The organism is Natronomonas aquatica (genome assembly GCF_024449025.1).
GTDB classification, from domain to species: Archaea; Halobacteriota; Halobacteria; order Halobacteriales; family Haloarculaceae; genus Natronomonas; species Natronomonas aquatica.
This window is the reverse complement of the sequence record NZ_JAHLKM010000007.1, coordinates 12,970-66,908: the sequence shown is the minus strand read 5'-3', so window position 1 is coordinate 66,908 and position 53,939 is coordinate 12,970. Positions and strand designations below refer to the sequence as shown.

Annotated in this window: 61 protein-coding genes and 1 tRNA gene (1 of these 62 running past the window's edge); 21 read left to right on the top strand and 41 right to left on the bottom strand. The window is 63.0% G+C overall.

Going from position 1 to position 53,939, the window contains the following annotated elements:
* Nucleotides 1-1,675, bottom strand: partial view of an AAA family ATPase gene (locus tag KM295_RS07740; RefSeq protein WP_256029375.1) — the 5' portion only. 692 nt of this gene lie to the left of the window's left edge; 1,675 of the gene's 2,367 nt are visible here — the first part of the coding sequence; it begins with the start codon at nt 1,673-1,675; its stop codon lies beyond the left edge, outside the window.
* Nucleotides 1,676-3,344: 1,669 nt separating this feature from the next.
* On the opposite strand from KM295_RS07740, the gene KM295_RS07735 reads away from it, so the two are divergent.
* Together KM295_RS07735 and KM295_RS07730 are read left to right on the top strand one after the other, a co-directional pair.
* Nucleotides 3,345-3,761 (top strand): DUF5805 domain-containing protein, encoded by a 417-nt coding sequence (locus tag KM295_RS07735; protein WP_256029374.1) that lies wholly within the window; start codon nt 3,345-3,347, stop codon nt 3,759-3,761.
* The gene (locus tag KM295_RS07730; protein WP_256029373.1) at nt 3,751-4,785 is read left to right on the top strand and encodes a tyrosine-type recombinase/integrase; all 1,035 of its coding nucleotides are present in this window, start codon (nt 3,751-3,753) and stop codon (nt 4,783-4,785) included. Before KM295_RS07735 ends, KM295_RS07730 begins: the two co-directional genes overlap by 11 nt.
* 172 nt (nt 4,786-4,957) lie before the next feature.
* Here KM295_RS07730 and KM295_RS07725 read toward each other — a convergent pair whose 3' ends face one another.
* From KM295_RS07725 to KM295_RS07710, 4 genes are all read right to left on the bottom strand, one after another.
* Entirely contained in the window at nt 4,958-5,830 is an 873-nt protein-coding gene (locus tag KM295_RS07725) for a phosphoribosyltransferase HisG-related protein (protein ID WP_256029372.1), read from the bottom strand.
* A gap of 48 nt (nt 5,831-5,878) precedes the next feature.
* Nucleotides 5,879-7,279, bottom strand: coding sequence for a coiled-coil domain-containing protein (locus KM295_RS07720; RefSeq protein ID WP_256029371.1), 1,401 nt, complete (start codon nt 7,277-7,279; stop codon nt 5,879-5,881).
* Nucleotides 7,280-7,432: 153 nt separating this feature from the next.
* Nucleotides 7,433-8,260: an MBL fold metallo-hydrolase gene (locus KM295_RS07715; protein WP_256029436.1), complete on the bottom strand. Its 828-nt coding sequence runs from the start codon at nt 8,258-8,260 to the stop codon at nt 7,433-7,435.
* Nucleotides 8,261-8,326: 66 nt separating this feature from the next.
* Complete coding sequence (locus KM295_RS07710) at nt 8,327-8,656, bottom strand: PAS domain-containing protein (RefSeq protein ID WP_256029370.1); 330 nt, start codon at nt 8,654-8,656, stop codon at nt 8,327-8,329.
* 115 nt (nt 8,657-8,771) lie between these two features.
* On the opposite strand from KM295_RS07710, the gene dph2 reads away from it, so the two are divergent.
* Complete coding sequence (dph2, locus tag KM295_RS07705; protein WP_256029369.1) at nt 8,772-9,827, top strand: diphthamide biosynthesis enzyme Dph2; 1,056 nt, start codon at nt 8,772-8,774, stop codon at nt 9,825-9,827.
* Nucleotides 9,828-9,948: 121 nt separating this feature from the next.
* Here dph2 and KM295_RS07700 read toward each other — a convergent pair whose 3' ends face one another.
* The 3 genes from KM295_RS07700 to KM295_RS07690 all read right to left on the bottom strand — a co-directional run bounded on the left by KM295_RS07700 (nt 9,949) and on the right by KM295_RS07690 (nt 12,689).
* Nucleotides 9,949-10,923 carry an NAD(P)-dependent oxidoreductase gene (locus KM295_RS07700; protein WP_256029368.1) on the bottom strand — a complete coding sequence of 325 codons (975 nt, stop codon included), beginning with the start codon at nt 10,921-10,923 and terminating at the stop codon, nt 9,949-9,951.
* Between the two features lie 111 nt (nt 10,924-11,034).
* Nucleotides 11,035-11,397 carry a DUF6908 domain-containing protein gene (locus tag KM295_RS07695; RefSeq protein ID WP_256029367.1) on the bottom strand — a complete coding sequence of 121 codons (363 nt, stop codon included), beginning with the start codon at nt 11,395-11,397 and terminating at the stop codon, nt 11,035-11,037.
* A gap of 68 nt (nt 11,398-11,465) precedes the next feature.
* On the bottom strand, nt 11,466-12,689 hold the full coding sequence (locus KM295_RS07690) for a hypothetical protein (RefSeq protein WP_256029366.1): 1,224 nt from the start codon (nt 12,687-12,689) through the stop codon (nt 11,466-11,468).
* A gap of 97 nt (nt 12,690-12,786) precedes the next feature.
* Between KM295_RS07690 and KM295_RS07685 the strand changes: the two genes are divergently transcribed.
* On the top strand, nt 12,787-12,990 hold the full coding sequence (locus tag KM295_RS07685; RefSeq protein WP_256029365.1) for a hypothetical protein: 204 nt from the start codon (nt 12,787-12,789) through the stop codon (nt 12,988-12,990).
* On the opposite strand, the gene KM295_RS07680 is transcribed toward KM295_RS07685, so the two are convergent.
* Nucleotides 12,987-13,217 (bottom strand): DUF7385 family protein, encoded by a 231-nt coding sequence (locus tag KM295_RS07680; RefSeq protein ID WP_256029364.1) that lies wholly within the window; start codon nt 13,215-13,217, stop codon nt 12,987-12,989. The genes KM295_RS07685 and KM295_RS07680 overlap by 4 nt on opposite strands.
* 121 nt (nt 13,218-13,338) lie before the next feature.
* Here KM295_RS07680 and KM295_RS07675 point away from each other — a divergent pair, with 121 nt between their 5' ends.
* Nucleotides 13,339-14,787 carry a DUF7289 family protein gene (locus tag KM295_RS07675; RefSeq protein WP_256029363.1) on the top strand — a complete coding sequence of 483 codons (1,449 nt, stop codon included), beginning with the start codon at nt 13,339-13,341 and terminating at the stop codon, nt 14,785-14,787.
* 6 nt (nt 14,788-14,793) lie between these two features.
* On the opposite strand, the gene KM295_RS07670 is transcribed toward KM295_RS07675, so the two are convergent.
* The 9 genes from KM295_RS07670 to KM295_RS07630 all read right to left on the bottom strand — a co-directional run bounded on the left by KM295_RS07670 (nt 14,794) and on the right by KM295_RS07630 (nt 24,345).
* Entirely contained in the window at nt 14,794-15,555 is a 762-nt protein-coding gene (locus tag KM295_RS07670) for a DUF7289 family protein (RefSeq protein ID WP_256029362.1), read from the bottom strand.
* A complete protein-coding gene (locus KM295_RS07665) occupies nt 15,552-16,001 on the bottom strand; it encodes a DUF7266 family protein (RefSeq protein WP_256029361.1) in 450 nt (149 codons plus the stop codon). The genes KM295_RS07670 and KM295_RS07665 overlap by 4 nt, the downstream gene beginning before the upstream one ends.
* On the bottom strand, nt 15,994-16,839 hold the full coding sequence (locus KM295_RS07660) for a DUF7261 family protein (RefSeq protein WP_256029360.1): 846 nt from the start codon (nt 16,837-16,839) through the stop codon (nt 15,994-15,996). The genes KM295_RS07665 and KM295_RS07660 overlap by 8 nt, the downstream gene beginning before the upstream one ends.
* Complete coding sequence (locus KM295_RS07655; RefSeq protein ID WP_256029359.1) at nt 16,827-17,402, bottom strand: DUF7288 family protein; 576 nt, start codon at nt 17,400-17,402, stop codon at nt 16,827-16,829. The genes KM295_RS07660 and KM295_RS07655 overlap by 13 nt, the downstream gene beginning before the upstream one ends.
* A 1-nt stretch (nt 17,403) precedes the next feature.
* Nucleotides 17,404-17,931 (bottom strand): DUF7287 family protein, encoded by a 528-nt coding sequence (locus KM295_RS07650; RefSeq protein WP_256029358.1) that lies wholly within the window; start codon nt 17,929-17,931, stop codon nt 17,404-17,406.
* A complete protein-coding gene (locus KM295_RS07645) occupies nt 17,928-19,937 on the bottom strand; it encodes a type II secretion system F family protein (RefSeq protein ID WP_256029357.1) in 2,010 nt (669 codons plus the stop codon). The genes KM295_RS07650 and KM295_RS07645 overlap by 4 nt, the downstream gene beginning before the upstream one ends.
* Entirely contained in the window at nt 19,934-22,609 is a 2,676-nt protein-coding gene (locus KM295_RS07640) for a type II/IV secretion system ATPase subunit (RefSeq protein ID WP_256029356.1), read from the bottom strand. Before KM295_RS07640 ends, KM295_RS07645 begins: the two co-directional genes overlap by 4 nt.
* A 108-nt stretch (nt 22,610-22,717) precedes the next feature.
* Nucleotides 22,718-23,860, bottom strand: a complete 1,143-nt coding sequence (locus KM295_RS07635; protein WP_256029355.1) for a pyridoxal phosphate-dependent aminotransferase — start codon at nt 23,858-23,860, stop codon at nt 22,718-22,720.
* Entirely contained in the window at nt 23,857-24,345 is a 489-nt protein-coding gene (locus KM295_RS07630) for an Lrp/AsnC family transcriptional regulator (protein ID WP_256029354.1), read from the bottom strand. The genes KM295_RS07635 and KM295_RS07630 overlap by 4 nt, the downstream gene beginning before the upstream one ends.
* Before the next feature lie 163 nt (nt 24,346-24,508).
* Between KM295_RS07630 and KM295_RS07625 the strand changes: the two genes are divergently transcribed.
* A complete protein-coding gene (locus KM295_RS07625) occupies nt 24,509-24,691 on the top strand; it encodes a DUF7317 family protein (RefSeq protein ID WP_256029353.1) in 183 nt (60 codons plus the stop codon).
* 187 nt (nt 24,692-24,878) lie between these two features.
* Complete coding sequence (locus KM295_RS07620) at nt 24,879-25,460, top strand: MBL fold metallo-hydrolase (RefSeq protein ID WP_256029352.1); 582 nt, start codon at nt 24,879-24,881, stop codon at nt 25,458-25,460.
* Nucleotides 25,461-25,467: 7 nt separating this feature from the next.
* Here the strand turns inward: KM295_RS07620 and KM295_RS07615 are convergent, their stop codons facing one another.
* From KM295_RS07615 to folP, 3 genes are all read right to left on the bottom strand, one after another.
* Nucleotides 25,468-26,028 carry a class I SAM-dependent methyltransferase gene (locus tag KM295_RS07615; protein WP_256029351.1) on the bottom strand — a complete coding sequence of 187 codons (561 nt, stop codon included), beginning with the start codon at nt 26,026-26,028 and terminating at the stop codon, nt 25,468-25,470.
* A gap of 48 nt (nt 26,029-26,076) precedes the next feature.
* The gene (locus KM295_RS07610) at nt 26,077-26,760 is read right to left on the bottom strand and encodes a 6-hydroxymethylpterin diphosphokinase MptE-like protein (RefSeq protein ID WP_256029350.1); all 684 of its coding nucleotides are present in this window, start codon (nt 26,758-26,760) and stop codon (nt 26,077-26,079) included.
* Between the two features lie 133 nt (nt 26,761-26,893).
* Entirely contained in the window at nt 26,894-28,018 is a 1,125-nt protein-coding gene (gene folP / locus KM295_RS07605) for a dihydropteroate synthase (protein WP_256029349.1), read from the bottom strand.
* A gap of 190 nt (nt 28,019-28,208) precedes the next feature.
* On the opposite strand from folP, the gene KM295_RS07600 reads away from it, so the two are divergent.
* Complete coding sequence (locus KM295_RS07600; RefSeq protein ID WP_256029348.1) at nt 28,209-28,457, top strand: hypothetical protein; 249 nt, start codon at nt 28,209-28,211, stop codon at nt 28,455-28,457.
* 132 nt (nt 28,458-28,589) lie between these two features.
* Entirely contained in the window at nt 28,590-29,351 is a 762-nt protein-coding gene (locus tag KM295_RS07595) for an RNA methyltransferase (RefSeq protein WP_256029347.1), read from the top strand.
* On the opposite strand, the gene gatE is transcribed toward KM295_RS07595, so the two are convergent.
* The 6 genes from gatE to KM295_RS07565 all read right to left on the bottom strand — a co-directional run bounded on the left by gatE (nt 29,352) and on the right by KM295_RS07565 (nt 35,427).
* Nucleotides 29,352-31,208, bottom strand: coding sequence for a Glu-tRNA(Gln) amidotransferase subunit GatE (gene gatE / locus KM295_RS07590; protein WP_256029346.1), 1,857 nt, complete (start codon nt 31,206-31,208; stop codon nt 29,352-29,354).
* 190 nt (nt 31,209-31,398) lie between these two features.
* Nucleotides 31,399-31,899, bottom strand: coding sequence for a helix-turn-helix transcriptional regulator (locus tag KM295_RS07585; RefSeq protein WP_256029345.1), 501 nt, complete (start codon nt 31,897-31,899; stop codon nt 31,399-31,401).
* A 109-nt stretch (nt 31,900-32,008) separates the two neighbouring features.
* On the bottom strand, nt 32,009-33,427 hold the full coding sequence (locus tag KM295_RS07580) for a class II fumarate hydratase (RefSeq protein WP_256029344.1): 1,419 nt from the start codon (nt 33,425-33,427) through the stop codon (nt 32,009-32,011).
* A gap of 68 nt (nt 33,428-33,495) precedes the next feature.
* Nucleotides 33,496-33,729 (bottom strand): BolA/IbaG family iron-sulfur metabolism protein, encoded by a 234-nt coding sequence (locus KM295_RS07575; protein WP_256029343.1) that lies wholly within the window; start codon nt 33,727-33,729, stop codon nt 33,496-33,498.
* Between the two features lie 90 nt (nt 33,730-33,819).
* Nucleotides 33,820-34,803 (bottom strand): flap endonuclease-1, encoded by a 984-nt coding sequence (gene fen / locus KM295_RS07570; protein WP_256029342.1) that lies wholly within the window; start codon nt 34,801-34,803, stop codon nt 33,820-33,822.
* A gap of 45 nt (nt 34,804-34,848) precedes the next feature.
* Complete coding sequence (locus tag KM295_RS07565; RefSeq protein ID WP_256029341.1) at nt 34,849-35,427, bottom strand: GNAT family N-acetyltransferase; 579 nt, start codon at nt 35,425-35,427, stop codon at nt 34,849-34,851.
* A gap of 50 nt (nt 35,428-35,477) precedes the next feature.
* Between KM295_RS07565 and KM295_RS07560 the strand changes: the two genes are divergently transcribed.
* Nucleotides 35,478-36,041: a class I SAM-dependent methyltransferase gene (locus KM295_RS07560; RefSeq protein ID WP_256029340.1), complete on the top strand. Its 564-nt coding sequence runs from the start codon at nt 35,478-35,480 to the stop codon at nt 36,039-36,041.
* Here the strand turns inward: KM295_RS07560 and KM295_RS07555 are convergent.
* The 3 genes from KM295_RS07555 to KM295_RS07545 all read right to left on the bottom strand — a co-directional run bounded on the left by KM295_RS07555 (nt 36,028) and on the right by KM295_RS07545 (nt 39,185).
* The gene (locus KM295_RS07555) at nt 36,028-36,441 is read right to left on the bottom strand and encodes a DUF3054 domain-containing protein (RefSeq protein ID WP_256029339.1); all 414 of its coding nucleotides are present in this window, start codon (nt 36,439-36,441) and stop codon (nt 36,028-36,030) included. The two genes, KM295_RS07560 and KM295_RS07555, sit on opposite strands and share 14 nt — an antisense overlap.
* A 78-nt stretch (nt 36,442-36,519) precedes the next feature.
* Nucleotides 36,520-37,719, bottom strand: coding sequence for an iron-containing alcohol dehydrogenase (locus tag KM295_RS07550; RefSeq protein WP_256029338.1), 1,200 nt, complete (start codon nt 37,717-37,719; stop codon nt 36,520-36,522).
* Nucleotides 37,720-37,901: 182 nt separating this feature from the next.
* On the bottom strand, nt 37,902-39,185 hold the full coding sequence (locus KM295_RS07545; RefSeq protein WP_256029337.1) for an MFS transporter: 1,284 nt from the start codon (nt 39,183-39,185) through the stop codon (nt 37,902-37,904).
* A gap of 110 nt (nt 39,186-39,295) precedes the next feature.
* Here KM295_RS07545 and KM295_RS07540 point away from each other — a divergent pair, with 110 nt between their 5' ends.
* Nucleotides 39,296-40,294 carry an ornithine cyclodeaminase family protein gene (locus KM295_RS07540; RefSeq protein WP_256029336.1) on the top strand — a complete coding sequence of 333 codons (999 nt, stop codon included), beginning with the start codon at nt 39,296-39,298 and terminating at the stop codon, nt 40,292-40,294.
* A gap of 27 nt (nt 40,295-40,321) precedes the next feature.
* On the opposite strand, the gene KM295_RS07535 is transcribed toward KM295_RS07540, so the two are convergent.
* The 3 genes from KM295_RS07535 to srp19 all read right to left on the bottom strand — a co-directional run bounded on the left by KM295_RS07535 (nt 40,322) and on the right by srp19 (nt 41,935).
* A complete protein-coding gene (locus tag KM295_RS07535; RefSeq protein ID WP_256029335.1) occupies nt 40,322-41,356 on the bottom strand; it encodes a presenilin family intramembrane aspartyl protease PSH in 1,035 nt (344 codons plus the stop codon).
* Nucleotides 41,357-41,432: 76 nt separating this feature from the next.
* On the bottom strand, nt 41,433-41,660 hold the full coding sequence (locus tag KM295_RS07530) for an H/ACA ribonucleoprotein complex subunit GAR1 (RefSeq protein WP_256029334.1): 228 nt from the start codon (nt 41,658-41,660) through the stop codon (nt 41,433-41,435).
* Nucleotides 41,657-41,935: a signal recognition particle subunit SRP19 gene (gene srp19 / locus KM295_RS07525; protein WP_256029333.1), complete on the bottom strand. Its 279-nt coding sequence runs from the start codon at nt 41,933-41,935 to the stop codon at nt 41,657-41,659. Before srp19 ends, KM295_RS07530 begins: the two co-directional genes overlap by 4 nt.
* Nucleotides 41,936-42,081: 146 nt before the next feature.
* Here srp19 and KM295_RS07520 point away from each other — a divergent pair, with 146 nt between their 5' ends.
* Nucleotides 42,082-42,297 (top strand): hypothetical protein, encoded by a 216-nt coding sequence (locus KM295_RS07520; RefSeq protein ID WP_256029332.1) that lies wholly within the window; start codon nt 42,082-42,084, stop codon nt 42,295-42,297.
* Nucleotides 42,298-42,406: 109 nt separating this feature from the next.
* Here KM295_RS07520 and KM295_RS07515 read toward each other — a convergent pair whose 3' ends face one another.
* A complete protein-coding gene (locus KM295_RS07515; protein WP_256029331.1) occupies nt 42,407-42,565 on the bottom strand; it encodes a DUF7563 family protein in 159 nt (52 codons plus the stop codon).
* A 193-nt stretch (nt 42,566-42,758) separates the two neighbouring features.
* On the opposite strand from KM295_RS07515, the gene KM295_RS07510 reads away from it, so the two are divergent.
* Nucleotides 42,759-42,947 (top strand): hypothetical protein, encoded by a 189-nt coding sequence (locus tag KM295_RS07510; RefSeq protein ID WP_256029330.1) that lies wholly within the window; start codon nt 42,759-42,761, stop codon nt 42,945-42,947.
* A gap of 10 nt (nt 42,948-42,957) precedes the next feature.
* Here KM295_RS07510 and KM295_RS07505 read toward each other — a convergent pair whose 3' ends face one another.
* Nucleotides 42,958-44,049 (bottom strand): DNA cytosine methyltransferase, encoded by a 1,092-nt coding sequence (locus tag KM295_RS07505; RefSeq protein WP_256029329.1) that lies wholly within the window; start codon nt 44,047-44,049, stop codon nt 42,958-42,960.
* Nucleotides 44,050-44,058: 9 nt separating this feature from the next.
* A complete protein-coding gene (locus KM295_RS07500) occupies nt 44,059-44,220 on the bottom strand; it encodes a hypothetical protein (RefSeq protein WP_256029328.1) in 162 nt (53 codons plus the stop codon).
* A gap of 121 nt (nt 44,221-44,341) precedes the next feature.
* On the opposite strand from KM295_RS07500, the gene KM295_RS17200 reads away from it, so the two are divergent.
* Genes KM295_RS17200 through KM295_RS07490 form a run of 3 tightly spaced genes read left to right on the top strand, consistent with a single transcriptional unit; the run spans nt 44,342 to nt 46,130 of the window.
* Nucleotides 44,342-44,635, top strand: coding sequence for a hypothetical protein (locus tag KM295_RS17200; protein WP_472924545.1), 294 nt, complete (start codon nt 44,342-44,344; stop codon nt 44,633-44,635).
* A gap of 2 nt (nt 44,636-44,637) precedes the next feature.
* Entirely contained in the window at nt 44,638-45,615 is a 978-nt protein-coding gene (locus tag KM295_RS07495) for a hypothetical protein (protein ID WP_256029327.1), read from the top strand.
* A gap of 11 nt (nt 45,616-45,626) precedes the next feature.
* A complete protein-coding gene (locus KM295_RS07490) occupies nt 45,627-46,130 on the top strand; it encodes a hypothetical protein (RefSeq protein ID WP_256029326.1) in 504 nt (167 codons plus the stop codon).
* A 316-nt stretch (nt 46,131-46,446) separates the two neighbouring features.
* On the opposite strand, the gene KM295_RS07485 is transcribed toward KM295_RS07490, so the two are convergent.
* Nucleotides 46,447-46,519 (bottom strand) — tRNA-Thr (locus KM295_RS07485).
* Nucleotides 46,520-46,601: 82 nt separating this feature from the next.
* Nucleotides 46,602-47,588, bottom strand: a complete 987-nt coding sequence (locus tag KM295_RS07480; RefSeq protein ID WP_256029325.1) for a class I SAM-dependent methyltransferase — start codon at nt 47,586-47,588, stop codon at nt 46,602-46,604.
* A gap of 138 nt (nt 47,589-47,726) precedes the next feature.
* Here KM295_RS07480 and dph5 point away from each other — a divergent pair, with 138 nt between their 5' ends.
* Nucleotides 47,727-48,527 carry a diphthine synthase gene (gene dph5 / locus KM295_RS07475; protein ID WP_256029324.1) on the top strand — a complete coding sequence of 267 codons (801 nt, stop codon included), beginning with the start codon at nt 47,727-47,729 and terminating at the stop codon, nt 48,525-48,527.
* Between the two features lie 5 nt (nt 48,528-48,532).
* Here dph5 and KM295_RS07470 read toward each other — a convergent pair whose 3' ends face one another.
* The 3 genes from KM295_RS07470 to KM295_RS07460 form a co-directional block, all read right to left on the bottom strand.
* On the bottom strand, nt 48,533-49,564 hold the full coding sequence (locus tag KM295_RS07470; protein ID WP_256029323.1) for a hypothetical protein: 1,032 nt from the start codon (nt 49,562-49,564) through the stop codon (nt 48,533-48,535).
* A complete protein-coding gene (artA, locus tag KM295_RS07465; protein WP_256029322.1) occupies nt 49,561-50,508 on the bottom strand; it encodes an archaeosortase A in 948 nt (315 codons plus the stop codon). The genes KM295_RS07470 and artA overlap by 4 nt, the downstream gene beginning before the upstream one ends.
* 96 nt (nt 50,509-50,604) lie before the next feature.
* Nucleotides 50,605-51,720, bottom strand: a complete 1,116-nt coding sequence (locus tag KM295_RS07460; RefSeq protein WP_256029321.1) for an OBG GTPase family GTP-binding protein — start codon at nt 51,718-51,720, stop codon at nt 50,605-50,607.
* Nucleotides 51,721-51,886: 166 nt separating this feature from the next.
* On the opposite strand from KM295_RS07460, the gene KM295_RS07455 reads away from it, so the two are divergent.
* From KM295_RS07455 to KM295_RS07440, 4 genes are all read left to right on the top strand, one after another.
* Nucleotides 51,887-52,087: a VNG_1110C family protein gene (locus tag KM295_RS07455; RefSeq protein ID WP_256029320.1), complete on the top strand. Its 201-nt coding sequence runs from the start codon at nt 51,887-51,889 to the stop codon at nt 52,085-52,087.
* 89 nt (nt 52,088-52,176) lie between these two features.
* A complete protein-coding gene (locus KM295_RS07450) occupies nt 52,177-52,668 on the top strand; it encodes a 50S ribosomal protein L11 (RefSeq protein ID WP_256029319.1) in 492 nt (163 codons plus the stop codon).
* A gap of 123 nt (nt 52,669-52,791) precedes the next feature.
* Nucleotides 52,792-53,205 carry a thiol-disulfide oxidoreductase DCC family protein gene (locus KM295_RS07445; protein WP_256029318.1) on the top strand — a complete coding sequence of 138 codons (414 nt, stop codon included), beginning with the start codon at nt 52,792-52,794 and terminating at the stop codon, nt 53,203-53,205.
* Nucleotides 53,206-53,406: 201 nt separating this feature from the next.
* Nucleotides 53,407-53,939 (top strand): 50S ribosomal protein L1 (locus KM295_RS07440; RefSeq protein ID WP_256029317.1); only part of this gene is annotated, 533 nt, incomplete at its 3' end.

Below are 53,939 nucleotides of genomic sequence, written 5' to 3'. Positions count from 1 at the left end.
CCTGTTTACGCTCGTTCGAACCCGAACCCACACCGGCGTCTCCCTCCAGTGCGATCTCGTTCAGTCTCGTTTCGATCCCCTCTAGCTCCTCCCGTTTCTCGTCGATGCGTTCGCGATACGTTTCCAGTTTTTCTCTTTCGTCCTCGATCTTCCCGTCCAATCCCGCCAGTTCGCCCCGGACGCTATCTAACCCTTCCTTCAGATCTCGTATTCTGTCTATTCGTCTCTCCTCGGTCGTGATGTCGTCCTCGAGGGAGTCGATCCTGTCGTCAAGCCGATGTATTTCGTCAGTCAACTCCGTGCGTATCGACTGGTACTGACGCGTTACGTCGTTAATCATTCCCTCCTCGGTCGGCTGCCCACACACGGGACACTGTCCGGAACCGCCGCCTGAATATCCGTCCGGCTCCGTTAGTTCGTCAGTGGGGTGAGTGTTCGAATTCCCTCGATCGTTCTCCGGTTCTGAGGTGCCGCCCGTGATCGTGATCGGCCCGTCGAGAACATCGTCAGAGAGCGTCTCTTCGGCAAAGGTTTGTAGCTTGATCTCCTCGTCGGCGGCTTGTTCCGCCACATCGATCAGATCGTCGACGTTCGCCCGAAACTGTTGTATCTGGCGCTTCTCACGCCCCACCTCGCGTTGTTTTTGTTTTCTCGTCTCGACCTCGCCTCGTAGCGATGTGACCAGAGTATCGAGATGACTGTGGTATTTTCCGGCACGGCTGTCCGGGTCGTTCGAACCGCTCGGCGCCTCTTCTAACTCGGTGGAGTCCTCTCGACCGTCACGGAGGACCTCCTCGGCGTCATCAAGCAGCGACTGTAATTCTTCTAGCTGACGCTTACGTGCTTGCTCAAACCGATTCAGGCGGGAAGTCTGTCTCGCTTTGTCGTCCTCCAAATCGGCGATCGACGCCTTGATCTTTCGTCTGCTCTCTTCGAGGTCTTCTAGTTGCTCGCTGGTTTCCGATCGTTCCTGTTTGCGCACCGAACTGAGATCGTCTTCCAGTGACTGGATCCGATCCTGGATCTCGTCGCGTTCTTTACACAGCGTCTCACGTTGCTCCTGTTTCCGTTCGATCTTCCGCTCGACCCCGAGGATCTCGTCTTCGGCCTCTTCGATTTCGGCTAATTGCTGTTCGAGGTCCTCTCTACGCTTCTTTCTATTGCTTTTTTCCCGTTCGATTTTATCAGTATCTACGGGCCGCATCAGAACGTCGTAAAGCTCTCCGCTCGATTCGACCGTCTCCCGAACCTCGTTCTCGCCGTGTAGAAACGCATAGAGATCGAGCAGTTCGGCCGTGTCGCTTTCTTTTACGAGCGGGTTTCCGGTCATCACGGTTCGTCCCGTCTCGTCCGTCGATACAACTCGCGTGAAGGTGTTATCGTCGACGTGTAATTCGATCGTACCCTCGTCACGCTCCGTTTCGGTATTCACTGATACGAGATCGTCGCGCTCGCTGCCGAGCCCGGCCATGAGTGCAGTCAAAAACGAAGTCCTGTTCGTCGCGTTTTCACCGACCAACGGGGTAATACCCGGCGTAAGCGTGCGGTCTGCGTGTGCGATCCCGCCGATGTTCTCGATGCTGACCTGCATCTCCTCGCCCGACTGGAGTGCGTCCGCCCCCGAATCCAGCCTCCTCTCGAGACGTTCTCCCGCCACACCATTCGTATCGTTCATCGTCTCACGTGTCCAGTAGAAATGGAGTCTGATAAAAGCTACCCTACATATGCGACAGTGTTTATCAGCTATGGGGAGACGGGCCTCAGCGGGCGTAATGACGGGATATTATGAAACGCGGGTACCCGTTTCAGTGATGGAGTCCGATGTTTGTATCTGTGTAAAAGTATGTGTATTATGAGTAGTATATTTGATTTATATATCAAAATTATTATACTCAAAGTCATTCCACGCCAGAGGAGATCTGGCAACGGACGGATTATAAGTCCATGCAAACGATACGATTTTTCGACTTTTCATACTACATAGATCTTCTGGCGTTTTATTGTATAGAGTCAATACAAGGATAGTTCAGAATATATCTGAAATATAAGCTGAAATAGCTTTGTATCAGCCAGTATAATATACACTAATTAGATAATTTAGCGAATATTGTTAATACCGAATATACCTAAGCCAAGATTACAGAACAAATATATGTAGAAAGGTAGGATAGTGAATACCTCGGTTATCCAGTGCTTAACCACCTCGGTCAGATTCGGCTACTATCAGATACGGGCCTTCCTCAGACTCGGGGGAAACGAAACGCTGCCAGCGTGTGAGGCCCTCGAGGCTCCCAGTCGTATCCGCCTGTCAAGGATGCCAGCTGAAACGACGGTTGTCGTCCCCGCCTGACGAACGAACTGCCGCAGCAGTATTGATATAGCAGCATATGATTTATATATTGGGGGAGAGACAGTCGGACGGCGGACCAGAACCCAAATCGACCGACACCGCGCGATTTTTCTGCCCGAGTGAGGGGATATCGGAACGAACAGATCCGAATCGTCAAAACGCTCTTTCCATGACTGTCCCGACGAAAGACGCTAATAAAGACTGATCCCGGAGTCAATACCGGATCGGCTAGGAGGACTGGCTTCGGAGGACTTTCCCTACCGTAGACCTTATCGATCGAGTGGGAACGAGGAAAGGACAGCAGAATACCGTTTCCGGTATTTTATACAACTGCCATACTGTCACTCGCACAACCGAGGGAATGCTTATCACACGTATAGGAGCAGTTAGGAGAGCAGTCGGACCATCGATGCGGACAGGACAATACGAAGACCGCTCATGCGTAGTATACTGTTGTTGAGCTGCTGTCTTGCGATTTTATCCAACATGGTTTCAATTCGAAGCGCTACGTGGTGATGCTTCGGATGGTAATGACGGCTCGGAATGGGTTTGTCGGATTTATACCTACAATTCTCTGCGGGGGAGCGTACAAGGATGTACACGACTCTATGGAGCGATCTGACAGACGCACCATCGAAACGGTGAATAGCTCGATACCTGTGAGTCACTTGAACACTATACGCTTTGATGATACGATCCGACTCGAGCAAAAACGATCTGATCACCTCGCCGATACGATCTGAATTTTCAATCCGGTCTTGGTTGCTTTCCGGCCAGAAACCGAACACGGGGTCGACACTCACCACCGGAACACAAAATCCGATCTCCTGCCCGATCTGTATATGAATATTCATGAAGTAATCGCTATCATACCTAACCTAGAAGTATTGATATAAGCCGGATTTAGCGAGAGAAGGGATGTAACTCGAGAGATAAGGGCCTTTATCGCCGTGTCTGACGTACTTTGATATGCTGACGTTCCGAAGGCCTGTACATGAGTAGCGACGAACGTGTCTCGGTACAAACGTACGTGCCCGAGAGCCAACGGAATCGTTGGCGGACGGATGCCGAAGCGCTCGACATGAGCCAGGCGGAATTCGTCCGGACGATGGTACAGGCGGGACGGCGCGGATTCGAATTATATACCGACGGCGATGATTTAAATACTGATGGCGAGAATACCGACCAGGCCGGTCTGGGGGACGCAACCCCAGGGGTCGGAGGGCTCAAAGAGCGCGTACTCGACGTTCTTCGCGAGTCGGAGTTCGCCGACTGGGACACGCTGCTCGCCGGAGTGACAGACGACATCGAAGAACGGCTCGAAGAGACTCTCGACGAACTCCAGGCGAACGACCGGATCAGATACAGCGGCCGCCACGGCGGGTACACGGTGGTGGACGATGAACGCTGAGGTGGAACGCGGGACATCGGGCGAGGATACGATCGCGTACTTCCTTCAGGAGATGACGTTTCACGGGCGGACCGAACGAACCCGATCCGCATACGAACGTGTGTTGCGCGGCTTCGAGTCGTTCCTGCAGGAGCGTGAGACGACGCTCGCCGAAGCGGATCGACGAGACTGCATGACGTGGGTCCACACGCTTCGGGCCGACCACGCCGGCAGTACTGTGGCATCGTACGCCGCCTACGTTCATCGGTTTTACGCTTACATGAGCCAGGTGGGGGCATTCGAGGCCAACCCGATGGCGCTCGTCACCGAGGAGATGGACGAATCGATCCAGACGGATCCGACACGCCGGGAGATCTCCGTTCCGGAGATGCGGTCGTTTCTCAGTGACGTGGGTCATCCGCTCGAACGGGCGGTGATCGGGACGCTTCTGAAGACGGGAATCAGGGTCGGGGAGTGCTGTAACCTCGATCTCCGGGACCTCTATCTCGACGACAGCGACGTCCGTTCGGCCTACTCGACCGCCCACCGTGGGGCCTTGGACGGCCGGCCGGACTCTCTATACGTTCCAAGCGAGCCGACGCGGGGGGAAGAATACAACGGCCAAGAGCGGTCCGCATCGAACAAACGGAAGCGTTCGACGGTGATTCCGGTCGATACCGAGCTGAAACGCCTGCTGAAGGCGTGGCTAGCGATACGCCCCGATACGACGACAACGGCGTCGCCGCTTTTCGTTTCGACTGACGAGTGGGGACGGCGTCTGACACCGTCGATGGTCCGAAATGTCGTCACAAAGCGGGCGAGCGAACGCGGCTGGTACCGGACAGGCGGCGACGCCGCCGAGAACGTCACCCCCCATTACTTCAGGCACTTCTTTACGACACATCTCAGGGATCGGACGGGAGATCGGGGGATCGTGAAGTACCTCCGTGGGGACGTCGCTACAGACATCATCGACACCTACACCCACAACTGGGGTGACAGGGTGCGGAGCACCTACGAGGCGAGCATATACCGGTTGCTCTGAGTGAACTGAAGCGGTCGTTTTCGGGAATCGACTTCACACCGAGGCAGAAAATTCCGTTTTATTTCGTTCGCATAAACTGTATAACGCTATATCAAATCGCCGGGCGGAGACGGTAGCTATCGCTTGGATCAAAGAACACAGGACCGCGAGGGACAGGCCGACGAGCCGAAGGCTACCGGGCCGCCGCGCTGATCTCGCCGCGAAGCAGATCGACGACGCTCGTGACGGCATCGTTGCGTTCGGCGGGGTTCTCCAATAGGACCGTCTCGCTCGGGAAGAGCCGTTCCCCGACTTCGAGGCCGTGATCGCGGGCGGTCGAGCCGGTGACGGCGAGATAGACCCCGATGCCGACCGAGGCGATGGCGGCTTCCTCTTCGCGACCGCCGGGATACCGGAACGAGATCCCCTCCATCACGTCGGAGCCGAGGACCGCCCGAACCAGTCGTTCGTATCGGGGCGAGATACAGAGCGGTCCCTCGTAATCCGTGAGGAACGACCGATCGGGGGCAGTGGCGACGTCCGGCGTCGAAAGCAGCGTGTGATCGACAGTGTCCCCGAGCCCCTCGACGACGCGGACGTCGGTGTCGTGGGGATCGATCCGGTCGTTAAGTTGATCGAGAGAGGACAGCGGTTCGGATTCGATACCGACGACCTCCTCGAGAACGAGATCGGCGCTGTCGAACCCCAACGCGAACGCGTGTTTCCGGAGCGCCCGGAACGGTTCCTCGCGACCGACGAGCTGGAGGTCGTACTCACCGAGATCGACACACAACGAGTCGAAAACAATCCGTCGGGGGTATCCCGGCCGGGTATCGCGTAACAGGGTATACTCCGGGGTGTACCGGTCGGTACCGCTGTAGGTAAGGAGCCGATCGTATACGTCCTCGCCGGCAGTCTGTCGGTCTTTCGTGACGGCCTTCTCGTAACGGAGCGTAGAGATGATCGTATCGGCCAGTTCTTCGATACCGGCGACGGCCGCGAGCCGATCCAGAACCACCTCGAGGGGCCGGCCCTTTCGCGGAACGGCGACGCGAATCGTCGTCATTACCGGAACGAGACGGGCCGTAAATAAAACCGGACTGGTTTGTATCGCTCAGTCCTCGTCGGCTCTCTCGCCGTCGACGGTGGTCTCCGTCTCCTCCGTTCCGCTTTCTTCCGTTGGCGAACCCGGATCGGCAGGCGGTTCGTCGGTGGCGGCGGCATCAGTGTCGCCAACCACGTCGCTATCGGCAGTCACGTCGACGGCATCGTCCGATGGGGCTCCACCAGAGAGCCCGCTCAGGGCGTTCGTCAGCCGATCCCGCATCTCCGCGACTTCCGCGAGTTCCGTCGAGAGGGCTTCGATGTCGGATTCGAGGTCAATCCGTTCGTCCGCTTCGGTATCGATCCGCTCTTCGACCGACTCGATATCGGCCCGTATCGCCGTCAGTTCCCCGTCGATGGTCTCTTCGATCCGTTCGTCGATCGAATCGAGGCGTCTATCGAGGTCCGAACGGAGCCCCTCGAGTTCCGTCTCGAGTTCCTCAAGCCGGTCGGTTGTCTCCTCATAGCCGTCCCTGGCTTCGGCGATGAGCGTTCGGGCGTCGCCCTCTTCGTCGATGAACTCCTCCATCGCGTCGGTGTAAGCCTCCAGGTCCGAGACACTGGACTGGAGATGTTCGATCCGCGCCTCGACGCTCGCGCTGGCGAGATCGAGCCCGAGGGCGTCACGGAGATCCATGAGATCGTCATCGTCGACATCCCCTTCCCGGATCTCCGAAGCTAGCTCCGAAACCAGAGAGCCCTGTTCGCTCCGGGGTTCTGCACCCGCCGGGGAATCGGCGTGTGTTGGCGACTTGTCAACCGATCCTTTGTCGGTCCCACCGGAGCCGGTGTCGGCCTCCTCGATACGTTCCTCGGGGGCATCAGCTGTCGGCGGCGCCGACTCGGACCGGGATTCGGCTTCGGTCGCGTCGTCGATTCCGAGCACGTCCGGGGCGTCAACGGAGCCGTTGGTCGATCCGACGGGCTCGGCGGGCGGCGTCTCGCCGGAGAGAGCCAGTTCGGCGGAATCGCGATCCGGCGGCGTTACGTCGCCGATCTCGGCGGCATCGAGGGCGGCGTCGATGTCGCTCTCGTCGCCGGCACCTCGCGGGGGATCGACGGACTCGAGCGTCGGCTCGCTCATAAACTTGGCCGCAGTGTCGGCGTCCCCGCCGCGGAGTCCGTAGACGGTCGTGTACTCCTCTCCAGGGGCGAGGGTCCGCTGGAAGACGATCCGTCCGTCCTCGACATCCCAAAACTCCGCGCCGTACTTCGGGTGGAAGCCGATGTTCTCGGGCGCGACATCGTCCGGGACGACGTCGGCGAGCCGGACGGAAACGTCGGTATCGCGCTCCGAACGGATCCGAAAAGCGATCGCCGGGACGGGGAAATCGTCCGGTTCGAACGACTTCTCGACGGTGACGCCATCGCTGGCCACCGTCGCGATCTCCTCGGGGTCGGCGTCGGTCATACAGAGTAATTCGATCGGTCATAAATAAAGTTACGCGACAGGTCGGACAGCCGAGTCGGTCGCTGAAGGGACTCAGGCCGTCGGGAGCGGCGATACTTCGGCGTTCGATCCGGAAACACGTTACGTACCCGGTGGGAAACCGTCGGCGGCGGATCAGAGGTCCGTCCGATCCCCGATCTCGAGGATCTCGAGCCGGCGAGGGTGATCGAATCCCCGAATATGGTCCCGGATAGCACAGGGATCGGCAGTGAGTCCCTTCCAGACGTCCCAGTGTGTCGGCACCAGCCGGTCGGCCCGGAGCTGGTTCGCCGCCTCTGCGACGGCGTTTTCGTCGGCATACCACTTCGTGTAGGCGGGCTCTCTGGTCTCCTTGTCGGGGATCATACCCGAGGAGCCGAACGCGCCGACGGTGAGATCGATATCGTATCGCGTACCGACCGCCTCGAAGGATTCGCTGGGGCGTGCGTCGCCGCCGTGAAAGAACGTCCCCGCGTCGTGTTCGACGACATACGAGACCGGAGTCTCGGCGTCGGGATCGTACGCCGGCTCGACGTGGATCGAAAGCGAGCCGACATCGAACGTCTCCCCCTCGGCTATGCCGACGATGTCGTCGGCGTCGAGGCCGTACCCGTCGATCCAACCGTCGGCGATATCGACGGCGGCGTCCGGACCGTAGAAAGTCGCGTCCGTCCTCTCGAGGATCGGCGCCTGCGAGGGCCCGTGTGTGTGGTCGGTGTGTTCGTGGGTCGCGAGCACGGCGTCGGCGTCGACGACGTCTTCAGGGGCAAAGGGGATCGGGATCATCCGGACGGTTCGCGGCGGATCGCCGGTCCCGAGATACGGATCGATGAAGACGGTCGTCCCGTCGGCGGCTTTCAGAATAAAGCCATTACAGCCGAGATACCACAGGGCGAGGCCGTCAGGATCGGCGTCGGCGACAGCTCGCGGCAGCCAATCTCCCCAGTCCGAATGAACGGTCATGGCGATCACTGCGACCGGAGCCATTAAAAGGCGGACGGTTCGCCCGGGAGAATAAATCCTCCGCCGCTATATCAATCCCATCCTGTCCGGAACTCCGACGGATTCGGCGTTCGCTTCGTCCCGTTCGGTGACGTCTCTGAGCACCGACAGGTGGGTCCCCGGGAGGATGTCGATACTGGCGACGAACTCGTCGGTCCGGATCTGCCCGTCGGGGCGATGGAGATAGAACTCGGCGATCGACCGCCCGGGCAGCACCTCGCGTGAAGAGCCGAACAGATCGGTCGCGGCCTCGTTCGCATCGACATATGCCCCGTCATCGTCAGCCAAAAGCAGCGCGTCGAGGGTTCCCTCGAACACCGCACCGAAAAGACGGTCGGCGGTCGGCGCTGCACTCATAGACGGGGAAACGGCAGGAGAAATCAAAAGGATTCGTACCGGGGAGTCACGGTGTTCCTGGAAAGTGTGGCCCTGAAGCGCGGCCGTTTTACGCTGCGGCACCCAACTGGATCTAATGAGCCACGATTCGGACGTCGAACGGACCGAGGGTGATCTACGAAACACGGGGATGGCGCTCAAACACGAGCGGACATGGGATTACGAACTCGACCGCATCGTCGAGGCTGTCGAGGAGCGGAGCGCAAAAAAGGTTGGACTGCAGTTCCCCGAAGGGTTGAAACGCCGCGCCGGCCGGGTCGCCGACGACCTCCGCGAGCTGTTGCCCGCGGATACGAACGTCCTGATCTCCGGACAACCCTGTTACGGCGCCTGTGATCTCGATACCTACATGATGCGGCGGACGGACGTCTTCGTCCACTTCGGTCACTCCCCGATGAAGGAATCGGAGAAGATCATATACGTGCCGCTGTTTTCGAACGTCGACGTGACGCCGATCATGGAGGAGTCGCTCGCGGAGCTGTCCGATCCCGATGAGCAAGAGGCCGTCGGGCTCGTCACGACCGCCCAGCACATGAACAAGTTCGACGAGATGCGCTCGTGGCTGGAGGACCGTGGCTACGCCGTCGAGACCCGTCGTGGCGATGAGCGGCTGACCCACGAGGGACAGGTACTCGGCTGTAACTACGCCTCCGCAGACGTAGACGCCGATCAGATCCTCTATGTCGGCGGCGGGAAGTTCCACCCGCTCGGGCTGGCGATGGAACACCCCGAGAAGAAGGTGATCATCGCCGACCCTGTCAACAACGTCGTGAAGATCGCCGACACGGAGAAGTTCATGAAACAGCGCTACGGCGCGGTCCACCGGGCGATGGGATCCGAGGAATGGGGCGTCATCTTCTGTACGAAGATCGGGCAGGGCCGGTGGGACGTCGCCGAGGAGATCGTCGAGGAGAACGACGACGCGTATCTGTTGACGATGGACGAGGTCACACCAGACCGGCTGACGAACTTCGGGTTCGACGCCTACGTCAACACCGGCTGTCCGCGGATCACGACCGACGACGGACCGCAGTTCAAACAGCCGATGCTCACCCCCGGTGAGTACGAGATCGCGATCGGCGAGAAACCGCTCGAGAGCCTATCGTTCGATACCTTCCATGGGACGTGGTAAAGAAAAGAACCCGGCGACCGAAACGCCGGAGGGACGGACGGCGGCCTGACCGCGTCCCGAAACGAGAACACTTCCCGCCGTAGAGGGTCAACGTGCTCCGGGCTGGAGTTACCGTGGCGGGTTACTCCCCCGGCGGCGAGACACAGACCTCCCCGGGTCGGGCCGCGAGAAAACGTCCGGGGATCGTCCAACCCTCGAAGTGGTCCTCGACGAGCCCGGCGAGGGTCTCGACGATCGATGACCGGGCCCGTATCGACGACCCGCCGATGTGGGGCGTGGCGACGACCTGCTCGAAGGAAAGCAGCGGCGAATCGGCGGGGAGGGGCTCCTCTTCGAAGACGTCGAGCCCCGCACCGGCGATCTCGCCGGCCTCCAGCGCGTCGATCATCGCGCCGGTATCGACGACCGGCCCGCGAGTCACGTTCACCAGGATGGCCTCCGAGTCGAGCCGCTCGAGAACCGAAGCATCGATCATGCCTCTGGTTTCGTCGGTGGGTTCGGCGGCGACGACGAGCGAATCGACCGAGTCGAGCAACGTCTCGAAGTCGACGAGTTCTGCTCCGGTCAGGTCGGTATCGACTTCGTGGACGTAGGGATCGTGGGCCAAAACGTCGGCATCGAACCCGGCGAGCAGCCGCGCGACCCGGCACCCGATGACCCCGAATCCGACGATCCCGCAGGTGGAGCCGGTGACCGGGATCGCGCTCGGCAGCTCGTCGCGCCACTGGCCGTTCTCCAGTGCCAGCCGTCCGGGCCGCAGGTTTCGGCTGACTGCGAGCAGAAGTGTCACCGCGTGTTCGGCGACCGAGAGTGCGTTCAACCCGGGAGTGTACACGACCGTAGTCCCGGCTTCGGCGGCCGCCTCGAGATCGACGTTATCGATCCCGGTCCCGACCTTTGCCACGATCGATACGTCACTCGCCGCGAGGACGCGGTACGTCACCGACAGCCGGGATATCGTCACGAGCACGTCGATGCCCTCGAGCGCCTCGATCAGCCAGTCCTCGTCGAGATCGCCGACGACGTCGAGTTCGATTGGCCGATCGAGCGTCCCCGCGAACAGTTCGCGGGGCTGGACGTCCTGATCGATCAGCACACATAGGGGTCGGTCATAGACGTCTCCGGCCATCTCCGAGGGCAGTTAAATTTGCTCCGGATCGGTAGTGTCCCACCGTTCGGAAGGCTTCGGACGGTCGGAGATCGGTTTTCACGGCGTTCCGTGATCCGTCTCGGCCGCCTCAAGAAACCCCTGCCGACGGAGTCGCCGGTCCCACTGCCGTAGGAACGGTCCCACATCGAGGCCGGTCGCATCGTGTCGGCGGACGGCCGCCCCCCGTACGCACTCGATGGGGATCCACGCGTCGCCCTCGATCCGGAAGACTATTTCCGGATCCCGTGCGTTCGAACCCCGTCCGGTAGTCCGGTGAGCGACGCTGAGCCGGGTCGGCCCTACTTTCTCGAAGACGAGATCCTCACAGCCCTCGACCGTGACGGTGACCTGTTCGTTCGGGGCCATCGAGTCGATCGAACCGACCCCGGTGTGTCCCAGAATCGCTTTCGCTGTCTCCATACGTTGGCTCTACGGTGCGTGGTTGCCCCATCCGGTATAAACGTCGGGATGAGATGGAACCGCCGGCGTCAGAGATACTCCCGCCGGATCGCTAGCCCGATCCCGACGGCGACGACGCCGACGACCACGAGCAATACCGACTGCCACGTCACCGCGCTCAGGGTTCCGGTGACGAAGGCGACGAGGAACTCGCCCATCCCCGGCGGCGCGTTCGAGGCGTCGAAGGTTGCCCGGAACCGTCCGGCGGCGACGGTCGATCCGACGGCGCTGACCGCACCTGCAAGAAGCGAGACTGCGCCGATCTCGATGGCGGCTATCGACCGGGGCGCGAGGTAGCCGATCCCCCCGGCGATCACAACCGCGAGGACAGGGAGCACCAACGAGAGCGTACTCACGATCGAGACGCCAGTCCGGGCGGTCTCGAGGGTCTCGATCTCCGCGTCCCCCATCTCGTTGCCGGGACCGATCGTCTCGGGGAACTCCTCGTCCAGCCCGGCTTCGACGATCCCGACGAAGGCATCGGCGAAGTTCCCGCGGGCGGTTTCGACGCTCTCGGTGTACTCCTCGTATGTTATCTCGCCAGTGAGGGCGTCGATCCGGGCGGTCTGGAGCGTCCGGACGGGGTCTTCGAGTTCGGCCTCCGGACCCTCGAACTCGCCTTCGAGCTGGGTGTCCATATCGGCGAGCATCTCCTCGCGGATGTCGTCCATCGACTCATCGAGTCGTGCCTCCAGTTCCGAATCGCTCAGTTCCCGCTCCGTTCGCTCCTGAATACCGGCCTTCTGCTCGGCTCTGAACTCGGCGCGGCGGTCCTCGAAGGCGTCCCGGCTCTCGGCCATCCGCTCGATCTCGGCCCCGAACGGCACGTCTGTGTCGGCGAAATCGATCGTTTCGGCGTCCTTCCGGACCTCGGTGAGCATCCGCTCTTTCAGCGGATCCGTATCGAAGCCGAGGGCGGGTTCCGAACGTTCGCCGTGAAGATACGCGTACATCACGTCGATGTTCTCTTCGCCCTGTGATCTGACGTACTCGTCGGTGAGCGCGGCCCGAAGAAGCTCCGTTCGGGAGCGCTCGAGAGGCCACTCCGAGCCCGCCGCTCCGCCCCCGCTGCTGATCTCGGCACGGAGCTCTTCGGCGAGGCCACCGTAGAGTCCCGTCTCCTCCGCTTTGTCCTGTGCGAACTCGGAATCGAGCGCCGTCCGATCGAACGCGACGGCCGCGTTGCCCGCAAGGAGCGCGACAAAGAGGAGGACCCCCAGGGCGACCAGCCCAACCCTCCGTAAGGTATCCATACGGTTCCCATTAGACGGCGGATATTAAATATTCGTACGGCCACAGTCCCCACGCCGCCACCGGAACGTTGAGGGAAAGCCGGGACGAGTGTCAGCCATGCTCGAAGGTTTCCGGGCGGTTCTCCGGAACGCGTGGCCGGTCCTCGGCTCGATCTATCTCCTCTATCTGGCGCTGCAGGCGCCGCCGGTCCGGTACGTCGGGATCGTCGGGCTCGCGATCGTGCTCCCGCTTCTGTTCGGCTGGGCGCTGGGCCGGCTGTTCGGAGTCGGCCCGTGGGCCGACGGCGAATCGACCGATTAGGGTTTGTGCGTGAAGATGAACGCCCGCTCGTCCTCGACGCCGACACAGAGATCGAGCTGTTTCGAGAGATTGAGGCTCGTCGGGTTCTGCTTGCAGACGACGAGGTCGTCGAACGGTTTTTCACACGCCGGACAGGCGACCGAGACGGTGTTCTGGTAGGTCTTGATCGCGGGGTTCTCCTCGCGCGGCGTCAACGACGCCAGAAGTTCGTCGGTATCGAGATCCATACGGAAACCACAGGGCCGATCCTCTTCAATCTCGCGGGGCGTTGTTTTCGACCGTCCGGCATGAACTCGAACACTGAGTCGGTCCGGGCGTTGATGTCCGGGGAGATCGAAAGATTGGATAATGAGTGACCGTGGCGTCTCCAGCCCGCTCGGCGTGATACTCCTTTTGGGGATCACGGTCGCCGCGGTGACGGCGCTTCTCTCGACCGGCGGGGTCGTACTCGAGGACACTCGTGGGACAGCCGAGCGATCCCAGGCGGAAAACGCGATGGCGCAGTTCAGCTCGAAGGCCAGCCTGGTCGGGCTCGGCGAATCGGGCGCCCAGCGGTTCTCGCTGGGTCGAATTTCAGGGGGTAACGTCCGGATCGACGACAGAGCGGGGAACGTCTCGGTGTACGCCAACCGGTCGGGCGAGCGGATATACGTCGGGAACGTTTCGATGGGGGCGATGATCTATCGAAACGGCGACACGGAAATCGCGTATCAGGGCGGCGGCGTCTGGGACCGAACCGACGGGTTCACCCGTATGGTATCGCCGCCGGAGTACCACTACCGGGCCGACACGCTGACGTTTCCCATCATAAACGTCACGGGCGACGGGACCGCAAGCGGCGACGTCCGGGGACGGGTCACCGCCGACGCGAACGGGCGCTCGCTGTACCCGAACGCCACCGCGGACGAAACGTTCGTCAACCCGCTCACGAACGGGACGGTCTACGTCGAGATCGAGAGCCAGTACTGTCGCGGCTGGGAGTCTTTTTTCCGCGAACGGACCCAGGGAGGACTCGATCAGACCTGTGAGGGGGGCGACGAGGACACGGTCGTCGTCGATCTCTCGGTCGCCTTCGATCCGGTCTTCGGCGCGGCGGTGACGGCGACGGCGATCGAAGATACGAGCAACGGGAACGGCAAAGAGAAAGTAAATATATCGAGCTACAGGGAAGGGGTTACAGCCCCCTCGGCGAGCAGCCGCATCGAAGAACGGATCGAGGCGTGTCTCCCGGACGGCTGCAGTTCCATCTCATCCGACACGCTCGACGGTGGCCCCTACTACACCGAAGACGTGGAGGACCTCGAGGGGGTCAACACGATCGAAACCTCCAGCGGCGACGACGTCGATATCATCGTAAACGATACCGACGAGTGGACCGATGACGGACTCGATTTCGAGGTCACTGGCGGGGGGAACGCGACCCTCTATGTGCGAACGGACGACACCATCGAACTGAGCGGCAGTTACAACGTCAACACGGACGGCGAGCCCGATCAGTTCCTCACGTACGTTCACTCCGACACGTCCGAGATACAGATCACCGGGAGTTTCACATACGTCGGGGGGATTTACGCGCCGAAGTCGAGTTTGAGTGGGGATCAGGGGGACAACGAGTGTGACGGCGACGGGGGCGGCAACATCGACGTCACTGGTTCGCTCGTCGTCCAGGACTTCTGTTTCCAGAACGGCGAGTTTACGCACGACGGCAGCATGGACGATCTGGAGGTCGATCTGGACCTCGATACGGTGAAGTACCTGCACGTGAGCGAAAACCGTGTCAAAATCGAGATGGAGTGACAGCGATCACGTCACGAGCCGGAGTTGGACCCGCGAGCGCGGGACGGAAAGCTCGTCGGTCTCGAAACTGAGCGTGGCGGTCGACTCGTCGTACGTCCAGTCGTCGTGGCGGTCGGCCTGCGCCCGGAGATATCCGTCCCAGGCCGTCCCGCGTGGCGAGTCGACGACGAGTTCCAGCGTTCCGCCGTCCTCGAGTCCTGGGTGGGTCGTCACGTTCGCGTTCGTGCGTCTGGTCTCGATCCTGACGGTCCCGTCGCGCGTTATCTCGGACAACCCGACCGATCGGGTCGTCCTGACGAACGGGAGCAACGATCGGTCCGGCTCGAGCACGAAGGGGGGCTCCCGCAGCATGGCCGAACCCTCCGGTTCCCCCCGGAGGATCGCTCCGGCGGCGTAGACGACCTCCGAGTCGCGCTCGGTGTAGACGAGCGGCGTCAGTTCCATCGTGTGGTTGACCGCGTGGTCGTCCGCCCGCCGGACCGTGATCGTCACCGGCTCCCCGTACTGGATCGTCCCGCCGGCGAGCCGCATCTCGGTGGCCCGGCTCGGGGCGTCCTCGCGATAGACGTCCTCGACGTTCGTCGCGAAGACGTCGAAGGCCTGTTCGACGTTGTTGATCTGTTCGGCGCTTTGTCTGTCGTCGAGCGTACTGAACCCGACCGCCGAAACGATACCGACGGTGGTGACAATCAACGAGAATATCAGGACGTATCCGATGACGTCGCTCACGGCGCGGTCGGTCCCTGTTCCGAGCCGCCGGTCGCTCACGTGGAGATCACCTCGAGGTTACCGCCCCCGTCGGACTCGATCCGGACCGGGCCACCCTCGAGGCTGCCGGCGTCGAGGTCCGAATCGATGCGGAACGGGACCGTCACGACCACCTCCGGGGCGTGTGTCCGGAGTTCGATCTCACCGTTGCCGTCGGCGTCGGTTGTGATCTCTATCGTATACCCGCCGGCGGCGGTTCGCCGGGGGAGATCGGTCCGAAGCGAGAGCGTCGAGACGTCGCCGGCCCGGACCAGCCGATCCGCGCCCGTGAGGTCGGCGGCGAGCTGTTGGCCGGCGACGGACAGTTCGTCCCTGGTGACCTGATCGGTCTGGCGCTCGATGAGCCCGCCGCCGGCGACGAGCAACCCGGTAAGCAAAAGCGAGGCGATGGCGAAATTCAACACGTAGCCGACCGTCACCGAGACGGCCCGGTCGTCGCTATCCATCGTGTTCACCCGGTGCGACTGTCACCGTCGTCTCGTAGCGCAGCTCCGGCGTGTCCATCCGGAGTGCGAGGTCGACGCTGTACACCGCGGGAGTGGTCTGCGGCCCGGTTGGATCCTCTCCCGACGCGACCGTCAGCTCGTAGCTCCCCCCGGCGTGGGTCCCGTTCTCGAAGGTGACGTTGCTGTCACCGTCGAGGGTCGGCCAGCCGAACCGACAGACGTCGCCGTCGATACGTTCGCCCGTGACGTCGAACCGGACCGTCCCGTCGGCGTTCGTCTCGCATGTAGCGTCGTCGACGCCGCCCTCGACGACGACGTTCCCGCCGGTTTTGTTCACTTCCAGCTCCGTCCCGTCGAGATCGATCACGAACGACGAGTCCGCCGTCATGTTGTCCGTATCGAGGTCGATCACGAACCCACGGACTGCACTGGCGTTGGTCTCCCAGCTCTCGAAGCCATCGACGTTTCGCTCCCGTATCAGACGCCCCTCGGTCGCCCTAGAGACGGTGGTCTCGGTCGCTGCCGCCCGCCCGAGGTTGTTGCGTGCGACCGCGGCGTCGATCTCCGAGACCCCGCTCGTGACGCTCCCGTTGACTGTGCCGAATCCGTCACCCTCGTCGGCCGCGGCGTTCTCGGCGTCGATCAGATCGCCGACCGCGTCCGTGACACCGGCCTGGTAGGTCAGGGCCTCACCGGCCGGATCGTCGCCCCGTGTCGCCACGTTGTCGGTGTAGATCGCGGCGTTGATCAAAAGCGCCAGGGCGACGAACAGCACGGCCAGCAAGACCCCGGCGACCAAAAGAAGCTGGCCCCGGTCACGACCGTTCATTTCCGCCATACGGTCACCTCCACCACGGGAACGTTGTACAGCTGGCCGTTGTCGACGTTCGGCGCGTAGAACTCGGCGTTGTCGAGTTCCCCGAGCCGCCGGTCGTCCGACCCGGTGAGCCGCGAGCTGTTATAAACGCCGACGGCCCGACTCACTACGACGGCGTTGTCGCTCGGCTCGCCCATCCGGACCATCGGCTCGACGTCCGTTCCGCCGTCCTCCGTCGCGTAGCGGACGTCGACGTTGAACGCGATCTGCCGGCTCGAGAGCGTCTCTGCCAGTGCTGCTCCGAACGGATTCGGTGGAGCCGCGGCGTAGGGCTCGTCCTCCGGGGCTCCCTCGAACGTCCCGTTTGCCGGGTCGTAGTACAGGACCGCGTCGGCGAGTGTCCCGTTTTCGGCCGCCGTTGCGAGCAGCCCCTCGGCGACCGCTCGCTGTTGGTTTTCGATATGCTGGTTCGACGTGCTGGCCGACAGTGGCGTCACTGCCGTCGCCTGTGTGGCGAAGATCAGCCCGCCGATGATGAGGGCTGCGGCGACGATCGCCTCGAGGGTGTGTGCCTGTCCCCGCATGCTACCACACCCGCACTGTCAGCCGGTATTGGTTGCCTCCAATCGAGACAGTTCGAGTCGCAACGGCGACCTCCCTCTGGGCGGATCCGGAGTTCGAGCGGGTCAGCTCGGTGTCGCTTCCGTCCCACCGGATCTCGGCGGGTTCGGCCGACGATGTATCGAGCGCGTGGATCGTCACGTTGGCGTTCCGACCGTCCAAAGAGAGCGCCTGCTCGAAGGCCGTCTCCCCCGCGACGTCGAAGGCGGTGGCACACTCCTCGTCGGCCAGCGACCCGTCTTCCTCGAAGAAGGCTACGACACAGCCGGTCGAAAGCGTCCCCGGCTCGGCCGTCGAGGCGGCGAGAAGGTCGGCCGAAAGCGACGTTGCCGCCCGATCGGCGACGAGCAGATCCGCGCCCGTTCCCCCTGCGAAGGGATCGAACAGCGTCGGAGCGTACGCGACCACGAAGACGACCGCCAGGAGGAACACGCTCGTCCCGATGGCGAAATCCAGCGTCGTCTGTCCCCTCCTCCTCGTATCAGGGCTCATATCAGCATGAACACCACCAAAGCGATCGTCGGCAGAACGATGACGAACTTCAGGCTGGCCAGTATCGAGACCTCCCGGATATACCCCGCGATGACCCCCGAGATGATTCCCTGGATCGTGACGGCGTGGAAGAAAAGCATCGTCAGCTCGTCGATATTGAGGTCGCCGCCGAACCCGCCGCCGGCGCCGGGAACATCCGAACCTGAGTCGGCGGTATCGACGAGCCCCGCCATCGTATCGAGGAATTCGACCTTCAACATCGCCATCACGCCCAGAAGCGTCACGTACGTCATGATGATGATGACCATCTGCATCCGCGTCTGGGACTTGCGCTCGCGCTCGATATCGTCTTGGTTCTCGGAGGCCTGGGCCGCCGTCGAGAGCACCTGTGTGATCTGACTCGAGGCCTCTTGTGCCTTCGAGATGAGTTTGACCGTCCGGGCGAGCCGCGGGATGTGATAGGCGTTGTTGAAATCCCGAAGCGCCGTCCGGAGGCTCGTCCCGTAGTTCACCTTCGCGTACATCGTCCGGAACTCGTTTGCGAGCCGGCCCGAGGAGGTCTCGGCGACCACTTTCAGGGACTCGAGGAGCGTCATCCCCGTATCGTTCGCGCTCGAAAGCTTCCGGAGGCTATCCGAGAGGTTGTTGGTGATCGAGCGCCGCGAGCGGACGTTCCACTCGTAAAAGACCGTCAGCGGGACGAGATTGAGATACAGCGGCAGATAGACCCAAAAGAACGTGCCCCGGATCGGCGCGTCGACCATCCCCTCCAGCGTCGTCGGCGTGAACCCCGCGAGGACGGAGAAAGCGACCAACACGAGCGATGCGGGCAGCGTGATTGCGAGTACCGCCAGCGGGTGCTCCCGGAAGAACAGATGTGGCTGTCTGAGGATCCCCAGCATGACGTGGGTTCCTTCCCTCGATTCGATCCGCGAGAAGATGGGGTACCGGTCCGCGTACGCCTCGACCAAACCGAGATCGAACATTCCGCCCGATTCGTCGGCGGTCTCGCCGTCGGTCCGGAGGTACCCGTCGCCGACCTCGTCGGCCACAACCGTCGAAACGAGCACGAGAAACCCGACGCCGACGAGCGGGATCAGCCCGTAGACCGTCCCGTACAACAGCGTGCTTTGGGATTCCCCGAGCATCGACATGATGACGATGATGATGATCAAAAGCAGCGGAAAAAGCGACAGCGTCATGTACATCTCGCCGAAGAGCTCGAGCGTCTCCAGGACCCGCTCTTGTTCCTGTTTGGAGGTCCGCATCTGCTTTTCCTTCTGGTCTTCGAGGAACTGTTCCATGTCGCCCCCGGAGTTGATGATCGAGAGCATGTCGGTCAGAAACTGGCTGAGTTCCTCGGAGGGGGTCTGCATCGCCTGGTTCCTGATCGCCGTCCGGTAGTCGGTATCGAAGTACTCGGTCTCGAGGACGATCGACTGGAACTCCTTTGCGACCTCGCCGTAGGTATCGTCGGCCCGCGCCATCGCCTCGAGGATCTCGAGTTGGTTGAGCCCGCCGACCGACAGCGCGTACATGAACGAGACCGAATCCGAGAGCAACACGTTGATCTCCCGCTTGCGAGCGCCGGCATCGAGGTACGGCTTTGCGACCATTCCGCCGAACCCCGAGCCGAACCCGACCGAACCGAAGAACAGCCCCGAGAGGAAGACGAGAAACGGCAGTTTCAGCGCGTTCACCGTCGAGAGATACGGCTCGGGAAGCGGCAAGCCGAGGAGAATCGGCGGGTCGGTGACGACGACGGTGACGAGGAACCATCCGATCAGCGTCCCGATCACCCACAACAGAACCCCGACGATCACGCCGACGGCGAGCGCCTTCGAGAGGTACAGCTCGACGGTCTGGGCCATTCGGGCCTCGGCGAGTTTCCGCTCGACGTCCCCGACGAAGTCGCTGTCCTCGTCGAAGAGCCACCGGAAGAGCGGATAGAACACATCGGCGAGGGCGTCGATCCCCGATCGTCGCGGGGCCTTGCTGACGCTCATGGCCCGTCGTCTTCGGTATCGGGATCGAACCCGCCGGTGTCAGGATCGTCCGGTTCGTCGTTCCGGTTGAGGCCCCCGAAGTCCGGAACGTCCTCACCGTCCTCGTCGTAGGCGTCGAACTCCGGGGTGTCACCCCCGAGATCGCCGAGGTCAGGGACGTCCTCACCGTCGTCCTCGTTGAACACCCCGAAGTCGGCGCGTCCGGTATCCGCCCCGCCGCCGAACGCCCCGACCCCGCCGTCGGTCGTCGCCGCGTCGTCGTCCGACGTGTCGCCGAGATCGAGATCGAGATCGATACCAGTCACTCCGGGATCGTTCGTCTCGGCGACGTCGCCGGGGCCGGGACCGAATACGTCGATGTCGTCCGCGGGGTCGATATCGAGTACCTCGGCGACGTCTGCCGTCAGTTCCTCATCGCGGTACTCTTCGAGCAACGGCTCTGCCTCTTCGAGTATCCGTCCGGTCTGCTCGAGGATCTCCTCGCTCGCCTCCGGGCGCGGGACCATCGCCTCTTTGGACGGGTCGATGTCGATCTCGACGGACTCCATCTCGCGGAGGTCCTCCAGGGAGCGTTCGAGCTCCCCGGTCGCGATGAGCGCGAGGATCGTCTCCTCGTCGTTGATAAATGCCTGCAGCGTCGCCGCGACCTGCGTGTAGGTGTTGAGCCCCTCGTGGATGAGATACGCCAACACGAGCTGGCGGGTGAATATCTCCCTATCGAGTCGATCCCGGTCCCAGCCCCGGTCGAAGGCGATGCTGTCGAGCGTGTTCGAATCGCCCATCTGAAGGAACCGGTCGGTCTCGGCCTGCCACTGGAAGACGTCCTGAACGTTGATCTCGTCGTTCTCCGGATCGTAGTGGTTGATCTCGGTGATCGATTTGTTCCGGCGGACCTTGTTGTCCCTGATCCGGGTCTGCGTCTGGATCGAAACGAGATCGAGCGCCGTAAACATCGTCTTCGAGACGTTGATCGGATCGGTCGTGAACCGTTTTATCACCTCGCCGACCGAGTCGGCGTGGAACGTCGTCAGCGTCGTGTGGCCGGTCGACATGACCTGAAAGAGGGTTCGTCCCTCCTCGCCGCGGATCTCGCCCATGACGATGTACTCGGGGCGCTGTCGCAACGCGGCCTCCAGTAAGTCGAACTCGTCGACGTCGCCTTTATCCCCGTCGCTGAACGAGGGCCGGGTGACACTCGCGATCCAGTTTCGCTGGGGTAACTCGACCTCGCGGGTGTCCTCGATCGAGACGATCTTGGCCTTGCTCGGAATGAAAAGCGAAACGGCGTTCAGCGAGGTCGTCTTCCCGGAAGCCGTCCCGCCGGCGAAGACGAGCGATTTCTGGTTCTCGATGCTGAGCCACAGGAAGGCCATCTCATCGAGCGAGAAGGTGTGCCAGTTGATCAGATCGATCGGGGTGTGCGGGACGTCCTTGAACTGTCGGATCGTATAGTTGGTCCCGTGATCCGAGACCTCCCGGCCGAGCGTGAGTTGGGCCCGCGATCCGTCCGGCAGCGTCGCATCGACCTGCGGGCTCCGCTTTGAGATCCCCTTGCCGGATCGCTGGGCGAGTTTGACGACGAACTCGTCGAGTTCTTCGGTGCCGTGATAGACGTTGGTGATGATCTGTTCGTACTCGGAGTGATAGACGAACACCGGCGAATCGTAGCCGTCACAGGAGATGTCCTCGACGTTGATGTCGTGTTTGATCCCGTCGATGCGCTCGAACCCGATGAAGTCCCGCCTGAGGAAGTACAGCAGTTTCTCGATCTGGTGTTCGGTGAGCGTCTTCGATCCTTCCTCCAGCACGGCGGGTTCGGGGCGAGCCTCGATCCCCTGGAGTTCGCCCGGCGCCTCGGACGCCGCCTCGTCCGTTTCGTCGATCCCGAGAAGCTCCTTGCCGAGTCCGAGGAGTTCCCGAACCGACGCGAGGAGCCCTCCGTCGTCCGGTCTCGCGCCGTCGGCGTAAAGATCGTACCGTTCGAGCAGGTCGTGCGTCTCCGTCTCGATGACCGCCTGTCGGATGTCCTCGCCGTCCGAACCGTCCTCTGAGACGATCTCGTCGTCGGAGTATTTGATCGCCGTCTTCAGTTTGCCGACGAGGAACTCCCGGAGGTCCGACTCCAGCGGCGTGAGATGCGGCTCGATCAGGTAGTATTTTTTTTCGTTTTCCTTCTCGGAGTGAAAGATCACGACGAACGCGTACGGTTTGTTGACCCAGTACCGATCGACTTCCCGGAAGTGGCTCTTTTTTTCCTGTGGGACCGCCCGCTCGAGGTCATAGCGGGTGACGGCCGTCGTCGTCCCGTGGTCGGTCGAAAAGAAGGCGTCCTCGTCGAGGTCGGGATCGACGCGGACGGTTCGCTCCTCGAAGAGCTCCGACAGCGTTTCGACGGCGTCGTCGCCGGCGCCGATGCGGGCGGGCAGGTCCGCCGGCGGGAACCCCAGATACGACGCCGGGTCGAACGGCTCGTCGTCGGGAGGATCACCGTTTTCGTCGTAGTGATACTCACGCTTGAACTCCTCCCAGCAGTACTTCCCGACTGCGATGGGGGGATCCGCCTCGATCGGTTCGGCTCCCGAACCCGAGTCGGCGTCCGTCCGCCCGTCGCCGGACGGCTCCGGAGCTGGCGCGGTCCCGTGATCGCCACCGTCGGAGCCGTCTGTAGACATTATTATATGTCTCTATGCGTCCTCGCTGAAAAAGCGTTCCTACGGAATCAGCGTGTGAAACGGAGGGACGGTTCGTTCGCCGGCCCCCGGAAGTTCGGCCGCGTCACCCTACGAAACGAACCGTTCCAGGCGATCCATCGCCTCTCTGAGTTCCTCGAGGCCGGTCGCATAGGAGGCCCGGAGGTGACCCTCACCGCCGGCACCGAAGGCGCCGCCGGGCACCATCGCGACCGACTCGGCTTCGAGGAGATCCTCGGCGAAGGCTTCGGCGTCACCGCCGGGACATTCGGGGAAGACATAGAAGGCACCGGTCGCCTCGAAACAGTCGACCCCCATCTCGGCGAACCGCGAGAGGACGAAGTTCCGACGCCGGTCGTACTGGGAACGCATCTCGGTGACTGCCTCCCGGCAGCTCTTTAGGGCCTCGATCGCGGCGTGCTGGGCCGTCGTCGGGGCCGAGAGCATCGTGTACTGGTGGACCCGGTTCATCGCCGCGATCGGTTCCGCCGGCCCCAGGGCGTACCCGAGCCGCATTCCCGTCATCGCGTAGGCCTTCGAGAAGCCGTTGAAAACGATCGTTCGCTCGCGCATGCCGTCGAGTTCGGCAATCGAGACGTGCTCGCCGTCGTAGGTGAGGTCGGCATAGATCTCGTCGGCCAGGACTGCGATGTCGTGTTCCCGACAGAAGGCCGCGACCTCGGCGAGTTCTTCTCGGTCCATCGTCGCGCCGGTCGGGTTGTTCGGATAGCAGTAGACGAGAACGTCGGCGGCCTCGGCGCCGGCCGACTGCAGGGCGGCCCGGGTGAGCGTGAACGCCTCGTCGGCCCGCGTCGGCACGTCGAGTACCTCCCCGCCGGCGAAGGTCACCCCGGGCGTGTAGGAGACGTAACACGGCTGGGCGACGGCGACGGTATCGCCCGGATCGACCAGCGCCCGGAAAGCGAGATCGATCGCCTCGCTCGCGCCGGCGGTCACCAGGATCTCGTCGTCGGGGTCGTACTCGAGGTTCCAGCGGCGGACTTCGGCCGCGATCGCCTCCCGGAGTTCGCGTTTGCCACGGTTGGCGGTGTAGGAGGTCCGACCCAGTTCGAGGGAGGTGATAGCGGCCTCGCGGGCGGCCCAGGGCGCCGAAAAGTCGGGTTCGCCGACGCCCAGCGAGATGACGTCGTCCATCTCCTCGGCGAGTTCGAAGAACCGGCGGATCCCGGAAGGCGGGACGTCGGCGACGCGTTCGGAGGGATCGAACGTCATGGGGTGACCGAGAGCCGATCGTCGTCGCTCCCGTCGTCGAAGCGGTGACCCGCCTGCTTGTAGGTCTCCATGATGTAGTGGGTGACCGTCTGGGTGATCTCCGGGATCGGGGCGACCTTGTCGCTTACGAACCGGGAGACCTCGCGCATGTTCTCGCCCTCGACTTCCAGGGCGAAATCGTAATCACCGGAGACGAGCCGGAGTCCCTGGACTTCCCGGAACCCGGCGAGTCGTTCGGCGACGTCCCGGTAGCTGGTCTCCCGATCGAGTGTGACGTTGAGTTCGACGTGGGCCCGTACGCGCTCGCTGCCGACGGCGTCCCAGTCGACGACGGCGGTATAGCCCTGCACGACGCCTGCGGCCTCGAGTTCGTCGATAGTCTCTTCGACGGTCGCCTCCGAGAGGCCGGTGAGGCGTGCGAGATCCGCCGCCGAGTAGCGGGCGTTCTCGCACAGTGCCTCCAACAGTTCCTCGGCGTGCTCCATACACCATAGGGCGGTAGCGCGGACTAAAACGTTGCGAGCCACGCCGACGATACGTGCGTAACCTCATAATATAATGTTCTTCAATTGAGGATGGAATATAAGGTAATGGGTTGTTATATTATCTCTCGATACTATTATTATCCATAGGCACATTCGGGAGAGTATGAAACAGCACGCGATGCGGACCGCGATGGCGCTGTACGAAAACGGCACACTGGATCTGCAGACAGCCGCCAGCCAGGCCGGCGTCTCCACGGACCGGCTCCGCCGCGCCGTCCGTCGCGTCGGCGGATCGGAACCGACGGTGACCGCCCAGCCCGACCGCGTCACGCTGGGAGCCGACTGAGGTCGACGGGCCGCCGACCGACGAACGGGCCGTCCTGTTCCATCCCCGCCATCTTCGTTTCCGCCCTTCGCGCTGTCTTCAGTATCCGTCCGCGTTTTGCGTTCCTTTTCTCGGCGAATGGCTCGCCGTCCACCGTCGAGGGATCTACTATAAAAACATCCAAGCGGGTCCGAAAGCTACGGATCGTATGTCCACCGTCCGAAACATCGCCCGGGGTGTCGGTGCCTTCACCAGCAACGCCTTTCTCGTCGACGGCGACCGGACCGTTCTCGTCGACGCCGGCAGTGACTTCGACGCTGTCGAGCGGATCGACGCCGCCCTCGGCGGACTCGACGCGGTCGTACTGACCCATACCCACCCCGACCACGTCGGTAACGTCCCGTCGATCGTCGGCGCCTTCGACGTCGACGTGTGGGGTTTCGACCCCGATCACGAATTAGTCGATCATGCGATCGGTGACGGCGACCGGATCCGGATCGGCAACAACGAGTACGGAGCGTTGCATACGCCGGGACACAAAAACGACCACCTCTGTCTGTACGCGCCCTCCTCCGGACGGCTCTTTGCGGGGGATCTGGTGTTCGCAAACGGCGGCTTCGGCCGGACCGACCTCCCCGAAGGGAACCGCAAAACCCTCATCGACAGTATCGACTACCTGCTGTCGTCGGTCGGTAGCGAGCTATCGACGATGCACACCGGGCACGGTCCGACCGTCGATACTGACCCGCGGCGTCACATCGAACTCGCCCTGGAAGCCGCGCGGTTCTGAAGCCGATTTACCTGAGTTTCCGGGCGCGGCAGACGAACGTCTCCGTCCGAGAGACCGCGTGATCGACCGTCAATCCGGCCGAACCCAGCGCCGAGACCGCGTGTCCGAGCTCGTGGCGCTCCTCGGGTACCGATCCTCCCTCCCCGGGACCGTTTCGGTCCCAGTCGACGATCACGACCCGCCCGCCCGGACGGAGTATTCGCGAGATTTCGGCCATCGAGTCCTCGCCGGAGAACTCGTGATACGTCATCGTACTGAAGACCCCATCGAGCGCCCCGTCCCCGAAGGGGAGGTCGGCGACCTCCGCGGTGACCGGCCGGACGTTCTCCGGGATACCCTTCTCCTCGTACATGTCGTGCATCTCCGGCTGGACGTCGACGGCGTGGACCTTCGCGACGCGCTCGGCGATCGGGTCGGTATAAAAACCGGTGCCACTGCCCAGATCGGCCAGTTCGTCGTCCGGTTCCGGCGACAGGATCGAGAGGAGTTCCTCGATCGAACACCACCGATAGCGGCTCTCGTCGTCGAGTTTCTCGGCGCGCTCGGGGTCGAACGTGTGAAATCCCATATCGGACCGTCTCCCGCCGCCGGCATAACGGTGGCCCCTGGGCGGGACTCACCACGGTCGATCCAGCTTCTCACGCCGGCACTCGAGGACGGCAAACCGCTCGCCCCGTCGCACTTCGAGCCAGCCGAGCAGCCGTTCGGCCCACTCGAGCTTTCGAGCTTTCTCGGGACTGACCGACGGATCGTCGAACGCCCAGCCGGCGAAGACGAGCCGATCGGCGCCGCAACAGTCGGCTAGAAACGCCGCCCGGTCGCCGTCGGTGAAGCCACCGGGGTTCGCCACCGGCGGCGTGGGGGCGGCCTGAGTCGTCGGGAGGACCGACCCGGTATCGAACGTCGGGACGTGTCGTTCGATCTCCTCGACGTTGTCGCCGTGGGCGTGGATCGCGACCGGGACCCCACGTTCGGTTAGCTTTCGGGCCGTCTGTGGGACCTTATCGAGGTCGGTGACCATACAGTCGACGTCGATCCCCGCCTCGAGACAGACCGAAGCGGCACTCGAGGCCGCGACGACGTGGTCGGCCCCGCTGACGCGTTCGAGTTCCGAGGGAAGCGTCGGCGCGGCCCCGCAGACCGCCACCGTCCCCGGGAGGTCGATCCCCTCGATAGAGAGCGGATCGTCCCCCGCGACGAGCGCCGCGAGACGGTCACGCGCCCGTTCGTCGGCGGCCCGGTCGTACCCGAAATCCGAGAGGATAGTTTCGTACACGGGACGCCACTCTGTGTATCGCATAGCCACTATCCGGAATAAAGACATTGCCCGAAGCGCACCAAGGTACCCCTACCCAAATGTGCTCTTCGGGCTTCCAGTCGGTCATTCCCCGGCCTCTGGCATAAGTTTTCTTGTACGAGAGGTCGTGTGTCGGTCACGCGTCAGACGCCCCGAGACCCTCACAGAGACGCGCTATCGCGTCGGTAGCCGGTCCCTCGATCGACGCCGAAAGCGCCTCAAACTCCCGGACCGTCCCGGCGAGGACGAGCCCCTCACCGCGGAAGACGGCGAGGCCGACCCGACCGGCCGTCTCGGCGATCTGCGGGATGGCTCCGTTCGACGGGGGGATTTCGACGGCGTGGGTCATCTCGGCGGGATCGTCGATGCCGGCCGAGATCCGGCCGAGATGGCGAGCCAGTTCCCGGTCGGTCGTCACGTCGAGTTCGGCGATGTCGTCGGCTCGAAACCGTTTCTGTGTGAACTCGTGGCCGACCAAAGCGGCGTCACGCGTCGCCGCGACGTCGTGGGTCCGGACGACGTGGGCGCCGCGTTCGACCGCCATCGACGTCGCGGCCAGCGAGGCCGGCAACGCCGCCTCGGTATCCCGTCCCGCGATCTCCCGTAGGAAGTTCTTCCGGTTGATCGAAACGAGGATCGGCCGCCCGTAGCCGCGGAACTCCCGGAGCCGATCGAAGGTCTCCCGGTCGTCCGCGGTCGTCTTCCCCTCGGACCACCCGCCGAAGGCCGGGTCGAGGATCGTCTTCTCCGTGAACCCGTTCCGTTCGAGGGCCTCGTAGATCCCGTCGACGTCCTCGATCGCGCCCGGCCGCTGGAGGTCGGGCGGGGAGGCCATCTTCGAGACGGCGACGTCGTAGTCGGCACAGACCGCCGGCATCTCCGGGTCGGCGAAGCCACAGATGTCGTTGACCATCTCGAAGCCGGATTCGAGGGCGGCGGCGGCGACCTCGTGGTACCGCGTCTCGATCGACCAGACCGCATCGCCGGAGGTCGATTCCAGCGTCTCGATCGCCGTCTCGAGCCGTTCGAGTTCCTCTTCGGCCGAGAGCACCTCGAAGCGCTTGTTCGCCGACTCGAGGCCGACATCGACGATGTCGGCTCCCTCGTCGATCAGCTCCTCGTCGACGTAGGCGGCGGCCTCGCCCGGATCGGCGAAGACGCTCGGATCGTAGGGGGACTCCTCGGAGACGTTCAACACGCCCATGATCCGCGGCGGGTACTCGTCACCGATCTTCAGACCAGCTGCATCGACCGTTCGCATATCTCCGATTGGGGCGGCGACGGGTAAAGCCGACTGATACCGGCACGTCACGGCGGGTGGATGACGGCTTCCTCGCCCGGTTCCCCCTCTCGTCTCCGCCAACCGACCGTCGATCCACGCCACATCGGGGGTCTACGAAACTGGAATCCGCCGCGATGTTAATGAGTCCGTAGCCCCTACGTCTCACCGTATGAACTGTAATAAATGCCGTTCGATCGGTGCGCTGTGGGCGATCGGCCAGGGACTCACCAGCGCGCTCGCTCCCCAGTTGAGTGTCGTCTTCATCAGAAAGATGATCGGGAAGAACTTCGAAAACGCCGGGGAACTCGAAGCGAAGCCGGAATACGTCCGACAGATCCGTGCGCTCGGTATCGGTCTGGCTGCGGCGGGGATCGCGACGCTCGCGATGGAACGCGTTGCCGACCCGGACGAGAACTGATTTTCGTTCCTCGGGTGAACCACCCGCGGCCAGCCCTGTGAACTGGCGTGTTACCGATCGTCGCCCCGAAGTCGAACGCGGTCCGCACCGCGGACGAACGTGCTTATGCGTCCGGAAGCGAACTGTCCGATAATGGTCGATATCGCCGTCGCCGTCGTCGGAGCCGAAACGCCCGGCAACGTCGGCACTATCGCCCGCTCGATGAAGAACTTCGGGCTCGCGGAGTTGTATCTGGTCGACCCGCCGGAACTGGACCCCGACGGGGAGGCCTACGGCTTCGCCGGCCACGCCCGCGAGGACGTGTTGCCGAACGCCGAGACGGTCCCCTTCGAGTACCTCGTCGAGAACTTCTATACTGTCGCCTGTACGGCGACGACGAATCAGGACGCGACCAGCCACGTCCGGTATCCGTTCCTCGAACCGGCCGAACTCGCCGGGAAACTCGCCGAAGTCGACGCGGACGTCTGTGTGGTCTTCGGCCGCGAGCGCGTCGGACTGACCAACGAGGAACTGGCGGAACTCGATCGGATCTGCTCGATCCCCGCGAGCGGCGAATACCCGGTTTTGAACCTCGCGCAGGCGGCGACGATCGTCCTCTATGAGCTGCGGGGGCTGACCGTCGAGTCGACCCAACACCCCGAAGAGGCCCACGAACGCGCCGAGGAACACGAGATCGAGGGCCTCTATGCGACGTTCTCGGAGTACCTCCACGACATCGGCCACCCCGACGAGAAGATCCCGAAAACCGAACGGCTCTTCCGGCGGCTCGTCGGGCGGGCGCATCCGACCGGTCGGGAGGCACGGACGATGCGGGGCGTTCTCCGGCGGGGAGCGATGCGGGCAAGCGGCGAGATTCCGCGGGATAGCTCCTCGGACGCCGAGCGCGAAGGGTGACTACGCCGTCCGCTTGCCGATTTCCTCGCGCAACAGCTCCGAGACGACCTCGCCGTCGGCTTTCCCCCGCAGCGCCCCCATACACTCGCCCATGAGCGCCGAGAACGCGCCCATACCCTCTTTTTCGACCTGTGCCCCGTTCCGTTCGATCACCTCGATCACGGTCTCGCGGACGGTTTCGCGGTCGACGCCAGCCAGCCCGGCCGCCTCGATCGCCTCCTCGGCCGACAGCGTCGGATCGGCGGCGAGTTCGGTCAAGACGGGGCCGATCCCCTCCTTTGCGAGGTCGCCGCCCTCGACGGATTCGAGCACCGAGAGCAACGCCGCCTCGGTGAGGTTTTCGACGGACACGCCGTCCCGCCGGAGCTCCGTCAGCGTCGACTCGAGTGTACTGGCGGCGGTCGTCGGATCGATGCCGCGCTCGACGGCAGCCTCGAACGTCGTCATGTGGCGGCCGTAGGCGACCTGTTCGGCCAGCCCCGAATCGAGCCCGAGTTCGGCTTCGTACCGCTCGACGCGTTCGGTGAGCAGCTCCGGCGTCTCGATCTCCGAGAGGTCGGGTTCGACCGGCGGTACGTCGGTCTCGGGGTACATCCGTGCGGCGCCGGGGAGCGGACGGAGGTACTCGGAGGTGCCGTCCTCGTTGGCACCGCGGGTTTCTTCGGGGACGCCCTCGATGGCGGTTCGGGCGCGGTCGGCGACAGCCTCGATCGCGCTCTCAGCGACCCCGGCGTCGGCCGCAACGAGCGCGACGGCGTCCCCCGCGTCCGCGTCGACCGCCGCCCGGAGCGTCTGGACTTCCCTTTCGGTGACACCGTAGGCCGGCAGTTCGTCGGTATGGAAGATCCCGCCCGCGCCGTGACGTTTGGCGTGATCCGAAAGCTCCGTGCCGAGGCGTCGGTCCGGCTGGATCTCACGGCCGACAAGGCCGTCGAACCCTTCGAGCCGGACAGCGAAGACCGATTCTGCGCCCGCGATGACACCGCTTTCGGTGTCCTCGAAGACGTCCGTCACTTCGCGCGGTTCGGCGACGGCGGCATTCCTCTGTTGCAGCGTTTCGGCGATATCGAGCAGTTCGAGCTGTCTGTCGACCTCGTTTTTGACGAGATCGTCGATGTCCTCAAGGCTCTGGACGCCCTTCATCTCGACTCTGGCGCCTTCCTCGATGGAGACGTTGACGTCCTGTCTGATGGTCCCGAGGCCGCGTTTGACCTTCCCAGTCGAGCGCAGCAGCATCCCGATGCGCTCGGCCGCTTCGCGGGCCTGCTCCGGCGTCCGGATGTCGGGTTCGGTACCGATCTCGACCAGCGGGATCCCGAGCCGATCGAGCCCGTAGGTCACCCCGCCGTCGCGTTCCTCGATCCGGGCGGCCGACTCCTCCTCGAGCAGCATGTCGGCGATGCCGACGGGGCCGTCGTCGGTTTCGATCTCGCCGTCGGTCGCGACGAGCGACGAGCGCTGGAACCCGGAGGTGTTCGAGCCGTCGACGACGATCTTCCGCATAACGTGGGCCTCGTCGGCGACGGTACAGTCCAAAAGCGCCGCGATCTCCAGTGTCGTCTTCAGGGCCTCGTCGTCGAGCCGTCCCGGCGGTTCGTCGTCCTCCTCGACGAGACAGGTACTGTCGAAAGCGAGGTACTCGAACTCCCGATCGACGCGGGACTCCTCGAGGGCGGCCTCGTCGAGTTCGCCGAGTTCGGATTTCGTCGGATGGAGATACCGGGTGAAGGAGCGAACGGATTCCTCGGGCTCTCTGCGTTCCGTCGGACAGCTACAGAAGAGTTTGGTCTCGGTGTCGAGTTGCTGGTGGATCTCCAGCCCGGCGACGAGACCGAGTGTCTCGTAATCGTGAGTCATTACCCGTCGCTGGGGCGCGGACAGTCAAAAAAGACACCATCCGGCGGGCCGGGACAGCTCCGGGCGTCTGTCGGTCGCAACCGCCCGGTAGACGCCGATCGAAAACATAGTCACATACAGAAAGATTATGAACAGGGAGCCGATGCATCGGTCACGCCGTGGTCGATCCGGAAGCGGTCGCGACGGTCAGTTATTCGAAGTCACCCTCCTCGAGTGTGGCCCGGAGGACCATCCCGAGGGCGAGGTGCTGTCTGGCGGCCTCGGCGACGGCTCCTCCGGCGGCGTCGACGTCGTCGAGGGTGTATTCTTTCGTTTTGACGAGTTCGCGCTGCTGGAGGACATCTTCCTCACAGAGTTCGTGCAGACGGGGATAGACGGTGCCGGGGCTGAGGATGGTGTCGAACTCCTGGGCGAGATCGTCCAGCAGTTGTTTGCCGTGGGTGTCGGCGTCCCGGAGCGCGACCAGCGACAACAGCAACTCGTCCAGCGAGGACTTGACGTGGGTCTCCTCGAACGTGAAGGTATCCTCGCCGAAAAGCGAGGCCTCGACCTCGGTGACGACTTCCGAGACCGCCGTCCCCGGACTTTCCGGCTGCCCCGTCCCGTTCAATTCCGCCCGTAACTGCGAGACGGTGATCGAACCCTCGCCGTTCTCGTCGTTGATCTCGGTCGGTGACCCCATTTGCTCCATACTCACTCCAAGGCTCGACGAAGCATAGTAAACGTTCAGGGTTTTCAATCCCGGAACAACCACCACCGAATTTATATAATAGGATCGATTCGGGGCCCGTTTTGCGCCGTCACTCGTCGGCGCCGAGGATGACGCGTTCGGTCATCGCCCGTGGGTCGAGCACCTCGTCGGCCTCGTCCGCGGTGAGGTACCCCTCGGCGACGGCGACCTCCCGGACGGTCTTCCCTTCGGCGAGGGCCATCTTCGCGACCTTCGAGGCCGCGTCGTAGCCGATCGCGGGGTTCAGCGCCGTCGCCAGCGCCATCGACTGATCGACCTGCTTTCGACAGTGGTCGGCGTTGGCCTCGAGCTTTCCGACGAAGCACTCGCCGAAGGTCTCGGCGCTGTTGGCGATGAGCGAGGCGCTCTGGAGGAAGTTGTACGCCAGCACTGGTTTATAAAGGTTCAGGTCGATCTCGCCGCGGGCGGCCCCGGCCGAAACCGTCGCGTCGTTGCCGATCACCTGCTTGTGCACCTGGTTGACCGACTCGGCGACGACCGGGTTTATTTTCCCGGGCATGATCGAGCTCCCGGGCTGGTTTTCGGGCTGTTCGATCTCCCCGAGCCCGTTCCGCGGCCCCGACGCGAGGAGTCGGAGGTCGTTTGCGATCTTGTTCATCGAGCCGGCGACCGTCCGAAGGGCGCCGTGGGCCTCGCTCACGGCGTCGTGGGCGGCCTGGGCCTCGAAGTGGTTGTCGGCCTCGCGGAACTGCAACCCGGTTTCGGCGGCGATGTTTTCGGCGGCCAGTTCCGGGAACTCGGGGTGGGTGTTCAGGCCGGTCCCGGTCGCGGTGCCGCCGAGGGCGAGTTCCCCGAGCCGGTCGGTCGTCGCCTCGACCCGTTCGATCCCCTTCTCGATTTGGGTCCGGTAGCCGCCGAACTCCTGGCCGAGCCGGACGGGCGTGGCGTCCTGGAGATGCGTCCGCCCCGTCTTGACGACGTCGTCGAAGGCTTTTTTCTTGGCCGCCAGCTCCCCGGCCAGCACTTCGAGCCCCGGGATTACGTCCTTCTCGACGGCCTCCAGCGCCGCGACGTGCATCGCTGTCGGGACCACGTCGTTCGAGGACTGGCCGTAGTTGACGTGGTCGTTTGGGTGGATCTCCCGCGTTCCGATCTTCCCGCCGTAGATCTCGGTCGCGCGGTTGGCGATCACCTCGTTGGCGTTCATGTTCGAGGAGGTCCCCGAGCCGGTCTGGAAGATATCGACCGGGAACTGGTCGTCGTGTTCGCCGTCGATGACTTCGGTCGCGGCTTCGAGGATCGCGTCGGTTTTGTCCTCCTCGAGCAATCCGAGTTCGAGGTTCGCTTCGGCGGCCGCCTTCTTGACGATCCCGAGCGCGCGGATGAACCGTCGCTGGAAGGTGAGCCCCGAGACGGGGAAGTTTCCGACGGCGCGTTGGGTCTGGGCGCCCCAGTAGGCGTCCGCGGGCACCTCCATCTCGCCGAGGCTGTCGCGTTCGATGCGGTATTCTGTGTCTTCGTCGGTCATGCTCGTTACGTCATGCGGGGGGAAATAAAGGGCATCGAAAGCCCGATCGATACGCTTCCCCGTGGCAGTTAGGCTTCCCGCGTCCGTGTCGTGAGTTCGAGGGCGTGGATGTCGGTCGTCATCGCCTCACCCAAAGCGTCGTAGACCATCTCGTGCTGTTCGACTAGCGAATGGCCTTCGAACTCGGGGGAGACGACGGTCGCACGCAGGTGGTCGTCGTCGTGCTCGCCGCGGGCTTTCGAGACGGTGGCCTCACAGTCGAGTTCGGCTTCGATCCGCGCTTCGACGTCTTCCGGTGTCATACCCGACCCTGCGGCCGGAGCGCACAAAAGCCCGCCGTCTACAGACCGGCCGCCGATCAGAGGGGGACGAGTCCCGACGGACGAACGCGGTTAGCTCCACCGATCGAGCCCCGTCTGGACGACCGATGATTCGATCCGCTCGAAGCCACGCTCGACCTCACCGGCCGGGATCTCCCACTCGTCGGTGACGTAGCGTTTCGCCGCCTCGATGTCGGGGTCGATCTCGGCGTCGTAGTCGTACTCCTCGGTGACGGTCGGATCGAGGAACAGCTCTCTGATGCGGTCGGCGTGGGGGATCGAATCGCCGCGTGCCTCGAGGGCACCCCACAGATCGCCGTGTTCTTTGAGTAGCTTCACCGCCGTCTTCGGCCCGATGCCGTCGATCCCCTCGTTGAAGTCCGTCCCCATCAGGATCGCAGCGTCGACGAGTCCCTCCCAGGTCAAACCGAGTTCCGCGAGCGTCCGCTCGAAGTCCATACACTCGGGGTCGCCCTTGCTCGTCAGCCCCCTGAGTGTGTAAGGTGCGCGCAAAAGGAGCGTATCGTAGTCCTCCGACCCGGCGTAATCGGCATCGCCGCGTCGAGCCATGTGGGCGGCCTGGGCCTCGCCTTCGGCGGGTGCCTCGACGATCGGCACGTCCAGCAGTTCGAGCAGATCCCGCGTCGTCTCCTGGATCGTCGCCGTGAGCCGCTGGGTCCGAGAATCCAGCGTCGCGATCTCGGCGGCGTCGGCTTCCCCCTCCCGGGCGGCTTCCAGTTCCGCCTCGTAGCGTTCGCGCTGTTCGCGCCGGCTCTCGACCTCGTCGTCTTTCAGTTCGGTAACGCCGCCGTCGAAGACGAAAACCGGTGTGACGTCGCTTTCGAAGAACTTCGGGAGCCCCTGGACGATTCCGACGAGGTTTGCGACCTCCTCGCCGGACGCGGTGGTGTAGACCGAACTCGACGTGAACCGAACCGTCGTCGTCAGATACCGGTACAGCCAGTTGTGGGCGTCGACGGCGACGACCGACCCGCCGAGTTCCGCGAACGGTTTCTCCTCGATGACCGCCAACTGTCGGAGATCCGCGTTTCCCATTGTCCGCCGTTGGTTCGGCGAGGATTTGAAACCGCCGGTGAGTACTCAGATCGGCTCCGGCGGTGCGGTGTCACGTTTGTCCTCGAGGAACGACTGTTCCGCCGACGAGAGGTCCCGCTTTCGGTACCGGTCCAGCCCCGCCTGATACGTTCCTGTCGATCGGTCCGCGGCGAGTTCCTCGACCGGCCGCGCCAACACGAGTTCCGCGAGGCCGGTCTCGACGCCGGTGAAACTGAAGCCGGCGCGGTACAGCGCCTCGTAGGCGAAGGGGTTGTTCACCGCGATCGCCACCCGATCGTAGCCGCGGTCGGACGCCCGATCGGCGACGAACCGACAGAGCCTCGGGCCAAGTCCCTCCCCGCGGCGGTCGTCCCTCACGGTCACGTACCGGAGCCGGAGCGTCCCAGGGTCGGTCCGGTCGGCGTCGAACGCGACGGCGGCGAGGACGGTATCGTCGAACTCGCCGTCGGTCTCGTCCTCCGCGCCGTCTGTTTCCCTGAGCACCGCCTTCCCCGTCGTCGACATCACGAACTTGCCGGCGTAGCTGAACCGCCGGTAATCGAGCCTGATCGTCGGCCCCTCCGGGGGCCACCCGAGCAATACGAGTTCCGTTTCCGACCCCATACGCCCGCTTGGAGGGCAACCGTGTTATGGGCAGCGCCCGAGAGGGCGGTATGCGCTGGGACGTGCGGGCCTTCGATCTGTTCGCGCCGATGTACGATCTGCTCATGCCCCCGGCTGACGATCTGGCCCTCCGGAAGGGCTTTGCCGTCGCCGAGCGGGACCTCGATCGGATCCTCGAGGTCGGCGGCGGCTCCGGACGGGTCGCCCGGACCGTCGGGGCGACGGTTGTCGATCCCTCCCGGGGGATGTTGCGCCGGGCGCGAACGAAGCAACTGGAGACGGTACAGGCGAGCGCGACCGATCTTCCCCATCCCGACGGCTCGGCCGACGCGGTGTTCGTCGTCGATGCCCTCCATCACTTCCCTGACCCCGAGCGGTGTCTCGAGGAGATGGCCCGCGTCCTCGCGCCGGGCGGTGTCCTCGTTGTCACCGAGTTCGACCGGTCGACGCGGCTCGGGCGGGCCCTCGAGGCCGCCGAAACCGCCGTCAGGTTCGACTCGACCTTCTATACGGCCGCGGAACTGGAAACGATGATCGAGGCGGCCGGGCTCGATCTCCGACCGATCGAGTACGGCTTCGAGACGACGGTCGCCGGCGTCGCTACCGGAGCTTGAAATAGAGGAACCGCCACGCCGACAGGAAGACGGTGCCGCCGACGAGCATGACGATTGTGAAGCTCACCGCGGCGCCGCGGCCGGGAAGGGCAACCGTCCGGACGATCAGCCCGACGAGGACGGCGAGGATCCACGACCGGATCGCAAGCGGGATCGAGGAGTTCGGCGCCGATCCGCCGCCGGGCGAGTACGCGCCGACGAGCGGCGCTGAGACGAACCACCCCAGAACGAACGGTCCGGCTGCCAGGAGATAGATCGTCGGGTCAGCCCGGATCGCCTCGAGCGTCGAGTGCTGGAGCGTCCCGAGAAAGAGGAAGACGAGCAAGGCGAGGACGTCGCCGACGGCGATCGGCCAGGTGCTTGCATCGAGCCGCTGTTCGAGGAACGACTGGTCTGCCATACCGGCCGTTCGACGGCGGTGTTTCAAACCTTTGCGGATTCGGCCGGCGCCCGGCGGCCGTCGTCTCCGGAACCCGGCTCAGGACCGACGGCGGCTGTCCGGGGCCAACGCGTCGTCGTAGACGCGGACGAACAGCTCCTCGAGTTCCTCTCTGGTCGGTTTCCGGGGGTTGTTGTCCGGCGAGCCCGAATCGAAGGCGTCCTGGGTCATCTCCGGAACGACCTCGAGGTACTCCTCGCGGGAGGGGACCTCGCCGAACTCGTCGAGATAGCCCGTCAGCGAGATGTCCTCACAGAGCTCCTCGATGCCGTCGCTGGCCTTCCGGGCGGCGACGCGGGCCGACTCGCCCTCGTCGGCCACACCGAGGATGCGGGCGACCTCGGCGTACTTTTCCGGCGCGGCCATCTGGTTGAACTCGACCACGTACGGCAGGATGAGCCCGTTGGCGAGGCCGTGGGGAATGTGGAGCTGGGCGCCGAGCGGGCGGGCCATCCCGTGGATCAACGCGACCGAGGAGTTGCCGAAGGCCTTGCCGGCCTTGAACTGGGCGATCATCATCTCGGTGCGGGCCTCGACATCATCGCCGTTGGACCACGCGACCGGCAACGCGTCGACGATCCGGTCCATCGCGTCGCGGGCGTAGTTGTCGGTGACGCTGTAGGATTTGACGGACGTGAACGCCTCGATGGCGTGGGTGAACGCATCGATCCCGGTGAATGCGGTGTGGCTTTTCGGGAGCGATACCGTCAGTTCCGGGTCCTCGATGGCGACGTCCGGGACGATGTTCTCCGAGACGATGATGAACTTCGTCGAGGTAGACTCGTCGGACAGCACCGACGTCCGGGTGGTTTCGCTGCCGGTCCCGGCGGTCGTATTGACAGCGATGAGCGGCGGGATCGGGTTCGGAACGCCCTCGTAGCCGGCTTTGTCGACGCCGAAGCTCCGGATTCCCCCCTCGTTGGTCGCCAGGATTCCCGTTGCTTTCCCCGTGTCGATCGAGGAGCCGCCCCCGAGCGTCACGATGACGTCACAGCCCTCCTCGCTCCAGAGGTCGAAGGCCGCCTCGACGTTTTCGACGGTCGGATCCGGACGGACGCTGTCGTAGACGGCCGTCTCGACACCGGCGTCGTGGAGACATTCGAGGATCCGCTCGCCGTGGATGTCGAAGATCTGTTCGCTGGCGACGACCAGCGCCTTCGTCCCGTGGCGGTCGGCGTAGGTCCCGACCGTTTCCGTCGCGCCGACACCGAGCACTGTCCGGCCTGGCGATACGACCACTCGGGGTTCATCCGTTGGGGTCTGAGGAGACATCGTCCGCGACAACGAAAGAGATGGTAAAAACAGTTTATGTAGAACGTTGACACATATCGATAGACACGACGCACACCGAGACGGCACACGGAGGGAGCTACCAGTGGCACCCGATCGACACGTCGGACCGATACGCCGCGGGCGGTGATTCACGGGGCGGCCGCTTCATCCCCCAGACCGGCGTCGGCCGGCGGCCGGAGGGCGAAAACGGCCAGGCCGGCGGCGAACGCTAGCGTTCCGCCGAGCGCAAGCGTCGGCACCCAGCCGAACGCCGCGACTAAAACGCCGGTTACCGTCCCGGCGAAGACGCCGCCGCCGACCTTCGCGGTATAGAGGGCGGCGTAGTTGCTCGAGGAGTGTTTCGCGCCGTAATAGTCGGCCACCATCGCGGGGAAGTAGACGTATAACGGCGAGGAGAAGAACATCGACCCCACGACCGCGACGACGAAACCCGCGCCGGTACCCGCGATGCCCGTACCGAGAAGCCCGAACCGGAACAGGCCGGCCAGAAGAAACGAGACCACCATCACGCGCTTTCGGTCGAACCGATCCGAGGCTTCCCCGAGGATCATCCGCGAGACACCCGCGGCGATCGGCAGCACGGTCGCGGCGACCGTCGCGACGACCGCCGCGAGACCGAAGTGTTCGGCGAAGCGAACGACGTTGGCGATGACGATCAGATCGGCGCTGGCGGTGGCGACGAACATCGCGTACAGGAGCCAGAACTGCCACGTTCGCAGCATCTCCCGGGTCGTGTAGGCCGCCCCGCGGAGCGACGCCGCGAGGTCGCTGTCGTCCTCGTCGTCATCGTCGAGGCCGAGCCAGTCTTCCGGCGGATCCTGCAGGATGACGGCCCCGACGAGCAAAACGACGAGAATCACGAGTCCGACGTTCCGGAGGACGTCGGCGTACCCCCCGACGGTCGCGTTCGCTCGAACGTAGGGGACAACGAGGGCGCTCCCGCCCGCGAAGGCCATCGTCCCGATCCCGGTCGTGAGTCCGGTCCGATCGGGGAACCACTTGACCGCCGTGTTGACGGCGACGGTGTAGATGATCCCGACGCCGATCGCCCCCAGCGAGTACAGCAGATACAACTGCCAGACGGCCGTCGCGTAGGCGAGACCCACGTACCCGCCGCCGGCGAGGACGGCCGCGAGATACGTCAGGTGACGGGGCCCGCGCCTGTCGCGCCACCAGCCGGCCGGCATCTGGGAGAGCGACTGGAAGACGACATAAAAGGAAAACACCGCCCCGAGCGCGGGCAGGGCGATATCGAGGTTCTCGGCCAGGGGCCCCTCGATCGACGACCAGACGTACTGGTAGGGGCTGACGGCCGCCATCATACCGGCGGCGGCGACGATCTGCCACCACCGCGAGAACCCGAGGATTCCCTTCGCCCGGCCCGCGTAATCTAGCTTCGAGGCGTCGTCCATCGGCCGTCGGTTCACCCCACGATTTCTTAAACCACGTGACTCGCCGCTGTCCCAAACGCGGGGACTCGGCCGCCGAAAAACCCTATACACCAGGGGATCGAAGGCGGGATATGACCGATGTGCTGTTCTTGCGGAGCGATGAACTGACCGGACTGGCGACACCCGCCGACTACGTCGACGCCGTCCGAAAGGGCTATCAGAGCCACGGTAACGAGGGGACTGCCGAGCCCCGAACGAAACTCGTACGCGACGACCCCGGTGGGATGTGTACCGGCTACCTCGCGATCCTCCCCGAGGTCGGCGGGATGGGCGGGTACACCTACGCCGCCGGCTTTGGCGACGAGGACGTCCACTTCGCGCTGCCGCTTTTCGACGCCGAGTCGGGCCGGATGCTCGCGCTGTTGGACGGCGCGTCGATGAACCCGTTCAAGACGGGCGCGACCGGCGCGGTCGCCGTCGACGAACTCGCCCGCCCGGACGCGGAGGTCTGTGCGGTGATCGGGTCGGGCGCACAGGCCCGCGGCCAGCTCAAAGCGACCGAGACGGTCCGGGACTTCGGGACTGTCCGTATCTTCTCGCCGACGCCCGCGAACCGCGAGGCCTTCGCCACGGCGTTCGACGATCGACTCGACGCCGACGTGACCGCCGTCGAGACCGCCGCGGCCGCCGTCGCCGACGCGGACGTGATCATCACTGCGACGGACGCCGGCGAGCCGGTCGTCGAGGACGAGGACGTTTCCGACGGGGCACACATCACCGCGATGGGACAGTACGACCGCAACAAGCGTGAGCTACAGGCGAAGACGATCGCCCGCGCGACCTACGTTCCGGACCTCCGCGAGCGGGCGTTTCAGGACGCCGGCTCGTTCCTCGCGGCCCGCGAGGCCGGACTCGTGGACGAGGGCCACGTCCATGCCGAACTGGGCGAGATCGTCGCTGGCCGTCGCCCCGGGCGGACTGAAGCGGCGGACGTGACAGTCTTCGACAGCGGCGGAACGGGGATCGAAACGGTCGCCGCGGCGTGGATGCTCTACGAACGGGCCAGAGAGGAGGGGCTCGGCCGGACGATCGAGTTCGCCCCCGGAAGCGAGGCCCTGACCGGCGAGTAAGGCTGCGACTGGGCGTCCGATCGCGTGTCACAGATACGGCGTGAGCCCGACGGCGTCGACGAGCGCGATCCCGGCCAGGACCGCCCCGAGCAGGTACCCGGCGACCGCGCCGCCGTTGAGCAACGGCAACCCGGCGTGGGCGCGTCCCTTCAGCACCATCCACATCAGCACGAGGAGCCCGGCGATCGTGCCGCCGATCGCCCCCAGCGCCGGTGCCGTCACCGCGAGCCCCGGAACGTCGAGGAGTGCCGGATCGCCGGGACGGAAGAAGGCCGCCGACGCGACGAGGATCGTCGGAATGACGGCGTCACCGAGCCCGACGAAGAGGGCGTCGCGATCGAGCGGGTCGTCCGGTTCCTCGGCTTCGGATCCCTCACCCTCCGGCCCGTCCGCTTCGGAGCCATCTCCATCTTCGTCGTCGTCGGTCTCCTCTTCGGTTTCCCCTTCGAGCGTCTCCGGGCCCGTCTCCTCGAGGAAGGAATACGAAAGCGTCAGCGGGATCACGAGCAAGACCGGGAGTCGGAGATCCATAACCCCGGAGGCGAGCGTCAGCATGTGTTCGGTACCGTACACGGAGACGGCGTCGTATACGGCCAGTACGACGAGCAAAACGAAGGCGGGTAACACCCCGAAACTGATGCCGAAAAGCCCCGCTGCGCCCGCCCCCATGACCACCCCTGCGGCGTCGATGACGTACCACTCGGGGTAGGCGAGGAGTCCGACGCCGAGCGCGAGGGCGAAGGCGACGGCGAGAACGTTGTAGCCGCCGGCAGTGACGACCGGGGGGACGACGACGCTGAAGACATAAAAGGACAGAAGGACGGCGGCGAAGACGATCAGTCCCTGCAGGAACCGATCGATCCCGAACCGCATCGCCGCGAGCATGACGACCGTCGCGACCAGGATCGCCCCGATGTACAGCAGGCTGTTGGTCGGATCCGAGGGGTCCTCGACGGTCTGGTAGCCGGCGTCCATGAAGGGCTGGACCAGCGCCAGCGACCCGAGTTGCACGAGCACGAAGAGCCCGACGGTGGCGGCGACGGCGAGGAGGGCCCGGTTCATGTCCGACCCTCTCGTGGCTGCCGTTTGGGGGTTGCGGTTCCGGATCGAACGCTCGGGATCGGGATCCGGGTCACGATCACCGCGCGTAGAGTTTCTCGCCGAGGAGCGCGGGCATCGTTATCTCGTCCGCCGGTGAGACGGCCACGTACGGCCGGTCGGCGGGCCCGAACACGTCGACGATCCGACCGACAGTCTCGAGGTCCTGATCGACGACCTCGGTGCCGAGATCCGGGTACTCACCGTCAGGCGACCGGACGATCGCAAGCCCCTGTGCGGTCCGGACGACCTCGCCGACGCGTCTCATTCCCGGAGGGCGGCGACGTACGCGGCGACAGCGCCGAGTAAGTCCGATTTCGACGCGTCGTCGGCGCCCTTGACGACGACGCGGCCGCGCGGTTCGTACTCCCGGGGGTACGTCTTGTCCCGTTCGATGACGGCGTCGTAGCCGACCTGCTGGACCGCGCTCGCGATCTCGTCGACCGTCGGATCCGGAACGGCGAGATCCTCGGGGATCCGTCGCCCCCCACTACGGGAGCACTCGGCGTCGAGGTAGGCGGGCCAGATGACGTTCTCGACCATACCGACCTTCCACGACGGCGGGGTAAAAAGCGGGCGATCGGCGCCGGGGCCCCAGTCGGGCGAACGGATACCTCCGGGCGGAGCAGCCGTCTCACGGCACAGGACGCACCACATCGCTTTTTTAGAGCGGTTCCGTGGCTCCAATTATGGGTGAGCCACTCGCAGAAAAGATCGACGAGATGCTCGCAAGCGTCCAAGAGCAGGTGGACGATCCAGACCTGTCGTTCAAGCTCCGAACCGCACGACAGCTGCTCGTGGTGTACGACGAACGGCTCCGGAAACACCGGGAAGCGCTGGACGAGACCGACCTCGAAGAGGAGACCCTCGAGAACCTCCGTCAGCTGGGCTACATCGACGGATAGCGAGTATCGGGGTTGTCAGGTGTTCAGTAGGAGTTCGAGAGACACCGCTGAAGAGTCGACCCGGGACGTCTCCCCGAACTGTCTTCGAACCGATAGAAAACCGATACCGCTAGTTTTGCCGCGTCGAGCGTGCCTCTCGTACTTCCGCCCCGTCCCTGAGTTTGTCCTCGCAGTTCGGGCAGACGCGGACCGTCGACATCCCTTCCGGGGCAAACACGCGGACGTAGTTGTCCGTAACGAACGCATCACAGTTGCGGCAGTGTGGCATACAATAGACACGCGATGTGACCGACAAATATCTTTCCCCATGACGATGAAAAATACGACCTCGGGGAAAGGTCAGAGTCGTGTTTTCCGAGACGATCCATCTGTAACAGACCCTACCCTACTTCGCTCACCGTGAACGAGATCACCTCGATCGGCTTGTCGATGTCTTACTGACGATCGAGGAACAAGAACCCATGTACGTCGTTGAGAGTGCTATCAATAAGTTCGAGGCAGGTGAGACCGAGAAGCTCGATCATACGGAAATGCGTCTGTTCATCGAGTTCATAACCGACCCTACTGAGTTCCATCCCGAAGGGGAACGCCAGAAAGCACTCGAGCAACTCAACCGTCTAACTCCGTTCCCGTTCCTCCGCGAGGAATAACAGTCGGGAACTAGATTATGTCTGTGATTTCTTCTTCCTGCTCTGCGGTCAAAATAGACGCAGCGACGGCTTCGCTCACCAACGGCGGAACTGCATTTCCAGTCATCTGCCGCTGCTTTGCGACAGGCCCGTAGAACGTGAAATGGTCGGGGAACGACTGTAGACGCGCTCGTTCACGAACGCTGAGGCCCCGATGCTGAGTTGGATGGGCGAAATGATATGTCGGACGGGGGCCTGCCAGTAGTGTCGGCGCGGGCTCATCATCTTCTAATCTGCGTTTCTGTGACCACGAATCGTAGGGAATTCGCTTCCCCTGTTCCGCGCGCTTGATTCGATTAATCACGCTATCCCCATGCGCTGGTGCTTGGTGGTTTCTGAGCTCAGGGGTTTCACTTCGAAGGTATTTTTGATACGAACCCTGTGGTGAAGTCGCGTATTCTGTAGCTGATTCGCCGGGACATATCGCTGGAAGGTCACTGAACGCGTCTTCAACCGTTCGCGGCTTTCGATTCTTTTGATCAAAGAGCGTCTGCTGTTTGGCCGACTCACGGTACGATCCTTCCGGCAAAGATAGATCTCGTCCATTTGCGTTTCCTACAAAGAACGCACGCTTTCGGCGCTGTGGAACGCCGAAGTGAACTGAGTTCAAGATACTATGGGAAACGCTGTATCCAATTTTGTCGAACTGTGAAAGCAAGTATTTTAGCACAGCGCCGTCTTCCATAGTCGTGATTCTGGGAACGTTTTCCATCACGAACCATTCTGGCTTTATCTGATAGACGGCTTTGATGAACTGGGTAATGAGGAAGTTTCGCTCGTCGCCTGGAGTAGTAGTCGCTCCAGCGAGACTAAATCCCTGACATGGTGGCCCCCCGATTAATACATCAACATCACCCGGATCAAGTGACAGTGTGGATAATATTTCACCACCTGTGATTGATTCGAGATCTGCCTCTACGAACGTCGCATTATGATTTTCTTCAAACGTCTGTTTGAATTTTGCCTCGTTATCAACCCCGGCAATCACGTCAAATCCGGCTGACTGAAAGCCGTGACTGAGCCCGCCAGCGCCACAAAATAAATCGACAACTGTACCGTTCATGTATGATGTTCACTCCGATCGGTGTGCTTGTCCACGGTGGATGTTGCGTCCCCTTTGGGTATCAAATTCCTGTTCGCAGACCTCGCACACGTAGATCTCTTCTGTATCCTCTGACTCTTCTTGGAACGGGAAATCAGAGATAACATCGTCGACCTCCTCACGATCAGCCATACGTAGGTGGTTGGCCCGTTCCCATTTATACTTTTCTTGTCTTACTAGATGCTGATTCGTGTGTAAATAGTGTGTAACTAGTGACTACTTTCAAACAGAGTTGGGTCTTGTGATAGAATAGATGGGAGACTCCGAATCTATGGAACCCCTGTCCGATGAAGAGTTGGATACGTACGGATTCGTGACGAGTAGTGCTCGACGACGAGCGGTCGTCAAGGGATTATACAACGATCCCGGGACGCCAAAGGAGATCGCGAATCGAACAGAGATCAGCCTCAGTCATCTGAGCAATATTCTGAGCGAGTTAGCGGACGAAGACGTCGCGGTATGTGTTAATCCGGACAGAAAGAGAGGACGAGTGTATCGGCTTACAGAGTTGGGAAATCGAGTCGCTAAGAATCTTTTTGAAGAGTAATTATGTCGGACTATACGATATACATCGACGCGCTGCCTGAGGGAGATTGGTTCCAATCGCTGTCCTCACAATTGAAAGGCGCTGAGTTAGTGAAACTTCAGTCGGCAGAAGCACCTCCTGTAGTGAAAGAACTAACTAGCTATGACCGCCCTGACATTATTTTGTTACGAGACGGTGATCCGGTGCTCGTTCTCGAAAAAACGGGACACGTCCCCACCGGAAAAAACCCTCTTCAGCGAGTTGCCAGAATGGTGAAAGCAGCCGAGATGGGCGTAACAGGTGTGTTTTTCACGCCGTACGAGGCGATGAAACACGGAACTCATTCGGGGAGGTGTAATGCGAACTACCGACTGATCGAATCGTTGCGTCGAATCGGGGAGGTTCATAATGTCGAGATGCTTATTCCCCCCTGGCCGAGTGACAACGAATATGAGTTGATTCGAGATGGATCTGAGGACGAATTAGTCGGTGCATTCGTTGACCAGTTCCTCACAAATGATTGCGATCCAAATGTTCCAGCCGCAAACAAAATCCGAAAACGTACCCAGGAAGAGGTCGAACGGATTCTAAATGAGCATCCACCATACGAACGGCCTCCTCGATCGGTCGACATCGCAGATACGGATGACTACCTTGGCCGGATTCGTGGGAAATTAAACCGTCGACCACCGGACCCCCTGCCGAAACGTTCAGAGAGCGTCGTGTGTACATTTGATATGTCGCCATCCAGCTGTCGGCGGGTGGATCCGTATGGCGGCGCGCAGTTCGTGTATGACTATCTCTACTGTAGAACCGGACCCTCCCGATCGGAGCGACGACGGAACTTAGTGCTACAAATTCCCCGTGTGCCGAAGGAAACATGGCTGGATAAAAACCCGTACAAGCCACAGAACAAGAGTTCGTTGTGGTATAAGTGTGCTGACGCTATCGAATTAGAAGATGCCGTTCTTACGGACCTCGAACAGTACCGTCAGTCGTGAGGAGTGGACTGATGGTGTCAGAAGAACGGATCTATTTGTGGACTAAGCGAAAGTTCCGCGACGAAGGATGGACTCCTCTGGGAGGCGACCCGCCGCGCGGAACAGACCTACCTCGAATCGAGATCAAAGAGCCGGAGGTAACGCATAGTTTGAGGAAAAATGCTAACTCAATTATAAATGATTTGGTGTTTTGCCGAGAAGGCAAAATAGCTCTCATAGAGTGCAAGGACGATGTTCGGAAAACGGATTATGACGTCGAGAAACTCAAAACGCTCTGTAATAATGGAGCGTGGCGGATTTCTCTTGTTCAGGCGCTTGAAGAGCGCTCACAGTTTCAGCGTCAGGAAGGCTGTCTTGACAGACAAGGCATCGTTAGTGGGGATGGTATAGTTCCAGTTTTATCCTTCCCAGGCACTCCTCGAACCGATCTCGAAAATTTTGTTCAGCTCGCGTTTGATGAAAACGGCGAAGTTAAGGTGAATATTGGGAACCGGATAGATATAGTGGATGTATAGCTTGACAACTTCGACTAAGTTTCTCGTTGGTGTTTTGCATGTCACCAGTAGATAACTATAGTAGTCGGTAGAAGTCAGTGCAGATCCACTCGCAAGTGTCCGGCCAGCGTGGCTGTCGCTGGCCATCCTGCTATGAGTGGTGTGTAAACAGTTCTACTGACTACTATAGAAGGAGATACAATCGATTTTGGGAAGCTATGACAAATCGTTCCTTGGACGATTTTTGAAACCAACCCTGAAATCAGGTCATATGAACGATTATAAGGGGCCACTATAGCTCTTAGACTGCAGGAAGGAATTAAATCCTTTTTCAATAAGCCGGAGGAGGGATTTGAACCCTCGGCCTAATCCTTACGAAGGATTCGCTCTGCCAGCTGAGCTACTCCGGCGCTCGTGGTCGTATCTGAGAGGATAATCGGCATAAGGGTTGCGAACTTTCGTTGGGATCGTCGCGGACGCCGGCAGGGGCGGTCACCGCGAAAGCCGGACGTCGAGACAGACGTTCAGTTCGTGCGGCGCATACGAGCGTACCTCCTGACGTCCCTCGACGGTGACCTCGTAGTCGGGGGCGGCGGCCGCCCGGATCGCCGCCTCGCCGGGTCCGAACGGGTCGGATTCGTGCTGGATGTCGTAGTAGTGCAGCACGCACCCCTCGCCCGCCAGATCGACGGCTGTCTCGAGGAATCCCCCGGCGCTGTGGGGAAGGTTCATCACGATCCGGTCGGCCCAGTCGCCGTACCCCGACACCTCCCGAACGTCGGCACAGTGCGCGGTCACGCGGTCGGCGACGCCGTTCCGCTCGGCGTTCCGCCGGAGATACTCGACGGCGACAGGGTTCAGATCGACGCCGACACACTCGGCGCCGCGTTTCGCCGCCGGGACGACGAAGGGACCGACGCCGGCGAACATATCGAAGAAGTGTTCGCCCGGTTCGACAGCGTCGACGACACGGTGTCGTTCGGTCGCCAGCCGCGGCGAAAAGTACACCGCAGAGATGTCGAGTTCGAACGCCGAACCGTACTCCCGGTGGACCGTCTCGGTGTCCTCGCCGGCCAGGACGTCCCACTCTCTGATCCGGAGTTCGCCCTCGATCGGGGAGGCCCGGTTGACGACCGTCTCGGCGGGCAGATCCGACTCGACGATCGCGTCGGCGATCTCCCGTGCGCGTTCGTCGTCGTCCTCGTCGACGATGACGATCTCCCCGAGTCGTTCGTAGGAGGGTTCGAACCCGAGGAGATCATCGGGGAACGTCTGGGTCTCGCGGCGCTCGACCGACCGCTCGACGACCTCGAGGTCGGGATCGAGCGACGCGGGGTCGACCGCCGGATCGAGGGGGAGATAGATGGTATCCCCTTCGACGTCGATCTCGTGTTCCGCCGAGAGCGCCCCCGCCGCGGCGAGACGCTGACGGACCGCCTCGCCGTCCTCACGGTCGACACGGACACAGCGAACCGACATACCGAACCGTCGGCGAGGGGCGGCGGTAAGTGTAACGGCTCAGCTCCGAGAACCGCCGTTCGGTCGGGAGACGACCCGGACAGAATGCAGAGAGCGGGAGAACGGGGTGTTTTTGCCCTCGGACGGCCGAGAGGGGGTATGCTCACGTTCGTCGGGCTCGGGCTCTACGACGAGCGGTCGATCACCGTCGAGGGTCGCGAGGCCGTCGCCGGCGCCGACCGCGTCTTCGCGGAGTTCTACACCAGCAAACTGGCCGGCACGACTGTCGAGGAGCTGTCGGCGTATCACGGCGTCGAGATCGAACTCCGGGATCGCTCCGGCGTCGAGGAGGATCCGGAGCCGATCCTCGCGGCCGCCGAAGCCGGCGATGCCGTCTTTCTCACGGCCGGCGATACGATGATCTCGACGACCCACGTCGATCTGCGGCTCCGGGCCGAGGAGCGCGGGATCGAGACCCACGTCGTCCACGGGACGACGGCGGGATCTGCGGCGGCCTCGCTGACCGGCCTCCAGAACTACCGCTTCGGCAAGGCGACGACGCTCCCGTTCCCCTACGCCCACGGTGGCGAAGGCGTACCCGGAAGCGTCCTCGAGACGATCGAGGGGAACCGCAATCGGGGACTGCATACCCTCGTCTATCTCGATATCAAGATCGGCATCGGACCGGAGGGGACAGATCCGAACCACGAGGAGTACATGACCGCCCACTACGCGGCCGAACTGTTAGCCGGTGAACTCGAGGCACTCGGCGTCGCTGTCGCACGCGCAGGCGGCCCGGACCCGATCGTGGCCGCCGATCGGCTCGCCTCGCTTGCCGATCTGTCGTTCGGCGAACCGCTGCATCTGCTCGTGATCCCCGGCGATCTCCACGTCATCGAACACGACGCGCTCTCGAGGCTCGCCGACGCCCCGTCGGGGGCGCTGCCGGATCCCGTCTGAGACAACTACCAGTAGATCTCGTCGGCGCGGTGGCCGTCGTTGTACGCCGCCAGCCCCTCGCCGAGGAAGGCCGTCGCGTGGACGTCGTCGTACAGCGTCGAGTGGGTGTAATCGAGGAACGTCGTCGGCAGTCGTAGTTCGCCGTCGTCCCGGATCGCGCCCACGACGCCGGTGAAGGCGTGCTTGTGCCGGATATCGCTCACGTAACAGGTCGCGACCGGGATCGTCTGGTCGATCGTCGGGACGGCCTGTAGGGCTTCCATCGAGCGGAAAACGAGTTCCCAACAGAAGATACCGGTCCCGTCGTTCTCCAGCAGGGCCTCGAAGTCGACGTCCCCCTCGAAGTACTGTCTGAGGTCGTAGGCACCGAAGAGAACGTTGTCCTCGATCGAGCCCGCGATGTACCGCGGGACGTCGTAACTCGTGTGTTCCCGAAAACCGGAGACGAGCCCTTCGACGAGCGCCGGCGGATCGGCCGGGTCGGCGCCGGCGAACCGCTCGACTACGTCGGGATCGATCGTCCGGTCGCCCCGGATCGAGGTAACGAGGTCCGGTCGGGCGTCGGTACCCTCGAACCGCTCGAAGAAGGCCTCCGGCCCGTGGAACTCGAAGGTGTAGTCGCCGGCGTGGAACGCCGAGAGGTCGACGAACAGCGCCTCCAGCCGGCCTCCCATCCCGCGATCGAGGTCGATCTCTGCGGCGTCGTCGCGGTCGTCGTCCACAAAGGAGAGGCTGGCCTCCTCGCCGCCGACGGCGATCGTCGACCCGTCGACCCGGACGGGCGTTCCCGCGATCGTCCCCTCGTAGTCGGTCGATATCCGCTCGGTGAGAAGCGACGGCAGGTCCTGTTCGAGGAGGTTCGTCCCCATCCCGAATTCGCCGTAGCCGAGGGACGTGTTGTAGATCGCCCGTCCGCCCCCGATGGCTGCGAGCCCCCCAGCGCCGCCGAACAGGATCCGCCGTCGGGAAACCTCGCCCACACCGTCTCCGTCATCGTCGTCTCCGTCGACTGCGTCCTCGGCGTCTCCCTCCGTCACTTCGGATCACCGCCGTCGGGTGCTGTCTCCGGTGACCGGAGCCTGATTTCCCGCCCGAGCAGCACCGAGAGAAGCTCCTCGCCCATATCGAGCAGCTCCGGCACCCACCGGGAGGCGAGCCACGCGATCCCGACGAGAACGAAGACGGCCAGTCCCTGTGCGATGATCCGGTCGGCGACGAAAAACGAAACCCGGGCCGGATCCGAGAGCCCGAAGACGAACATCACCGGGCCTTCGAGGGCCGTACCGGCGAACCACTGATAGCCGTTCGCCAGCGCGATGAAGACGTTCCGGGCGATGTTGAGCACCCAGATGATCGAGATCGAGACGACGGCCGCGATCAGTTTCTTGGGTCGCGGGGCGTCGGCGGCCGCGATGAGGCCGCCGAAAATCGCCATCGAACCGATGCCGGTACACGCGAAGATGAGCCGGGAGGCCCTCCCCGTTTCGGGGAAATAGAAGGTGTTCATCAGCGAGGAGTCGGCAGCCGGGTCCTCGACGTACTGGACGCCCTCGGCGAACCCGAGCCAGTCGATCGCCGTCACTGTCTGAAACGCAACAGTCTCGATCAGGAACCCCCGAACGAGTTGGGAGGTCTCGAAGGGGAGATAGATGACCATCATGAACGCGATCGCCCGCGAGAGCGTCAAAAGCGAGTCCCGGCCGTTCAGGAGCTTCCAGCCGACATAGAGGGACGCCGGTACTGCGATCACGACCAAAGCCGTCTCGACGACACTCCGGTGGACGAACGCGAAGTACTGGATGAAAAGGAGCCAAAGGACCGCGAACAGCCCCCAGCCGGCGGCGGTGATCCGCCGGGCCCACTCGCGGTTCTCCCTGCGTGCGATCACGCCGACCACGAAAACCGCCGCGACGATCCAAAGGAGGACATCGATATAGGGGAGGACCGACATCTCGGCGATCGATTCGACGGTCGGAGTCATTATCGGAATATATGCGACGACCGGTATATGTCTTATCGTCGGTGGCGAACCGATCACACAGCCGCCGCAGGTACCGGGGACGCTATCGGGAGGCAGTCACTTGCGGGCGACGATCCGGAGAGTATCCTCGTCTTCGAGTTCGTGGGAGCGGCCGACCTGCTGTTCGTCGTGTTTCGCTGACGGGCCAGTGACCCTGGCGAAGCGAAACCGCTCGTCGAAGCTCCCACCGAGCTTCTGTAGGGCGTCGTCGACAGTGTTTTGATCTTCGGTGAGGATCAGTGGCTCATCGCGGTCGATCCCCCGCCCGGGCTTGTCCATGTAGATCCGGATGAGCCCGAGATCCTCCCAGATCGTCTCCTTCAACGAATCGAGTCCCCGACCGTCCTCGGCGCTGATGAAGACCGCCTCCTCGGGGTCGATATCGTGGGCCCGGAGGTTCGCCTCGACGGTTTCGACGTAGCTCGGATCGACGAGATCGACCTTGTTGACACAGACGGCGGAGGGGAGATACTCGCGGTTGTCCTGCAGCGAATCGACGAGTTGATCGATCGTGAGGTCCTCGCGGATCGTCACGTCGGCGTTGACGTAATCGTACTCCCGGAGGACGCCCATGATCGTCTCGTCATCGAGGGTCACCCGGTCGGAAGTGGTGAGGTTGATCCCACCCTTGTGTTTTTTACGGATATTGACCTGGACCGGATCCTGATCGAGCCGTACTTTGTTCTTGTACAGTTCCTCGTGGAGACGTTCGTACTGGTCGATCTCGAACGCCGAGAGGACGAACAACACCAGATCCGCGGTCCGGACGACCGAGAGGACGGCCTGCCCGCCGCCGCGGTTCTCGGCGGCCCCCTCGATGAGTCCCGGCACGTCGAGCAACTGGATATTCGCCCCGCGGTACTCGAGCATGCCGGGGTTGACATCGAGCGTCGTGAACTCGTAGGAGCCGACCTCGCTGTCGGCGTTCGTCAGGGCGTTGAGGAGAGTGGATTTCCCGACAGAGGGGAAACCGACCAGCGCGACCGTCGCGTCGCCGTGTTTTTCCACCGCGTAGCCGCCGCCACCGCTCCCTGAGGACTGTCGCCGTTCGAGCTCATCCTTTTTTTCCGAGAGCTTGGCCTTCAGCCGGCCGATGTGCTGTTCGGTCGATTTGTTGTACGGGGTGTCGGCGATCTCTTCCTCGATCGCCTCGATCTCCTCTTTGAGCCCCATCAACTGAGACCTATCGCCGATACCGAAAAAGGCGTTCGGTTACGTCCCTCCAGCGGTTGCGTTGGTCCTCTCCCGGGCGGCCGGCAGCCAGAGACCGACCCGGCTCGAACAATTCCTAGGGATTAATCCAACACGTTCATGTTCGGGGAATCCGAACCGTCTGCCGATGGCGAAGCCAGCCCGTCTCCGCGACAGCACCGAGATCGTCCTCCCCTCGGGGACGCTCGAGGGGATCGGCCGCGACCTCGAATCGGCGTTTGCGGTCACACTCTCCCGGGAAGGAGCGACGGTCCGGATCATCGGGAGCCCCGTCGAGATCAAGGCCGTCAGCGAGTATCTCCTCCGGCACGGCGTACCGCTTCGCTGACGTTCGCAGCCCCGAAACCCGAATGTGGGCGGGTGACACGGCGGGCCGAATCGACAACGCTTAAAACCGCCGCGACAGTGGGTTCGTGTATGGCTGGAACTATCGAGGTACTCGTCCCCGGCGGCGGGGCCGATCCGGGACCGCCGCTCGGGCCGGAACTCGGCCCGACACCGGTGGACGTACAGGCCGTCGTCAACGAGATCAACGACCAGACCGCGGCGTTCGACGGGACCGAGGTCCCCGTCACCGTCGAGTACGACGACGACGGCTCGTTTTCGATCGAGGTCGGCGTCCCGCCGACGGCAGCGCTCATCAAGGACGAACTCGGCTTCGAGACCGGCTCCGGCGAACCGAACGAGGAGTTCGTCGCCGACATGTCCGTCGAACAGTTGAAGACCGTCGCCGAACAGAAGCTCCCCGATCTCCTGGCGTACGGCGTGCGGAACGCGGCCAAGGAGGTCGCCGGCACCTGCGTTTCCCTCGGTGTTACTGTCGAGGGCGAGGACGCACGCACGTTCAACGAACGGCTCGAAGCGGGCGAGTACGACGGCACCTTCGAGGAAGCCGAAGCGGCGGCCTGACGGATCGGCACCGACTCGAACGGCTGCAACAGTGCGCGACGGTTCTTCCGACTGCTCTGCCATCCGAGCGGTCGAACCGTCGGTGTCGTCACGTATTCAACACCGCGTCCCCTAGCTGTTAGCATGACTGACGACACGCCGGACCGACCGGTCGTACTCTTCGACGGCGTCTGTAACCTCTGTGTCGGATCGCTGCCCTGGCTGCTCCGGATGGACCGTCAGGACCGCCTCCGGTTCGGAACGCTACAGTCCGAGGCGGCAAGCGAACTGCTCCGGCAGAGTGGACTGTCGGGTGACTACGACGAGAGTATGGTCGTCATCGAGGGCGATCGGGCCTACACTGAATCCGACGCCGTCGTCAGGATCGCCTGGCTTCTGGGGTTTCCATGGGCGCTCGGTTCGGTCGCTTCGATCGTTCCGAAAACGATCCGTGATCGGGCCTATCGGTTTCTCGCGAACAACCGTTACGACTGGTTCGGGAAACGCGGGCAGTGTCTCGTCCCGGACGAGAAACTGCGGGCACGGTTTATCGATTGAAATCGCCCCAGCTCCGGACGCACCGACGTGGACGGGCCCATCGGTTCAGCGGTCCGAGCGTTTGACACGCCGTGGGAGCGCCAGCCACGCTCGGCCCGGTCCGACGCGCTTAAGTGCGTAATCCACCTCCGGGAAAACGAGACAGGCGTAGCCTGTTTCACGCCGTAGTAGCCCGCAAGGCAGAAACTACGGAGGTGAACGATGGCAGATTCGATAGAGGACGCAGTATCCCGCGCACTCAGCGACTCACCCGAGCGGAACTTCCGTGAGACGGTGGACCTCGCTATCAACCTGCGCGATCTAGACCTAGCAGACCCCAACAACCGGGTAGACGAGAGCATCGTCCTACCGTCGGGTACGGGCCAGGACACGCAAATCGTCGTTTTCGCCGAGGGCGAGACCGCCCTCCGTGCGGAGGACGTCGCCGATCAGGTACTCGACAGCGACGACCTCGAGGACCTCGGAGACGACGATAATGCGGCGAAAAATCTAGCCGACGAGACGAACTTCTTCATCGCGGAGGCCAGCATGATGCAGGACATCGGCCGGTACCTCGGGACCGTACTCGGTCCCCGGGGGAAGATGCCGACGCCCCTACAGCCCGACGACGACGTCGTCGAGACCGTCAACCGAATGAAGAATACCGTCCAGGTTCGGTCCGGCGAGCGGCGCACGTTCCACACGCGCGTCGGCGCCGAGAACATGGACGCTGACTCGATCGCCGACAACATCGA

Excerpts from the sequence above, each read along its gene's own strand:
- KM295_RS07635 (WP_256029355.1), bottom strand. The coding sequence starts at position 23,860 with ATGACGTTCGATCCCTCCGAACGCGTCGCCGACGTCCCGCCTTCCGGG.
- KM295_RS07645 (WP_256029357.1), bottom strand. The coding sequence starts at position 19,937 with ATGAGCGTCAGCAAGGCCCCGCGACGATCGGGGATCGACGCCCTCGCC.
- KM295_RS07680 (WP_256029364.1), bottom strand. The coding sequence starts at position 13,217 with ATGGATCTCGATACCGACGAACTTCTGGCGTCGTTGACGCCGCGCGAG.
- KM295_RS07545 (WP_256029337.1), bottom strand. The coding sequence starts at position 39,185 with ATGGACGACGCCTCGAAGCTAGATTACGCGGGCCGGGCGAAGGGAATC.
- dph5 (WP_256029324.1), top strand. The coding sequence starts at position 47,727 with ATGCTCACGTTCGTCGGGCTCGGGCTCTACGACGAGCGGTCGATCACC.
- KM295_RS07710 (WP_256029370.1), bottom strand. The coding sequence starts at position 8,656 with ATGAGTGCAGCGCCGACCGCCGACCGTCTTTTCGGTGCGGTGTTCGAG.
- KM295_RS07625 (WP_256029353.1), top strand. The coding sequence starts at position 24,509 with ATGAAACAGCACGCGATGCGGACCGCGATGGCGCTGTACGAAAACGGC.
- KM295_RS07575 (WP_256029343.1), bottom strand. The coding sequence starts at position 33,729 with ATGACACCGGAAGACGTCGAAGCGCGGATCGAAGCCGAACTCGACTGT.
- fen (WP_256029342.1), bottom strand. The coding sequence starts at position 34,803 with ATGGGAAACGCGGATCTCCGACAGTTGGCGGTCATCGAGGAGAAACCG.
- KM295_RS07725 (WP_256029372.1), bottom strand. The coding sequence starts at position 5,830 with ATGACGACGATTCGCGTCGCCGTTCCGCGAAAGGGCCGGCCCCTCGAG.
- KM295_RS07610 (WP_256029350.1), bottom strand. The coding sequence starts at position 26,760 with ATGCGATACACAGAGTGGCGTCCCGTGTACGAAACTATCCTCTCGGAT.
- KM295_RS07640 (WP_256029356.1), bottom strand. The coding sequence starts at position 22,609 with ATGTCTACAGACGGCTCCGACGGTGGCGATCACGGGACCGCGCCAGCT.
- KM295_RS07565 (WP_256029341.1), bottom strand. The coding sequence starts at position 35,427 with ATGGGGTCGGAAACGGAACTCGTATTGCTCGGGTGGCCCCCGGAGGGG.
- KM295_RS07540 (WP_256029336.1), top strand. The coding sequence starts at position 39,296 with ATGACCGATGTGCTGTTCTTGCGGAGCGATGAACTGACCGGACTGGCG.
- artA (WP_256029322.1), bottom strand. The coding sequence starts at position 50,508 with ATGACTCCGACCGTCGAATCGATCGCCGAGATGTCGGTCCTCCCCTAT.
- KM295_RS07695 (WP_256029367.1), bottom strand. The coding sequence starts at position 11,397 with ATGGAGACAGCGAAAGCGATTCTGGGACACACCGGGGTCGGTTCGATC.
- KM295_RS07615 (WP_256029351.1), bottom strand. The coding sequence starts at position 26,028 with ATGGGATTTCACACGTTCGACCCCGAGCGCGCCGAGAAACTCGACGAC.
- srp19 (WP_256029333.1), bottom strand. The coding sequence starts at position 41,935 with ATGGTCGAGAACGTCATCTGGCCCGCCTACCTCGACGCCGAGTGCTCC.
- folP (WP_256029349.1), bottom strand. The coding sequence starts at position 28,018 with ATGCGAACGGTCGATGCAGCTGGTCTGAAGATCGGTGACGAGTACCCG.
- KM295_RS07685 (WP_256029365.1), top strand. The coding sequence starts at position 12,787 with ATGCTCGAAGGTTTCCGGGCGGTTCTCCGGAACGCGTGGCCGGTCCTC.
- KM295_RS17200 (WP_472924545.1), top strand. The coding sequence starts at position 44,342 with ATGGGAGACTCCGAATCTATGGAACCCCTGTCCGATGAAGAGTTGGAT.
- KM295_RS07660 (WP_256029360.1), bottom strand. The coding sequence starts at position 16,839 with ATGGCGGAAATGAACGGTCGTGACCGGGGCCAGCTTCTTTTGGTCGCC.
- KM295_RS07620 (WP_256029352.1), top strand. The coding sequence starts at position 24,879 with ATGTCCACCGTCCGAAACATCGCCCGGGGTGTCGGTGCCTTCACCAGC.
- dph2 (WP_256029369.1), top strand. The coding sequence starts at position 8,772 with ATGAGCCACGATTCGGACGTCGAACGGACCGAGGGTGATCTACGAAAC.
- KM295_RS07665 (WP_256029361.1), bottom strand. The coding sequence starts at position 16,001 with ATGGATAGCGACGACCGGGCCGTCTCGGTGACGGTCGGCTACGTGTTG.
- KM295_RS07530 (WP_256029334.1), bottom strand. The coding sequence starts at position 41,660 with ATGAGACGCGTCGGCGAGGTCGTCCGGACCGCACAGGGGCTTGCGATC.
- KM295_RS07480 (WP_256029325.1), bottom strand. The coding sequence starts at position 47,588 with ATGTCGGTTCGCTGTGTCCGTGTCGACCGTGAGGACGGCGAGGCGGTC.
- KM295_RS07490 (WP_256029326.1), top strand. The coding sequence starts at position 45,627 with ATGGTGTCAGAAGAACGGATCTATTTGTGGACTAAGCGAAAGTTCCGC.
- KM295_RS07450 (WP_256029319.1), top strand. The coding sequence starts at position 52,177 with ATGGCTGGAACTATCGAGGTACTCGTCCCCGGCGGCGGGGCCGATCCG.
- KM295_RS07580 (WP_256029344.1), bottom strand. The coding sequence starts at position 33,427 with ATGACCGACGAAGACACAGAATACCGCATCGAACGCGACAGCCTCGGC.
- KM295_RS07585 (WP_256029345.1), bottom strand. The coding sequence starts at position 31,899 with ATGGAGCAAATGGGGTCACCGACCGAGATCAACGACGAGAACGGCGAG.
- gatE (WP_256029346.1), bottom strand. The coding sequence starts at position 31,208 with ATGACTCACGATTACGAGACACTCGGTCTCGTCGCCGGGCTGGAGATC.
- KM295_RS07600 (WP_256029348.1), top strand. The coding sequence starts at position 28,209 with ATGAACTGTAATAAATGCCGTTCGATCGGTGCGCTGTGGGCGATCGGC.
- KM295_RS07690 (WP_256029366.1), bottom strand. The coding sequence starts at position 12,689 with ATGGATACCTTACGGAGGGTTGGGCTGGTCGCCCTGGGGGTCCTCCTC.
- KM295_RS07715 (WP_256029436.1), bottom strand. The coding sequence starts at position 8,260 with ATGACCGTTCATTCGGACTGGGGAGATTGGCTGCCGCGAGCTGTCGCC.
- KM295_RS07555 (WP_256029339.1), bottom strand. The coding sequence starts at position 36,441 with ATGGCAGACCAGTCGTTCCTCGAACAGCGGCTCGATGCAAGCACCTGG.
- KM295_RS07515 (WP_256029331.1), bottom strand. The coding sequence starts at position 42,565 with ATGCCACACTGCCGCAACTGTGATGCGTTCGTTACGGACAACTACGTC.
- KM295_RS07730 (WP_256029373.1), top strand. The coding sequence starts at position 3,751 with ATGAACGCTGAGGTGGAACGCGGGACATCGGGCGAGGATACGATCGCG.
- KM295_RS07445 (WP_256029318.1), top strand. The coding sequence starts at position 52,792 with ATGACTGACGACACGCCGGACCGACCGGTCGTACTCTTCGACGGCGTC.
- KM295_RS07560 (WP_256029340.1), top strand. The coding sequence starts at position 35,478 with ATGCGCTGGGACGTGCGGGCCTTCGATCTGTTCGCGCCGATGTACGAT.
- KM295_RS07520 (WP_256029332.1), top strand. The coding sequence starts at position 42,082 with ATGGGTGAGCCACTCGCAGAAAAGATCGACGAGATGCTCGCAAGCGTC.
- KM295_RS07675 (WP_256029363.1), top strand. The coding sequence starts at position 13,339 with ATGAGTGACCGTGGCGTCTCCAGCCCGCTCGGCGTGATACTCCTTTTG.
- KM295_RS07500 (WP_256029328.1), bottom strand. The coding sequence starts at position 44,220 with ATGGCTGATCGTGAGGAGGTCGACGATGTTATCTCTGATTTCCCGTTC.
- KM295_RS07735 (WP_256029374.1), top strand. The coding sequence starts at position 3,345 with ATGAGTAGCGACGAACGTGTCTCGGTACAAACGTACGTGCCCGAGAGC.
- KM295_RS07495 (WP_256029327.1), top strand. The coding sequence starts at position 44,638 with ATGTCGGACTATACGATATACATCGACGCGCTGCCTGAGGGAGATTGG.
- KM295_RS07505 (WP_256029329.1), bottom strand. The coding sequence starts at position 44,049 with ATGAACGGTACAGTTGTCGATTTATTTTGTGGCGCTGGCGGGCTCAGT.
- KM295_RS07595 (WP_256029347.1), top strand. The coding sequence starts at position 28,590 with ATGGTCGATATCGCCGTCGCCGTCGTCGGAGCCGAAACGCCCGGCAAC.
- KM295_RS07655 (WP_256029359.1), bottom strand. The coding sequence starts at position 17,402 with ATGCGGGGACAGGCACACACCCTCGAGGCGATCGTCGCCGCAGCCCTC.
- KM295_RS07455 (WP_256029320.1), top strand. The coding sequence starts at position 51,887 with ATGGCGAAGCCAGCCCGTCTCCGCGACAGCACCGAGATCGTCCTCCCC.
- KM295_RS07630 (WP_256029354.1), bottom strand. The coding sequence starts at position 24,345 with ATGGAGCACGCCGAGGAACTGTTGGAGGCACTGTGCGAGAACGCCCGC.
- KM295_RS07535 (WP_256029335.1), bottom strand. The coding sequence starts at position 41,356 with ATGAACCGGGCCCTCCTCGCCGTCGCCGCCACCGTCGGGCTCTTCGTG.
- KM295_RS07510 (WP_256029330.1), top strand. The coding sequence starts at position 42,759 with ATGTACGTCGTTGAGAGTGCTATCAATAAGTTCGAGGCAGGTGAGACC.
- KM295_RS07720 (WP_256029371.1), bottom strand. The coding sequence starts at position 7,279 with ATGACCGACGCCGACCCCGAGGAGATCGCGACGGTGGCCAGCGATGGC.
- KM295_RS07460 (WP_256029321.1), bottom strand. The coding sequence starts at position 51,720 with ATGGGGCTCAAAGAGGAGATCGAGGCGATCGAGGAAGAGATCGCCGAC.
- KM295_RS07650 (WP_256029358.1), bottom strand. The coding sequence starts at position 17,931 with ATGAGCCCTGATACGAGGAGGAGGGGACAGACGACGCTGGATTTCGCC.